The organism is Microbacterium memoriense, assembly GCF_025398275.1.
GTDB lineage: Bacteria > Actinomycetota > Actinomycetes > Actinomycetales > Microbacteriaceae > Microbacterium > Microbacterium memoriense.
Genome location: NZ_JAODOR010000011.1, coordinates 57,672 through 115,190, shown reverse-complemented (window position 1 = coordinate 115,190; position 57,519 = coordinate 57,672). Strand labels below are relative to the sequence as shown.

Annotated in this window: 53 protein-coding genes (2 of these 53 running past the window's edge); 20 read left to right on the top strand and 33 right to left on the bottom strand. The window is 69.0% G+C overall.

Translation table 11 applies throughout. The features are described from left to right. A protein-coding gene (locus N4R40_RS09895; RefSeq protein ID WP_261607209.1) for a glycerophosphodiester phosphodiesterase family protein crosses the window boundary here: on the bottom strand, positions 1–672 show its 5' portion. It extends 348 nt beyond the left edge of the window; the window shows 672 of its 1,020 coding nt (coding positions 1–672); the start codon lies at positions 670–672; the stop codon falls past the left edge of the window. 144 nt (positions 673–816) lie between these two features. Here N4R40_RS09895 and N4R40_RS09890 point away from each other — a divergent pair, with 144 nt between their 5' ends. Continuing rightward, positions 817–1,728: a Bax inhibitor-1/YccA family protein gene (locus tag N4R40_RS09890; protein WP_261607208.1), complete on the top strand. Its 912-nt coding sequence runs from the start codon at positions 817–819 to the stop codon at positions 1,726–1,728. Positions 1,729–1,959: 231 nt separating this feature from the next. Here the strand turns inward: N4R40_RS09890 and guaA are convergent, their stop codons facing one another. Further along, positions 1,960–3,543: a glutamine-hydrolyzing GMP synthase gene (gene guaA / locus N4R40_RS09885; RefSeq protein ID WP_261607207.1), complete on the bottom strand. Its 1,584-nt coding sequence runs from the start codon at positions 3,541–3,543 to the stop codon at positions 1,960–1,962. Further along, positions 3,540–4,046: a DUF3817 domain-containing protein gene (locus N4R40_RS09880; RefSeq protein ID WP_261607206.1), complete on the bottom strand. Its 507-nt coding sequence runs from the start codon at positions 4,044–4,046 to the stop codon at positions 3,540–3,542. Before N4R40_RS09880 ends, guaA begins: the two co-directional genes overlap by 4 nt. A gap of 136 nt (positions 4,047–4,182) precedes the next feature. On the opposite strand from N4R40_RS09880, the gene N4R40_RS09875 reads away from it, so the two are divergent. Both N4R40_RS09875 and N4R40_RS09870 read left to right on the top strand, forming a co-directional pair. Then, positions 4,183–4,701: an RNA polymerase sigma factor gene (locus N4R40_RS09875; RefSeq protein ID WP_261607205.1), complete on the top strand. Its 519-nt coding sequence runs from the start codon at positions 4,183–4,185 to the stop codon at positions 4,699–4,701. 38 nt (positions 4,702–4,739) lie between these two features. After that, complete coding sequence (locus tag N4R40_RS09870; protein ID WP_261607204.1) at positions 4,740–6,149, top strand: hypothetical protein; 1,410 nt, start codon at positions 4,740–4,742, stop codon at positions 6,147–6,149. Between the two features lie 14 nt (positions 6,150–6,163). On the opposite strand, the gene N4R40_RS09865 is transcribed toward N4R40_RS09870, so the two are convergent. After that, positions 6,164–7,012, bottom strand: a complete 849-nt coding sequence (locus N4R40_RS09865; protein ID WP_261607203.1) for an SURF1 family cytochrome oxidase biogenesis protein — start codon at positions 7,010–7,012, stop codon at positions 6,164–6,166. Continuing rightward, positions 7,012–8,130, bottom strand: a complete 1,119-nt coding sequence (locus tag N4R40_RS09860) for a GuaB3 family IMP dehydrogenase-related protein (protein WP_261607433.1) — start codon at positions 8,128–8,130, stop codon at positions 7,012–7,014. The genes N4R40_RS09865 and N4R40_RS09860 overlap by 1 nt, the downstream gene beginning before the upstream one ends. A gap of 60 nt (positions 8,131–8,190) precedes the next feature. On the opposite strand from N4R40_RS09860, the gene N4R40_RS09855 reads away from it, so the two are divergent. From N4R40_RS09855 to N4R40_RS09845, 3 genes are all read left to right on the top strand, one after another. Beyond that, positions 8,191–9,291 carry an FAD-dependent oxidoreductase gene (locus tag N4R40_RS09855; RefSeq protein ID WP_261607202.1) on the top strand — a complete coding sequence of 367 codons (1,101 nt, stop codon included), beginning with the start codon at positions 8,191–8,193 and terminating at the stop codon, positions 9,289–9,291. A gap of 220 nt (positions 9,292–9,511) precedes the next feature. After that, on the top strand, positions 9,512–9,742 hold the full coding sequence (locus N4R40_RS09850) for a hypothetical protein (RefSeq protein WP_261607201.1): 231 nt from the start codon (positions 9,512–9,514) through the stop codon (positions 9,740–9,742). After that, entirely contained in the window at positions 9,739–10,434 is a 696-nt protein-coding gene (locus N4R40_RS09845) for a sirohydrochlorin chelatase (protein ID WP_261607200.1), read from the top strand. The genes N4R40_RS09850 and N4R40_RS09845 overlap by 4 nt, the downstream gene beginning before the upstream one ends. A 117-nt stretch (positions 10,435–10,551) precedes the next feature. Here N4R40_RS09845 and N4R40_RS09840 read toward each other — a convergent pair whose 3' ends face one another. From N4R40_RS09840 to guaB, 4 genes are all read right to left on the bottom strand, one after another. Beyond that, on the bottom strand, positions 10,552–11,385 hold the full coding sequence (locus tag N4R40_RS09840) for a carbohydrate kinase family protein (RefSeq protein WP_261607199.1): 834 nt from the start codon (positions 11,383–11,385) through the stop codon (positions 10,552–10,554). Between the two features lie 20 nt (positions 11,386–11,405). Continuing rightward, positions 11,406–12,281 (bottom strand): EamA family transporter, encoded by an 876-nt coding sequence (locus N4R40_RS09835; RefSeq protein ID WP_261607198.1) that lies wholly within the window; start codon positions 12,279–12,281, stop codon positions 11,406–11,408. Then, positions 12,278–13,288, bottom strand: a complete 1,011-nt coding sequence (locus N4R40_RS09830) for a serine hydrolase domain-containing protein (RefSeq protein ID WP_261607197.1) — start codon at positions 13,286–13,288, stop codon at positions 12,278–12,280. The genes N4R40_RS09835 and N4R40_RS09830 overlap by 4 nt, the downstream gene beginning before the upstream one ends. Positions 13,289–13,627: 339 nt before the next feature. Further along, on the bottom strand, positions 13,628–15,130 hold the full coding sequence (gene guaB / locus N4R40_RS09825; protein ID WP_261607196.1) for an IMP dehydrogenase: 1,503 nt from the start codon (positions 15,128–15,130) through the stop codon (positions 13,628–13,630). Between the two features lie 245 nt (positions 15,131–15,375). On the opposite strand from guaB, the gene N4R40_RS09820 reads away from it, so the two are divergent. From N4R40_RS09820 to N4R40_RS09805, 4 genes are all read left to right on the top strand, one after another. After that, a complete protein-coding gene (locus N4R40_RS09820; RefSeq protein WP_407665882.1) occupies positions 15,376–16,701 on the top strand; it encodes a branched-chain amino acid ABC transporter permease in 1,326 nt (441 codons plus the stop codon). A 5-nt stretch (positions 16,702–16,706) separates the two neighbouring features. Continuing rightward, entirely contained in the window at positions 16,707–17,696 is a 990-nt protein-coding gene (locus N4R40_RS09815) for a branched-chain amino acid ABC transporter permease (RefSeq protein WP_261607195.1), read from the top strand. 112 nt (positions 17,697–17,808) lie between these two features. Next, entirely contained in the window at positions 17,809–18,684 is an 876-nt protein-coding gene (locus tag N4R40_RS09810) for an ABC transporter ATP-binding protein (protein ID WP_261607431.1), read from the top strand. Next, entirely contained in the window at positions 18,681–19,463 is a 783-nt protein-coding gene (locus N4R40_RS09805; RefSeq protein WP_261607194.1) for an ABC transporter ATP-binding protein, read from the top strand. Before N4R40_RS09810 ends, N4R40_RS09805 begins: the two co-directional genes overlap by 4 nt. 167 nt (positions 19,464–19,630) lie before the next feature. Here N4R40_RS09805 and N4R40_RS09800 read toward each other — a convergent pair whose 3' ends face one another. The 3 genes from N4R40_RS09800 to groES form a co-directional block, all read right to left on the bottom strand. Next, on the bottom strand, positions 19,631–20,896 hold the full coding sequence (locus N4R40_RS09800; RefSeq protein ID WP_261607193.1) for an ABC transporter substrate-binding protein: 1,266 nt from the start codon (positions 20,894–20,896) through the stop codon (positions 19,631–19,633). A 158-nt stretch (positions 20,897–21,054) separates the two neighbouring features. Beyond that, positions 21,055–21,984 (bottom strand): EamA family transporter RarD, encoded by a 930-nt coding sequence (gene rarD, locus N4R40_RS09795; RefSeq protein ID WP_261607192.1) that lies wholly within the window; start codon positions 21,982–21,984, stop codon positions 21,055–21,057. A gap of 213 nt (positions 21,985–22,197) precedes the next feature. Further along, positions 22,198–22,494, bottom strand: a complete 297-nt coding sequence (groES, locus tag N4R40_RS09790; RefSeq protein WP_261607191.1) for a co-chaperone GroES — start codon at positions 22,492–22,494, stop codon at positions 22,198–22,200. A 150-nt stretch (positions 22,495–22,644) separates the two neighbouring features. On the opposite strand from groES, the gene N4R40_RS09785 reads away from it, so the two are divergent. Next, entirely contained in the window at positions 22,645–23,832 is a 1,188-nt protein-coding gene (locus tag N4R40_RS09785; RefSeq protein WP_261607190.1) for a class I SAM-dependent methyltransferase, read from the top strand. Positions 23,833–23,847: 15 nt separating this feature from the next. Here the strand turns inward: N4R40_RS09785 and N4R40_RS09780 are convergent, their stop codons facing one another. From N4R40_RS09780 to glmS, 8 genes are all read right to left on the bottom strand, one after another. Next, a complete protein-coding gene (locus tag N4R40_RS09780) occupies positions 23,848–24,270 on the bottom strand; it encodes a hypothetical protein (RefSeq protein ID WP_261607189.1) in 423 nt (140 codons plus the stop codon). Then, positions 24,267–25,322 carry a tRNA (adenosine(37)-N6)-threonylcarbamoyltransferase complex transferase subunit TsaD gene (gene tsaD / locus N4R40_RS09775; RefSeq protein ID WP_261607188.1) on the bottom strand — a complete coding sequence of 352 codons (1,056 nt, stop codon included), beginning with the start codon at positions 25,320–25,322 and terminating at the stop codon, positions 24,267–24,269. The genes N4R40_RS09780 and tsaD overlap by 4 nt, the downstream gene beginning before the upstream one ends. 94 nt (positions 25,323–25,416) lie before the next feature. Next, positions 25,417–25,905, bottom strand: a complete 489-nt coding sequence (rimI, locus tag N4R40_RS09770; protein WP_261607187.1) for a ribosomal protein S18-alanine N-acetyltransferase — start codon at positions 25,903–25,905, stop codon at positions 25,417–25,419. Next, a complete protein-coding gene (gene tsaB / locus N4R40_RS09765; RefSeq protein WP_261607186.1) occupies positions 25,902–26,570 on the bottom strand; it encodes a tRNA (adenosine(37)-N6)-threonylcarbamoyltransferase complex dimerization subunit type 1 TsaB in 669 nt (222 codons plus the stop codon). The genes rimI and tsaB overlap by 4 nt, the downstream gene beginning before the upstream one ends. Positions 26,571–26,595: 25 nt before the next feature. After that, positions 26,596–27,099 carry a tRNA (adenosine(37)-N6)-threonylcarbamoyltransferase complex ATPase subunit type 1 TsaE gene (tsaE, locus tag N4R40_RS09760; protein ID WP_261607185.1) on the bottom strand — a complete coding sequence of 168 codons (504 nt, stop codon included), beginning with the start codon at positions 27,097–27,099 and terminating at the stop codon, positions 26,596–26,598. Between the two features lie 115 nt (positions 27,100–27,214). After that, positions 27,215–28,339 (bottom strand): alanine racemase, encoded by a 1,125-nt coding sequence (alr, locus tag N4R40_RS09755; protein ID WP_261607184.1) that lies wholly within the window; start codon positions 28,337–28,339, stop codon positions 27,215–27,217. Next, entirely contained in the window at positions 28,336–28,692 is a 357-nt protein-coding gene (locus N4R40_RS09750; protein WP_261607183.1) for a holo-ACP synthase, read from the bottom strand. Before N4R40_RS09750 ends, alr begins: the two co-directional genes overlap by 4 nt. Positions 28,693–29,027: 335 nt before the next feature. Beyond that, a complete protein-coding gene (glmS, locus tag N4R40_RS09745) occupies positions 29,028–30,878 on the bottom strand; it encodes a glutamine--fructose-6-phosphate transaminase (isomerizing) (RefSeq protein WP_261607182.1) in 1,851 nt (616 codons plus the stop codon). 531 nt (positions 30,879–31,409) lie between these two features. Between glmS and N4R40_RS09740 the strand changes: the two genes are divergently transcribed. The 5 genes from N4R40_RS09740 (at position 31,410) to N4R40_RS09720 (ending at position 36,928) form a co-directional block, all read left to right on the top strand. After that, complete coding sequence (locus N4R40_RS09740) at positions 31,410–32,891, top strand: sugar transferase (protein ID WP_261607181.1); 1,482 nt, start codon at positions 31,410–31,412, stop codon at positions 32,889–32,891. After that, positions 32,891–33,775, top strand: coding sequence for a WecB/TagA/CpsF family glycosyltransferase (locus N4R40_RS09735; RefSeq protein ID WP_261607180.1), 885 nt, complete (start codon positions 32,891–32,893; stop codon positions 33,773–33,775). Before N4R40_RS09740 ends, N4R40_RS09735 begins: the two co-directional genes overlap by 1 nt. Before the next feature lie 271 nt (positions 33,776–34,046). Further along, complete coding sequence (locus N4R40_RS09730) at positions 34,047–34,637, top strand: hypothetical protein (RefSeq protein ID WP_261607179.1); 591 nt, start codon at positions 34,047–34,049, stop codon at positions 34,635–34,637. 3 nt (positions 34,638–34,640) lie between these two features. After that, positions 34,641–35,903 (top strand): MFS transporter, encoded by a 1,263-nt coding sequence (locus N4R40_RS09725; RefSeq protein ID WP_407665861.1) that lies wholly within the window; start codon positions 34,641–34,643, stop codon positions 35,901–35,903. Then, positions 35,900–36,928: a TolB-like translocation protein gene (locus N4R40_RS09720; RefSeq protein WP_261607178.1), complete on the top strand. Its 1,029-nt coding sequence runs from the start codon at positions 35,900–35,902 to the stop codon at positions 36,926–36,928. The genes N4R40_RS09725 and N4R40_RS09720 overlap by 4 nt, the downstream gene beginning before the upstream one ends. Here the strand turns inward: N4R40_RS09720 and N4R40_RS09715 are convergent. Then, positions 36,876–37,298: a VanZ family protein gene (locus N4R40_RS09715; RefSeq protein WP_261607177.1), complete on the bottom strand. Its 423-nt coding sequence runs from the start codon at positions 37,296–37,298 to the stop codon at positions 36,876–36,878. The two genes, N4R40_RS09720 and N4R40_RS09715, sit on opposite strands and share 53 nt — an antisense overlap. Positions 37,299–37,342: 44 nt before the next feature. Here N4R40_RS09715 and N4R40_RS09710 point away from each other — a divergent pair, with 44 nt between their 5' ends. The 4 genes from N4R40_RS09710 to N4R40_RS09695 are packed head-to-tail and all read left to right on the top strand — an operon-like array spanning position 37,343 to position 42,431. Further along, positions 37,343–38,278, top strand: coding sequence for a glycosyltransferase family 2 protein (locus N4R40_RS09710; RefSeq protein WP_261607176.1), 936 nt, complete (start codon positions 37,343–37,345; stop codon positions 38,276–38,278). Beyond that, complete coding sequence (locus N4R40_RS09705) at positions 38,275–39,177, top strand: DUF6492 family protein (RefSeq protein ID WP_261607175.1); 903 nt, start codon at positions 38,275–38,277, stop codon at positions 39,175–39,177. Before N4R40_RS09710 ends, N4R40_RS09705 begins: the two co-directional genes overlap by 4 nt. Next, the gene (locus tag N4R40_RS09700; protein WP_261607174.1) at positions 39,177–40,502 is read left to right on the top strand and encodes an acyltransferase family protein; all 1,326 of its coding nucleotides are present in this window, start codon (positions 39,177–39,179) and stop codon (positions 40,500–40,502) included. Before N4R40_RS09705 ends, N4R40_RS09700 begins: the two co-directional genes overlap by 1 nt. A gap of 18 nt (positions 40,503–40,520) precedes the next feature. After that, positions 40,521–42,431, top strand: a complete 1,911-nt coding sequence (locus N4R40_RS09695) for a DUF4082 domain-containing protein (protein WP_261607173.1) — start codon at positions 40,521–40,523, stop codon at positions 42,429–42,431. Here N4R40_RS09695 and N4R40_RS09690 read toward each other — a convergent pair. The 12 genes from N4R40_RS09690 to N4R40_RS09635 form a co-directional block, all read right to left on the bottom strand. Continuing rightward, positions 42,410–43,765 (bottom strand): O-antigen ligase family protein, encoded by a 1,356-nt coding sequence (locus N4R40_RS09690; RefSeq protein ID WP_261607172.1) that lies wholly within the window; start codon positions 43,763–43,765, stop codon positions 42,410–42,412. The genes N4R40_RS09695 and N4R40_RS09690 overlap by 22 nt on opposite strands. 68 nt (positions 43,766–43,833) lie before the next feature. Continuing rightward, positions 43,834–44,661, bottom strand: a complete 828-nt coding sequence (locus N4R40_RS09685; RefSeq protein WP_261607171.1) for a YveK family protein — start codon at positions 44,659–44,661, stop codon at positions 43,834–43,836. After that, positions 44,658–45,362, bottom strand: a complete 705-nt coding sequence (locus N4R40_RS09680; RefSeq protein WP_261607170.1) for a hypothetical protein — start codon at positions 45,360–45,362, stop codon at positions 44,658–44,660. The genes N4R40_RS09685 and N4R40_RS09680 overlap by 4 nt, the downstream gene beginning before the upstream one ends. After that, the gene (locus tag N4R40_RS09675) at positions 45,359–46,486 is read right to left on the bottom strand and encodes a glycosyltransferase (RefSeq protein WP_261607169.1); all 1,128 of its coding nucleotides are present in this window, start codon (positions 46,484–46,486) and stop codon (positions 45,359–45,361) included. Before N4R40_RS09675 ends, N4R40_RS09680 begins: the two co-directional genes overlap by 4 nt. After that, entirely contained in the window at positions 46,483–47,733 is a 1,251-nt protein-coding gene (locus tag N4R40_RS09670) for a glycosyltransferase family 4 protein (RefSeq protein WP_261607168.1), read from the bottom strand. The genes N4R40_RS09675 and N4R40_RS09670 overlap by 4 nt, the downstream gene beginning before the upstream one ends. Beyond that, positions 47,730–49,172, bottom strand: coding sequence for an oligosaccharide flippase family protein (locus N4R40_RS09665; protein WP_261607167.1), 1,443 nt, complete (start codon positions 49,170–49,172; stop codon positions 47,730–47,732). The genes N4R40_RS09670 and N4R40_RS09665 overlap by 4 nt, the downstream gene beginning before the upstream one ends. 1 nt (position 49,173) lies before the next feature. Then, positions 49,174–50,295 (bottom strand): DegT/DnrJ/EryC1/StrS family aminotransferase, encoded by a 1,122-nt coding sequence (locus N4R40_RS09660; RefSeq protein ID WP_261607166.1) that lies wholly within the window; start codon positions 50,293–50,295, stop codon positions 49,174–49,176. Next, entirely contained in the window at positions 50,292–50,954 is a 663-nt protein-coding gene (locus N4R40_RS09655) for an LbetaH domain-containing protein (protein WP_261607165.1), read from the bottom strand. The genes N4R40_RS09660 and N4R40_RS09655 overlap by 4 nt, the downstream gene beginning before the upstream one ends. Continuing rightward, positions 50,951–52,111, bottom strand: a complete 1,161-nt coding sequence (locus N4R40_RS09650; protein ID WP_261607164.1) for a DegT/DnrJ/EryC1/StrS family aminotransferase — start codon at positions 52,109–52,111, stop codon at positions 50,951–50,953. The genes N4R40_RS09655 and N4R40_RS09650 overlap by 4 nt, the downstream gene beginning before the upstream one ends. Beyond that, entirely contained in the window at positions 52,108–53,106 is a 999-nt protein-coding gene (locus N4R40_RS09645) for an NAD-dependent epimerase/dehydratase family protein (protein ID WP_261607163.1), read from the bottom strand. Before N4R40_RS09645 ends, N4R40_RS09650 begins: the two co-directional genes overlap by 4 nt. Next, a complete protein-coding gene (locus N4R40_RS09640; protein ID WP_261607162.1) occupies positions 53,103–54,170 on the bottom strand; it encodes a Gfo/Idh/MocA family protein in 1,068 nt (355 codons plus the stop codon). The genes N4R40_RS09645 and N4R40_RS09640 overlap by 4 nt, the downstream gene beginning before the upstream one ends. A 39-nt stretch (positions 54,171–54,209) precedes the next feature. Next, positions 54,210–57,519, bottom strand: partial view of a DUF4082 domain-containing protein gene (locus N4R40_RS09635; RefSeq protein WP_261607161.1) — the 3' portion only. Its footprint extends 2,168 nt past the window's final position; 3,310 of the gene's 5,478 nt are visible here — the last part of the coding sequence; the start codon falls outside the window, past its right edge — the gene reads right to left on this strand; the stop codon is at positions 54,210–54,212.

Sequence of the window (57,519 nt, the reverse complement as noted above, 5' to 3'; positions counted from 1 at the left end):
CGCCGACGCACCGTGAACTGCGACAAGGTCGGCGGGCTGCCCGGCGGCCTCGAGCAGGTAGATGTAGGTCGCACGCACGCCGAAATCGCGGAGCTGCCTCAGAATGCCCGACTCGAACGACTCGATCGTCAGCGGCCAGCGGCCGCCATCCCATCCGGCGGCGCGCAGCTCGGCGGCGATCAGAGCTGCGTAGTCGAAGCCGAGGCCCGTGAGGAACGTGGCGTGCTTGATCTCCAGGACCACGCCGATCTCGCGACCCTGCTCGAGCCCCGCCTGGGCGACGAGGTCGAGCACATCACGCAGGCGCAGGATCTGCTGCTCTCCGTCGAAACTCGCGCTGCCGGGCCGCAACCGCGGCAGGCGCTCGCGGCAACGGAGCGTGGCGAGCTCGTCCCACGTGAAGTCCTCGACGAACCAGCCGCTGAGCTCCGCGCCGTCGACGGTCTTGGTCGTCCGGCGATCGGCGAACTCCGGATGATCGGCGACATCCGTGGTCGACCCGATCTCGGTGTCGTGCCGGACCACGAGCACTCCGTCGCGGGAGACGACGATGTCGGGTTCGACGGCATCCACGCCCAGGGCGAGGGCGAGGTCGTACGAGGACCGCGAATGCTCTGGCCGATACCCCGGTGCACCCCGGTGCCCGATCACGAGAGGACGACGACGCGGCATGACTCCAGGGTAGTCAGCGGCGAGGACCGCCTGACGTTCATAGCGCCCTCACAGGGCGAGATCTGCTCCACCGAACGGGGTTCGGATACGCTGGGAGTCCGCAGGATTTCACTACGGCACCCTTCGCATTGGAGAGAGACCACCATGGCCTCGAGCAGCAACCCCGCATTCAGCAACCCCGCGTTCCAGGAACAGCGGCCCGGGCTGACCCCGCCGGCTGCCCAGACCCAGTTCGGCACCGCGTCCGGACAAGCCGTCGACATCGCCGCGCAGGCCCAGATGGAGGGCGCGTACGCGTCTCCCGCCGCCGGCTCCGTGCAGACCGGTCGCATGACGGTCGAGGACACCGTCATCAAGACGCTCGCCCTGTTCGCCATTCTTCTCGTCACCGCCGTCGTCGGCTGGATCTGGACGATGGCCGGCGTCACGCCCGAAACCCCGGGGGCCGTCTCGATCGCGCCGTGGATCATCGGCATGCTCGGTGGCTTCGTGCTGTCGATGGTCGTGATCTTCACGTCACGCAAGAAGATCCGCCCGGCGCTGATCTTCGGCTACGCCGCGTTCGAGGGTCTCTTCATCGGTGGCATCTCGGCCTACTTCGAGTACATCTGGCCCGGCATCGTGCTGCAGGCGACGATCGCGACCCTCTCGGTCGTCGGCGTCACGCTCGCCCTCTTCGCCAGCGGAAAGGTGCGCGCGTCGAAGAAGGCCACCAAGGTCTTCATGATCGCGATGGTCGGATACCTGGTGTTCTCGCTCGTCAACGTCGTCATGATGATGTTCGGCGCGTTCGGTCCGGACAGCGCCGGCCCGTTCGGCATCTCCAGCCAGCCCAGCTTCATCCTCGGCATCCCGTGGGGCGTCATCATCGGCGTGTTCGTCGTCATCATGGCCGCCTACTCGCTCGTGCTCGACTTCGACTCGATCCAGCAGGGTGTGCGCAACGCCGCCCCCCGCCAGTACGGCTGGCTCGGCGCCTTCGGCATCATGGTCACGGTCGTCTGGCTCTACATCGAGCTCCTGCGCATGATCGCGATCATCCGCGGCAACAACTAAGCGTTCTCCGCTTCGAAGGCCCGTCCGGCCCCGCCGGGCGGGCCTTCGCGTTGCCCCCGGCATCCATCTGCCGTCTCCATCTCCGCAGAATGTCGACATCTCCGCACCCAACCGCCCCTCCACCTGCGGAGAAGGCGACATTCGGCGGCGATCGTGCGAAGCACCCAGCAAAGCCGGAAACGACGGATGCCGGGGCCCGATCCTCAGATCAGGCCCCGGCATCCGGTCACATCACTCCCACTCGATGGTCCCCGGGGGCTTGCTCGTCACGTCGAGGACGACCCGGTTGACGTCGCGCACCTCGTTCGTGATGCGGTTCGAGATGCGCGCCAGCACGTCGTAGGGCAGGCGCGTCCAGTCGGCCGTCATGGCGTCTTCCGACGACACCGGGCGCAGCACGATCGGGTGGCCGTACGTGCGGCCGTCGCCCTGAACGCCGACCGAGCGGACTTCGGCGAGCAGCACGACCGGGCACTGCCAGATCTCGCTGTCCAGGCCGGCAGCCGTCAGCTCGGCGCGGGCGATGGCGTCGGCATCACGCAGAATCTCGAGACGGTCAGCGGTAACCTCACCGACGATGCGGATGCCGAGACCGGGCCCCGGAAACGGCTGCCGGCCGACGATCACCTCGGGCAGTCCGAGTTCGCGACCGATTGCGCGCACCTCGTCCTTGAAGAGCGTCCGCAGCGGCTCGACGAGCTCGAACTGCAGGTCTTCGGGCAGGCCGCCCACGTTGTGGTGGCTCTTGATGTTCGCGGTGCCGGTCCCCCCACCAGACTCGACGACGTCGGGGTAGAGGGTCCCCTGCACGAGGAAGCGGATCGGCTCACCGTCGGCCGCGGCCTCCGCCACGAGCGCTTTCTCGGCCGCCTCGAAGGAACGGATGAACTCCCGCCCGATGATCTTGCGCTTCTGCTCGGGATCGCTGACACCGGCGAGCGCACTGAGGAACTGCTCACGCGCGTCGACGGTGACCAGGCGCACGCCGGTCGAGGCCACGTAGTCCTGCTCGACCTGCTCGCGCTCGTCCTTCCGGAGCAGCCCGTGGTCGACGAAGATGCAGACCAGCTGGTCGCCGACGGCCTTGTGCACGAGCGCCGCGGCGACCGCGGAGTCGACGCCGCCGGAGAGGCCGCAGATGACGCGTCCGGTTCCGATCTGCTCCTGGATGCGGGCGACCTGCTCGGCGATGACGTTGCCGCTGTTCCAGTCGGCGGCGAGGCCGGCCGCCTTGTGCAGGAAGTTGACGATGACGTCCTGGCCGTAGTCGGAGTGCTTCACCTCGGGGTGCCACTGCACGCCGTAGAAGCACTTCTCGGCGTTGCCGAAGGCCGCGACCGGGGTCGCCGCCGTCGAAGCCAGCACGTCGAAGCCGGCGGGCGCCTCAGACACCTGGTCACCGTGACTCATCCACACGTTCTGGGTTTCGGGCTGGCCGCCGAGCAGCACACCGCCGTCGCCTTCGAGCACGGCATCCGTCGCTCCGTACTCGCGGAGTCCCGTGTTGGCCACGACGCCGCCGAGCTGACGGGCCATCACCTGGAAGCCGTAGCAGATGCCGAGAGTCGGGATGCCGAGCTCCAGCACGCCGGCATCCAACGTGGGCGCTTCCGGCTCGTACACCGAGGAGGGGCCGCCGGAGAGGACAAGCGCGAGCGGGTTGCGCGCGGCGACCTCGTCGGCCGTGACGGTGTGGGGCACGATCTCGCTGTAGACGCCGGCTTCGCGCACGCGTCGCGCGATGAGCTGCGCGTATTGTGCGCCGAAGTCGACGACCAGGACAGGTCGCTGGTCGGTCTGAGTCTCGGTGGTCACCGGGTGCCTTCCGTGATGAGAGCGGATGCCGCCTCGCGCTCGGCGAGGTAGGTCTTGACCTCGCGGGCGACGCGGGCCTCCATGAAGAACGACAGGAGCGGGACGATGCCGCCGAGGGCGAGCATGATGAAGCGCGGGAAGCGCCAGCGCATCAGGCTCCAGATCCGGAAGCAGGCGAACAGGTACACCACGTAGAACCAGCCGTGCGCGACGAGGATGCCGAGCGACAGGTTGAACCCGTCGCCGGCCGACGTCAGTTCACATCCGCTTCCACCGGGGAGGAAGAGCGAGAACCATTGGCAATCGGCGCCGACGATGACCGGCGCCAGCCACAGCAACCCGCCCGAGCCGCCGGTGAACACCTCGACGTGCAGAGGCGTGTACTTCAGGATCATCTCGGCGAGCAGAAGCAAGAGCCCGACACCGGTGATGACCGAGGCGATCTGGTAGAACTTCAGCGCCCCGCGGATCGCCGGAAAGGTGGCGAGTTTGGGCTGAGGCATGAGGTCCAGTCTACTCGGCGGACACCGGCGCCCCGGCCTCGACCAGACGTCGTCGACCGCGAAGATCAGACACCTGCAAGAATCACGACCACACCGACATAAACACCGTGAGGAACGGTTATGCGGACGGAGATCCATGAGCGACGATCACGCGTGGTACATCGCGGAGGTCGCCTGCCACGCCGACGCGATCTACCGGTATTTCGTGCGCCGCACGTCTCGACAGGACGCTGAGGACCTGGCATCGGACGTGTTCACCACCGCTTGGCGGCGCCGCGTGGACGTCCCACGCGGCGCAGAGTTGCCGTGGCTCTACAAGACCGCGGGGTTCGTCCTTTCCAACCACCGCCGCCGCGCAATCGTCGCGCCTGTCCACGCGTTGCCTCCGCTGTCGAGCCCCGATCACGCCGAACAGACGGCACGTAGCGACGAACTCTCCCGCGCGCTCGCCCTCCTGAAAAGTCGGGACCGGGAGATTCTGATGCTCCACGCCTGGGAGGGCTTGGACGGCAACGAACTCGCTGAGGCTCTGGGTGTGTCTCGATCGGGCGCCCAGGCCGCCCTCTCCCGTGCTCGCGCGCGACTGCGGAGCGTCTGGAGGAGCCAGGACGAAGACCGCACCGGGGTGGTCGTGCAAGATGCTCGGCTCCTCTGACACATACCCAGAAGACCCCCTTCCGGACGGAGCGACTGATGGACCCGCACGACGAGGACACTTCTCTATCCGCGATGCGCTCGCTCGACCCGGCGGCGGGAACCGAGGCACCCGCGCATCTGCGTAGCCACGTGACCGGCATCCCCGATAATGCGGCGCGTTCTTCGGTGCATGCCGGTCGCTCACGGTGGCTTGCCCCCGCCGCAGCTGCAGCCGCTCTCGTCGTCGGTCTCGGCGGCGGATACCTTGCCGGATCGCGCGGTGACGCCGCGCCGTCCGCTGCGGCGACGGCAACGCCCTCCGGCACGCCGATCACCGTTGCCGTGGGCAGCGCAGAGGAACCCGCGCCGCCAGTCAGCCTCGGCGGAGCCGGCCGGAGTGGTGCGGGTGACGCCGGTTTGCTAGGTGGGCAGGAAGCCACGGCAAACTCAGCGACGGCCGACGCGGCCGTCTCTCCATGGCACTACTCCAACGGTCGACGCTTTATCGTGCCCCCGTTCGATCAGACGCCGTCCATGTCCGCCGTCTACGCGCTCGACGGACGAGCGCAATACTCTGCGCCCGATGCAGAACGGATAGCGGCTGCGCTCGGCCTCGACGGAACCGCCCATCAGGACCAGCCCGAACAAGGCTGGATCGTCGGGGATCGACAGGGCAACGGCCCAAGACTGTGGCTCTCACCGACGGGAGCCGGGGATGTGAACTTCTCCGGCGGCATCGCCGACCCGCACTCCGAATGCTGGGCAGCGATCGGGCCCAAATACGGCGTCGACACCGGCACCGACATGACGGAAGATGACTGGAAGGCGTTCGACGCAGAAACGAAGCAGTGCCTTGCGGACACGCCGATGCCGACGGAGCAGCAAGCCCGTGATGCCCTCAGCCTGTTCTTGTCGGCAACCGGTGTCGACGAGTTGCAGACTCAGGTCACGGTTACGCCGGAGGAGCAGGGGCGCACGATCTCCGCTTCTGCGGCTCGCGTCGTTGCCGAAAACGCCACGGTCGTCACCTCCACGATCACCGTGTCGGCCAAGGGGTTCTTGTACGGCTATGGGCCGACCGCGACGATTGTCTCGTTGGGAAACTACGACATCGTCAGCCCTGCCGAGGCGGCAGCGCGCCTCAACGACCCCGTCTTCGCGCCCGCCTACGCCTCGACGATGGCGTCAGAGGTCGACTACGAACAGTTCGACGATCCAGCGACCGAGCCACCGGCTGTCCCCGCTGCGGGCGCGCTCGTCCCCTGGGGCATCACGGAGTTCGAGATCGTCTCGGCTCGTCTGGGACTTGCGCAGATGACGAGCATCGACGATGAGCGGTTCCTCGCGCCCGCGTACGAGTTCACCGATACCGAAGGCAACGTCTGGAGCGTACTGGCACTGGCCGAGCGTGAGATTGATCCCGTCGGCGGCGGTGCAAGCTACGGCTGGGGAGGTTTTGTCTACTAGGCCCACGCTCGTCGTCAGACGCCCAGCTCGGCGGCCTCTTCCAGCTCCTCGACTTCTTTCTCCCAAGCATCCTTGGCCAGGCGGTACCACATGTAGAAGGCGAAGCCGGCGAAGATCGCCCATTCCACGGCGTAGAAGATGTTGAGCCAGTTGACGTTCGACCCTTCGACGGGTGCGGGCGAGTCGATCGCGACGAGGTCGTCGGGCAGAGCGAGGCCCGTCGTATCGATGTCGGCAACGAGGTACGGGCGGTACACGTCGAGGCCCTCGATGTCGCTCCACTGTCCGAGGAGCGCCGCCGGCGACATCCGGGTCATCTCGGTCGCTGCCGCACCGTCGGGCGGGAGCGCGGGGCCCTCGTCCGAGATGATGCGTCCGGTCAGCGTGGCCGTCGCTGCGTCGCCATCGGCGGCGAGAGCGGATGCCGCGGCATCGGCCGCATCCCGCGTCGGCGCCCAGGCGATCGCGACCGCCAGGAGGGCCGGGCCATCGCCTGTGCGGAACTGTCCGGTGACCCAATACCCCTCGACGCCGTCATTGAAGCGTGAGGAGACGACCAGGAAGTCGGTCGGATGCCAGGTCCCGCTCACCTCGACGCGCTGTCCGACGAGCGGCTCGGGGAGGTACTCCCCCGGCGTCGTGACGTCGGCGAGAGGCTGGACGATTTCGGTGGCGCCGGGGGGCGCCGGGTCGGTATCGATCGCGTTCCCCAGTTGCCACTGACCGAGCCACGCGAAGACGGCGGCGACGGCCAGGGCGAACACCAGCATCCCGATCCACCAGGGACGCAGCAGGACTTCGCGGAGCGTCGGCGGGAAGACCTCGACGGCCTCCGGCGATGCCTCGCTCACGCTCGATGCCATCACTGGGCGGTATACGGCGCGACGACGACCTCGACGCGCTGGAACTCCTTGAGGTCGGAATACCCGGTCGTGGCCATCGACTTGCGAAGCGCGCCGATGAGGTTCGCCGTGCCGTCCGCGACGGGCGCGGGGCCGTAGAGAATCTGCTCGAGCGGGCCGACCTGGCCGACCTCGACGCGTCTGCCGCGGGGAAGCTTGGCGTGGTGGGCTTCGGGACCCCAGTGGAATCCCTGCCCGGGTGCATCCGTCGCGCGGGCGAGGGCGACGCCCAGCATGACGGCATCCGCCCCCATCGCGAGCGCCTTGACGATGTCGCCGGACGTGCCCACGCCGCCGTCGGCGATCACGTGCACGTAGCGTCCGCCGGATTCGTCGAGGTAGTCGCGGCGCGCGCCGGCGACGTCCGCCACGGCGGTCGCCATCGGCGCGTGGATGCCGAGGGTGGCGCGCGTCGTCGATGCCGCTCCCCCGCCGAACCCGACGAGGACGCCCGCGGCGCCCGTGCGCATGAGATGGAGCGCCGCCGTGTAGGTCGAGGCGCCGCCGACGATGACGGGGACGTCGAGGTCGTAGATGAACTTCTTGAGGTTGAGGGGTTCGAGCTCGCTCGAGACGTGCTCCGCCGACACGGTCGTTCCGCGGATCACGAACAGGTCGACGCCCGCGGCGACGACCGTCTCGTACAGGTCCTGCGTGCGCTGAGGCGTGAGCGCGCCGGCCACGGTGACCCCTGCTTCGCGGATCTCGGCAAGGCGATCGCGTACCAGTTCGGGCTTGATCGGCTCGCTGTAGAGCTCCTGCATACGACGGGTGGCGTCGATGTCCGAGAGCCCTGCGATTTCGGCGAGCAACGGTTCGGGGTCGTCGTAGCGGGTCCAGACGCCCTCGAGATCGAGGACGCCGAGTCCGCCGAGCTGTCCGAGCATGATCGCCGTGCGCGGGCTCATCACCGAGTCCATGGGCGCGCCGAGCACCGGAATGCCGAATCCGAACGCGTCGATCGTCCAGGACGTCGAAACATCCTCGGGGTTGCGCGTGCGCCGCGAAGGCACAACGGCGATGTCGTCGAATGCGTAGGCGCGGCGGGCGCGCTTGGCGCGGCCGAGCTCGATCTCCATGCTCACCCTCTCAGCCTACCCGGGTGCCCACGTGCGCCAGGATGGATGCCGGAGGTCACGATGCGAATCATCATCATCGGCGGCGGCGTGATGGGGTTGTCCACCGCGTGGCAGCTCGTTCGCCGCGGCGAACGCCCGCTCGTGCTCGAGCGCTTCGCGCGGGGGCACCACGAGGGCGCGTCGCACGGCGAGACGCGCAACTTCAACAACGCGTACGGCGAGGCGCACTACCTCGATCTGCTGGCGCGTGCCCGCGAGGGATGGGATGCGCTCGGCATCGTCGACGGTGAGCCGCTTCTGCGGCTGCACGGACTGGTGTCTCACGGGTCCGGCGCGGCGCTCGGGGCGGGCAGCGGGGCTGGGCTCACGGACATTGCGGCGGGGCTGACCGCGCGCGGAATCCCGGCCGAGCTTCTGGACGGCGCCGAGGCGGCCGGGCGGTGGCCGGGCATGCGCTTCGAGGACACCGTCTTGTTCTCGTCGGATGCCGGCGTCGCCCGGGCCGCGGCCTCGCTCCGCGAACTCGAGCGGCGCACGGTCGAGGCCGGCGGCGAGGTGCGCTGGGACACCCGGGTGCGCGCGGTCTCGCCGGACGCCGACGGTGTCGATGTCGTGACGGATGCCGGTGTCTTCCGGGCGGACATCGCGATCGTGACGGCCGGTGCGTGGACCGAGGGTCTGCTGAGTGGCAGCATCCACCTGCCCCGCCTGCGGGTGACGGAAGAAACACCCGCGCATTTCACTGCGCGAATCTCGGGACCCTGGCCGTCGTTCAATCACTTCGTCGCGCCGGGCGCGCAACCGGCGAACGTGTACGGCATGCCGACACCCGGCGAGGGGATCAAAGTCGGGTTCCACGGCGTCGGCGACGAGATCGATCCGGATGCGCGACCCCATCGACCCGGGTGGCAGCGCGAACTCGCGGCGTACGTGCGCGAATGGTTCCCCGGTCTCGATGCGGATTCGGCGGTACCCGTCTCGTGCACCTACACGACGACGCCGACCGAGGCCTTCGTGCTCGATCGCGTCGGCCCCCTTGTGGTCGGCGCCGGATTCTCTGGCCAAGGCTTCAAGTTCGCCCCCGGCGTGGGGGCGACGCTCGCCGACCTCGCCCTGGATCCCGCCGCGCGCGCCGCCGCGCCCTTTCGCCTCCCGACATAGGGCGGCTTCCGCCTCGACGGCTCTCCGGGTGCACCGCTCTCCCGGCTGCACGATCTCCGCAGATTGTCGCGATCTCCGCACCGGATGCCGGCATCCCCTGTGGGAATGGTGACATTCTGCGGCGTTCGTTGCTTCCTCCCCAGGGCGGGGCGCGGTCGAGTTGTCCCCCAACGCGAGGTGTCACGGTCACAGGAAGTGATACCAGCGACAGGATGCCGGTATGTCTGCACCACGGAAGTCGCTCGAGGACCTGTTCGCCCAGGTGAGCGCGGTTGGGATCGCGCACCGCGCCGCACTCCTGCAGCAGGGTTTCACGGCGCGGCAATTGCGGGAACTGGTGCGCGCGGGCGGTGTGGACGTGCTTCGGCGTCACTGGTTCGCGGCTGAGACGGCGGCGCCCCACAAGCGCGGGTACCGGCTCGACGTCGCCTCCCCGGAGGGCCCCGCATGACTCCCGTCCTCATCGCTTGCTCGCACGGGACCAGCTCGCCCGACGGCCGCGCCGCCATCTCCGCAACCGTCGAGAAGGTGCGCCTGCTGCTGCCGCACATCTCGGTCGAAGAGGCCTTCGTCGACGTGCAGCAGCCCGAGATCGACGACGTCGTCCGCGCCGTCTCGCCTCGACCCGCCGTCGTCGTGCCCCTGCTCCTGTCGACCGGGTTCCACACGAAGGTCGACATCGCCCGCGCGGTGACGGATGCCGGGGGCCGCGCGACGGCGACCGCGGCGCTTGGACCGCACCCCCTGCTGGCCGAGCTGCTCGCGACCCGCCTGCACGAGGCGGGGCTGTCGGAGGGCGACGCCGTCGTGCTCGCGGCCGCGGGATCGAGCGACCCCGCGGCATCCGTCGACGTCGCCGGCATGGCCGACCTGCTGCGGGCCCACCTCGACCCGCCCGTCTCGGTCGCCTTCGCGGCGGGAGCCGGCATCCGCATCGGCGACGCCGTCGCGCAGGCGCGCGCGACCGGCGCCCGTCGCGTCGTCGCGGCCAGTTACGTCCTCGCACCGGGCCACTTCGCCGACGTCATCGCTCGCGGCGGCGCGGACGTCGTCACCGCGCCACTGGCTCCCGACGACGCGGTCGCCCGCATCGTCGCCGAGCGCTACCTCGCCGCCGCCGGCGCCGTCGCTCACGCCGCCTGAGCCGGCGTCGCCCACCCCGCGAAAGCGCTCCTTCGTGCCGAGCGCGCTGTTCGCTGCGCGGCATCTAATGGCGCGCTCGGCACGAAGCGGCGCGCTCGGCCACGGACGCTGCGCGGCTCAGGCGAGCGCGGGGTGCAGGTGGGCGGACTCCAGCGCGACGACAGCCTGCTGCGCGCCCGCCGCGAGGCATCCGTCCACGTCGGCGCCCGCCAGATGCGCGGCGAGGAACCCGGCGAAGAAGGCGTCGCCCGCGCCGTTGGTGTCGACGAGGTCGACGGATGCCGCGGCCACGGCGTATCGCGTGCCGTCCGCGCCCAGCGCGATCGCGCCTTCGGCGCCGCGCGTACAGACCGCCATGCGTGGGCCGCGGTCGACGCACGATCGCAGCAGCGCCCACGGGTCGTCGACCGCGTCATCGTTCATGAAGACGACCTCGGCGGCACGCAGGAACGGCTCGTGGAATGCCGAGGACCCGTCGTAGTCGTGGAGGTCGGTCCAGACCGGGGCGCCGACGCCACGCCGGATCAGTTCGGCCCCGAAGGCGCCCAGATCGACGACGGCGACCTCGGCGGTCGCCAGATCGGCGAGCGACGTTTCCACAGCCGACTCGTCGGCGGGCGACGGGGTGGCGACGTACAGCGACACCCGTCCGCCCTCAGCGGTCATCAGGTTCACGTGCTGCTCGGTGACCGCGCTCACGTGCCGCACCACTTCGACTTCGGCGCGCCGCAGCGCCTCGGCGACCGCCACGCCCTCGGCATCCTCACCGAGCAGGGCGTGCAGTCGGACGGCGACACCCGCATCCGCCAGGTGCACCGCCTTTCCGGCCGACGTGCCCCCCACGGTGTGCACCGAGGCAGAGGCGAACTGCATGTGCGGAACGGGCTCGGGGAGGCGATCGAGCAGGATGAGGTGATTCCACGCGGCGGGCCCGCAAACGACGACGGTCATGCGCCCAGTCAAGCGCAGCGTCAGCCGATCGGCTCGGCGATGTCGTCGGCGCGGCGGCCCCCAGCACGGACGGCGCCCACCGACGCGGCGATCACGAGGACGATGCCCGCCATCTCCCAGACGGTGAGGTGCTGCCCCAGCAGGAGGAATCCGGCCAGCGCCGCCGTCGCGGGGGCGAGGGCCATGAGGATCGAGAACGCCGCCGCGGGGAGCCGACGGAGCGCAATGAGCTCGAGGGCGTACGGGATCGTCGACGAGAGCAGAGCGACCGCCGCGCCCAGCGCGACCAGGTCCAGCCGCAAGAGGTCCGCGCCCGCGTTCGCGATACCGAACGGGAGCGACAGCACGGCTGCGAAGGTCATCGCCAGCGCGAGCCCGTCCAGCCGAGGGAAGGCAGCGCCGACTCGCGCCGACGCGAGGATGTAGAACGCCCAGCTCACCGCGGCGCCCAGCGCGAAGAGCACGCCGAGGAGGTCGAGGCGGTCCCACCCGCCGCCGCCGAGCGCGACGACGCCGCAGAGAGCCAGCCCCGCCCAGAGCCACGACGAACGACGCCGCCCCGCGATGATCGACAGCGCCAGCGGACCGAGCACCTCGATCGTCACGGTGATGCCCAGGGGCAGCCGCGCCAACGCCAGGTAGAAGAAGCCGTTCATGACGGCGAGGGCGGTGCCGAGCTGCACGACGGCGATCCAGCCCGCTCGCCCGTGGCCGCGCAGCGAGGGGCGGGCGATGAGCCAGAGGATGACGGCGGAGAAGACGAGCCGAAGCATCACCATGCCCAGGGGACCCGCCTCGGGGAACAGCAGCACGGCGAGGGAGGCTCCCACCTCCTGGCAGACGAGACCCGTGACGACGAGTCCGACGGCGGTGGCGGGTGGACCGCCGCGGGTCACGAGCAGACGGCCGTCTCGGAGATCGTGCCGGCGAGGCTCTCCGCCGTCCACGGCAGGCCCGACTCGGGGGCCGTGCGACCCTCCGCGGCGGGCGCCTTCGAGGCGACGGCGGCGAGCTGCCACGCCAGCGTGCGCACGAGCGCGGCGGAGGCGCGAGAGTTGTTGAGGACGACGACGACCGCGAGGCCGGTCTCGCGGTCGCCGAACGCCGCCGTGAGGTAGCCCGGGATCGAGCCGTACTGGCCGACGAGCGAGCCGGCCTGGAACGCGCCACCGTCGGCTGTGAACCACGACGGCTGCGAGCGGAGGGTCCGGGCATCCGCGAAGCGGCCCTCCGTGTCGTACGAACGCGCGCCGGCCGCCAGTGCGCGAGCGTAGGTCGCGAGGTCATCGACATCGGAGACGACGCCTGCCGCGGCGCCGCCGGCGGTGGGCGAGAGAGCGGTGACGTCGAGAGGTTCGGCGCAGCTCGTCTTGCCGTCCTCCGTCGTGCCGGATCGGAACCCGTTCAACACGTCGCCGCCGGTTGGCATCGACAGGGGCGCCGAGCTCGCCGACATGCCGAGCGGCTCGAACACGAACTCCTGGTACAACGCGTTGAGCGACGATCCGGTCACCCGCTCGAGGACGACGCCGAGGAGGAGGTAGCCCGTGTCGGACTCGCCGTACCGCGTGCCGGGGTCGAAGGCGCGATCCTTCGCGAGGCCGTACGCGGCGAGTTCGCGCGCGTTCCATACGCGTTCAGGATTCTTCAGCAGCCGCGGGAGGAGCACGTCGAGATAGGTGTCTAGGGGGAGATCAAGGTCGTTTTCTGCGGCGTAGATATAGATCTGGTTGCGGGCGATGTGGCGCTGCAGCGACACCATGAACGAGTACCCGCAACTGGACAGGCGAAGCGCCCCAGGTTTGATGCCGCATCCTTTTTGGCGATCGTGCGCATCAGCACCAGCGCCGAGGTCGGCACCGGCGGACCTCAGCACCAACACCGGCGGAGGATCGGTGAGCATCGAGCCGAGCAAGGACCGGCGGAGACGGCACCGGCATCCACACCGGCACGGCATCTCCCACGGCGCACGATCGCCGCAGAATGTCGACATTCCCGCACCGGATGCCGCATCCACCTGCGGAGATCGCGACATTCTGCGGCGATCGTGCACCAGCCGACGGGCTGTCGGCATTCAGCCGATGCTGCCCCCGCGGGCTCCTGCACCCCACTGGGGCAACGAAGTCCGCAGAATGCAGAGAACTCCGCACCCGATCGACAAAAAGGATGCGGAGTTCGCGACATTCTGCGGCGATCGTCAGCCAGCCGACGGGACGCCGACATAGAGCCAGCCCGCCGGCGCTCAGCGCTTGTAGTTCGGCGCCTCCACCACGATCTGCACGTCGTGGGGGTGGCTCTCCTTGAGGCCTGCCGGAGTGATCCGCACGAACTTGCCTTTGGCCTTGAGCTCTTCGATCGTGCGGGCGCCGACGTAGAACATCGACTGCCGCAGGCCTCCGATGAGCTGATGGGCGACCGCCGAGACCGGGCCGCGGTAGGCGACCTGACCTTCGATGCCCTCGGGGATGAGCTTGTCGTCGGAGGGCACATCGGCCTGGAAATAGCGGTCCTTCGAGTACGACGTGTTCTTGCCACGCGTCTGCATCGCGCCGAGCGAGCCCATGCCGCGATACAGCTTGAACTGCTTGCCGCCCTGAAAGACGACTTCTCCGGGGGACTCATCGGTGCCGGCGAGTAGCGAGCCCAGCATGACGGTGTCGGCGCCGGCGACGAGGGCCTTGGCGATGTCGCCGGAGTACTGCAGCCCTCCATCGGCGATGATCGGGATGCCGGCTTCGCGCGCGGCCTTGTACGCCTCCCAGATCGCGGTGACCTGCGGCACGCCGACGCCGGCGATGATGCGGGTCGTGCAGATCGATCCCGGGCCGACGCCGACCTTGACCGCGTCGACACCCGCGTCGATCAGTGCCTGTGCACCCTCGCGGGTCGCGGCCTGGCCACCGATGACGTCGATGTGGGCGAACGTGGGGTCGGACTTGATGCGCGTGACCATGTCGATGACGCCGGCGGAGTGTCCGTTCGCGGTGTCGACGACGATCACATCGACACCCGCGTCGCGCAGCGCCTCGGCGCGCTCCCACGCGTCGCCAAAGAAGCCGATCGCGGCGCCGACCCGCAGCCGACCCTGCTCATCCTTCGTGGAGAGCGGATACTTCTCGCTTTTGTCGAAGTCCTTGATCGTGATGAGGCCCGCGAGCTTTCCGTCCTCGTCCAGCAGCGGCAGCTTCTCGACGCGGTGGTGCGCGAAGAGTGCGATGACCTCGTTCGCAGCGATGCCGACGCGGCCGGTGACGAGCCCCTCGGTGGTCATGACGTCGCGAACCTTCGTGGTCTGACGCTCAAAACCCGAGACGAACCGCATGTCGCGGTTCGTGATGATTCCGACCAGCCGCCCGTCGTCGTCGACGACCGGAAGCCCCGAGATCCGGTATTGCGCGCAGAGGTTGTCGACCTCTTCGATCGTGGCGTCGGGAGTCGTCGTGATCGGGTCGGTGATCATGCCCGATTCGCTGCGCTTGACGCGGTCGACCATCGCGGCCTGGTCGGCGATGGACAGATTGCGGTGGATGATGCCGAGTCCGCCTTCCCGCGCGATCGCGATCGCGAGGCGGGCCTCGGTCACGGTGTCCATCGCGGCAGACAGCAACGGCGTCGCGACAGTGATGCGGCGGGTGACGCGGGAGGACGTGTCGGCCTCGGAGGGGATGACGTCGGTGTGTCCCGGGAGGAGCAGCACGTCGTCGTAAGTCAATCCGACGAAACCGAAGGGGTCGTTGTAGTCCATGCGCTCTCCTGCGTGTTCTCGGGCTGTACCGATTCTAAGTCGCGCGGGAGCCGAATAATTCCGGTCTTCGCCAGGCGAACAGGGCGATTCCGCCGCGACAGACCGGGGAGACCAATAGGCGAAACAAAGCCGACACATTACGCTCGTACCGTCGTGGTCACTGCCGACTGCGACCGCATCACCCGATACAGGTGCGCCGGACTGGAGGATTCGTGAGTCCCACGACCGTCACTGCACGCCATCCGATGAGATGGATCGTGCTTTTCCTGGGCGCCATGCTGGCCGCCGGGTTGCTGTTGCTCAGCAGCCCGATCGCCGCGCATGCCGCCTCCCCCGACACCCCGGGAGCCGACCAGGAACAGACCGACTTCTACTTCGGCGGTGTGATCACTTTCGACGAGAAGCCCGTTCCCGACGTGACGATGTCGATTTCCGGCGGCGGATTCGAAGCCGAGACGATCACCGACGCCGAGGGCAAATGGCGGCTGTACGTCCCCGAGAAGGACACGTACACGCTCACGATCGATGAGAACTCGCTGCCGGAAGGCGTCATCGTCGACGCAACACAGCTGACCGAGGGCCTCCAGCCGATCCAGGGCACCACAGGATCGTTCGAAGTCGAGTTCGGCCTCACCAAGACGAAGATCGTGAACCTCTTCCTCGGTCAAGGTGAGCGCATCACGCAGTCGTTCGTCGATCAGCTCGCCGTGCGCTTGGTCAACGGTCTGAACTTCGGTCTTCTCCTCGCTCTCGCCGCGATGGGCGCGGCCCTCATCTACGGCACAACCGGCCTGTCGAACTTCGCTCACGGCGAGATGGTGACGTGGGGCGCGCTCGTGGCGATGGTCTTGTCCACCACGTGGCAGTTGCCGATCTGGCTCGGGATCACCGCCGCGGTGATCGGCGGTGCGGCCCTGGGCCTGGCGACGGATGCCGGGCTTTGGCGCCCGTTGCGGCGGCGCGGGCTGGGCGTCGTCCAACTGATGATCGTCTCGATCGGTCTGTCGCTCGCGCTGCGCTACGTCTACCAGTTCTTCATCGGCGGCAAGACCTATCAGCTGCCGGGAGCGAGCCCTGCCCCGATCCAGTTCGGTCCGATCTCGCTCTCCTACATCGACCTGATCAGCATGGGCGTGAGCATCGTGGTCATCTGCGGTGTCGCGTACTTCCTTCTGCGCACCCGCATCGGCAAGGCGACGCGCGCGATCTCGGACAACCCGCAGCTGGCTGCGGCATCCGGAATCGACGTCGACAAAGTGGTGCGGATCGTCTGGGTGATGGCGGGCATGCTCGCCGCGATCTCGGGTGTCCTGTGGGCGTACTTCCGGCCGGGTGTGCAGTGGAACATGGGCACGCAGATGCTGCTGCTCATCTTCGCCGCCATGACCCTCGGCGGGCTCGGCACGGCGTTCGGCGCTCTGCTCGGCTCGCTCATCGTCGGTCTCGTGGTCGAGACGTCCACCCTGTGGATTCCGTCGGACCTCAAGTACGCCGGCGCACTGGTCGTCCTGATCCTGATCCTGCTGGTGCGACCACAGGGTCTGCTCGGTCGTAAAGAAAGGCTCGGGTAACAGCCATGGATTGGGCTTCCATCCTCTCCAACACGCTCAGCTACCTGCTGAGCCCGGTCACGATCGCCTATGCCCTTGCGGCGACGGGCCTGGCCGTGCACTTCGGCTACGCGGGCCTGCTGAACTTCGGTATGGCCGGCTTCATGGCGCTCGGCGCCTACGGCTACGCGATCGGCATCCTGACCTTCGGCCTGCCCTGGTACCTGGCCATGCTCCTCGGGCTCGTGCTGGCGGCGATCTTCGCCGTGATCCTGGGTGTGCCGACGCTGCGACTACGCGCCGACTACCTCGCGATCGTCACGATCGCGGCGGCCGAGATCGTGCGACTTCTGTTCACGACGCAGGTTTTCGACGAGTGGACCAACTCGGCCGACGGCCTCGGCAACTACAACGGCAGCTTCCAGTCATCCAATCCCTTCCCCGTGCTTCCCACGGGCGAGCGGTACGGCTGGGGACCCTGGCAGTACACGGCACAGCAACTCTGGGTGATCGTGTTCGGCCTGCTCGTGTTGGCGCTGTCCCTCTTCGTCGTCTGGTCGCTCATGAAGAGCCCTTGGGGCCGCGTCCTCAAGGGAATCCGTGAGGACGAGGATGCCGTGCGCTCGCTCGGCAAGAACGTCTTCGCCTACAAGATGCAGGCTCTCGTGGTCGGTGGTGTGATCGGCGCCCTCGGTGGCATCGTCTACGTCCTGCCGTCCGCGGTCATCCCGTCCAGCTACACGACGGCGTTGACCTTCTTCCTCTGGACGATCCTGCTGCTCGGCGGCGCATCGACGATCTTCGGACCGTCGGTCGGCGCCGTCATCTTCTGGATGGTCATGGCGCTCCTCGGCAACCTGCTTCCCGAGATGGCGAAGGCCGGATGGCTGCCGATGACCGATATCCAGGCCGGAACCCTCCGGTACATCCTCGTGGGCGTCGCGCTCATGCTCCTCGTGATCTTCAGGCCGCAGGGACTCCTCGGCGACAAGAGGGAGATGACCTTTGTCAAGTGATCAGAATCCGGATGCCGTGACGGCACCCGCGACGGGCAGTATCGCCCGGCCCAAGGCGACCGGCCTTGCAAAGGGCGAACCGGTCCCCGGTGTCGCCAAAGTCGACCCGATCATGGTGATCGACGGTGTCACGCGCCGCTTCGGGGGCCTCACCGCCGTCGACGTCGAGCACCTCGAGATCCCCCGCAACGCCATCACGGCTCTCATCGGCCCGAACGGCGCCGGCAAGACCACCCTGTTCAACCTGCTGTGCGGGTTCGACAATCCGAACACGGGCGAATGGTCGTACGACGGCAAGAATCTGGCCGGCATCCCCGCCTTCAAGGTGGCGCGGATGGGTCAGGTGCGCACCTTCCAGCTCACCAAGGCGCTCTCGCTGCTCACGGTGCTCGAGAACATGAAGCTCGGTGCACCGAACCAGAAGGGTGAGCGCTTCTGGCAGTCGTTCCTGCCGGCCACGTGGCGCGGCCAGGAGACGGCGAACGAGGAGAAGGCGCGCGGTCTGCTCGCGCGCTTCAAGCTCGACGCCAAGGAGAAGGACTTCGCCGCGTCGCTCTCGGGCGGCCAGCGGAAGCTCCTCGAGATGGCCCGCGCCCTCATGAGCGATCCCAACCTGGTCATGCTCGACGAACCGATGGCCGGGGTCAACCCCGCCCTCACGCAGTCGCTGCTGGACCACATCCTCGATCTCAAGGATCTGGGTGTGACCGTGCTCTTCGTCGAGCACGACATGCACATGGTGCGCCACATCGCCGACTGGGTCGTCGTGATGGCCGAAGGAAAGGTCGTCGCCGAGGGCCCGCCGGACACCGTGATGGAAGACCAGGCCGTCATCGACGCGTACCTGGGCAGCCATCAGGACGTCGACCTCGGTGTCGTCACCGGGCGCGTATCGGGCGAGCTCGACACGTCCGCGATCGCTCTCCTGGAAGAGATCAAAGAGGACGAGGCCGCGGCGATCGCCGAAGCCGAGGAGGAGAACAAGTGACCGGCGAGACCGCTCCTGTGCTGACACCCACCGAGGGCCCGTCGACGGCCGAGATCGTCGTCGACGTCAAGGACCTCACGGCCGGTTACCTGCCCGGCATCAACATCATCAACGGCGCCAATCTTGTCGCCCGCAAGGGCGAACTGATCGGGATCATCGGGCCCAACGGTGCCGGGAAGTCGACGCTGTTGAAGTCGATCTTCGGCATGGTGAAGGTGCGCGGCGGCGACATCACACTGAACGGTGAGTCGATCGTCGGGCTCAAGGCCGACAAGCTCGTGCACCGCGGGGTGGCCTTCGTGCCGCAGAACAACAACGTCTTCCCGTCGCTGTCGATCGAAGAGAACCTGCAGATGGGGCTCTTCCAGAATCCGAAGATCTACGCGGAGCGTCTCGAGTTCGTCACCGGAATCTTCGCCGAACTCGGCAAACGTCTGAAGCAGCGTGCCGGTTCGCTCTCCGGTGGTGAACGCCAGATGGTCGCGATGAGCCGTGCGCTCATGATGGACCCGTCCGTGCTGCTGCTCGATGAGCCGAGCGCGGGCCTGTCCCCCGTCCGCCAGGACGACGCGTTCATCCGCGTCTCCGACATCAACAAGGCCGGCGTGACGACGATCATGGTCGAGCAGAACGCCCGCCGCTGCCTGCAGATCTGCGACCGCGGTTACGTGCTCGACCAGGGCCGCGATGCGCACCACGGCACCGGTCGCGACCTGCTGAACGACCCGCAGGTCATCGGCCTGTACCTGGGAACTCTGGGCGAGGACGAGTCCCACTGACGCACCCACAGCGCCTGTGAAGGGGGGTGGATGCCGGTTCCCGGCATCCACCCCCCTTCTTTGCGCCCCGCTCCCCGCGAGAAGGGAGGGAGCGCCGCGGGATGCCGGCCGCACACGCGGGAAGGGCCCCGGATTGCTCCGGGGCCCTTCCGTGGTGCGTGAGAAACTCAGCGAGTTTCGACGCGCTCGTGCATGTTGTCGGCACCGAACTGGAAGATACCGATGGATGCTTCGGTCGGGTCGCCGGCGTCGTCGAACGTGACGGGTCCGGAGTATCCGTCGTAGTCGGCCACGCCACCCTCGAGGATGATGTCGGCGCACTCTGCGAACGAGGTGCACGTCGTGCCCTCACCGCTGCCGCCAGAGACTTCCTGGAGCTTGGTCGCGATGTCGGGGCCCGTTGCCGAGCCGGCCGCGAGCGACGCGAGTGCCAGCAGGATGACGGCGTCGTAGGACTCAGCCGCGTACGAGAAGTCCTCGAGGTCGGTGCTGCCACCGTCGACCCACGCAGCGTTCAGGCGCTCCTTGAAGTCGTCCTCGAGCACCGGTCCGGGCGTCGTGCCCTTCGCGCCCTCGAGCGAGACCGACACGTCGGCACCCCACTGCTTGAGGTTTCCGTCGACGAGGTAGAAGTTCTCCGCGCTCTGGCCGGCGTTGACCAGGAGCGGCGCGATCGTCGCGAACTGGTCGAACGTGATCAGCACGATCGCGTCGGGGTTGGAGGCCGCAACCGTCGCCACCTGAGCGTCGAACGAGCTGTCGCCGTCGTTGTAGGACGCCTCGGCCACGACGGTACCGCCGGTGGACTCGAAGACCTCCTTCACGACGCCGAAGAGGCCGGTGCCGTACGCGTCGTTCTGGTAGATGATGCCGATGTTCTTGTGGCCGTCTTCGGCGACAAGGTTTCCGAGCACCTCACCCTGCAGCAGGTCGCTGGGGGCGGTACGCCAGTAGAGGTTGTCGTCCTCCCACGTGGTGAAGTCCGGCGAGGTGTTCGCCGGCGAGAAGGTGATGATGCCGGCCGCGACGTTGGAGTCGAGGAAGAGCTTGGTCACACCCGAGGCGGCGGCGCCGATCATGGCCGACACTCCCGCGTTCTGGAGCTTGGGAACCGTGGTCTCGAACGCCTTGTTGTCCGCGTCACCCGAGTCACCCGGGGTGAAGTCGACCGTAATGCCCTTGGCTGCTTCGTTGACCTCGTTGACGGCCAGCAGGACGCCGGCTTCCTCGGGCGGGCCGAGGAAGGCGAGGCTACCGGTCTGGGGCAGCACGCTTCCGATCTTGAGGGTCAGGTCCTCGGCGGGAGCGCTGCTCTCGGACGGGGTGGTGGTGGTTCCTCCGCCGGCACAGCCGGCGAGAAGGACCGCGCTGACAGCGACAACGGCGATGCCGCCGAGTGCCTTGCCGGCGCGTGAACGTGTGAAGACGCTCATTTTGCTCCTTGGTGTAGGTGAACACGGGACAGCTCAGGAACGGCCCCAGTGGGATAAACCTAACCTCAGGGTGGTCTCGCGAGTGTTGCAATGTGTTAACGACATGTAACACGACTCAATCGTTACTTTTCCGTGCGATCACGCGCGAGGGAGCGTTCTCACACCACGGGCCCGATGACGGCGGTGCGCGACTTGCGTGCCGCGCGCAGGGAGTCGACCGTGAGGACGATCAGCGCGACCCACACCAGGGCGAAGCCGATCCACCGCTCGAGCGGCATCGGCTCCTGCAGCAGCCACGCTCCGGTGATGAACTGCAGGATCGGCGCGACGAACTGGAGCAGGCCGATCACGCTCAGCGGCGCGCGGCGCGCGCCCGCGGCGAACAGGAGCAACGGGATCGCCGTGATGACACCGGCGAGCAGGAGCAGCGTCGTGTGCCCGAGTCCGAGCGTCCCGATCGTGAGGCCGGTCGTCGCGCCGACGACGACGAGTTGGATGCCGGCGATCGGCGCCAGCCAGAGGGATTCGAGCGTGAGGCCGCTGACAGCATCCACCTGCGGACCGATCTGCTTCTTCACGAGCCCGTACGTGCCGAACGACGCGGCGAGCGTGAGGGCGATCCACGGGAAGGCGCCGTATCCCACGACGATGACCACGACGGCGAGCGCGGCGATGCCGATCGCGACCCACTGCGCGACGCGCAGGCGCTCCTTCAGCACGAGGACGCCGAGCAGCACCGTGACGATCGGGTTGATGAAGTAGCCGAGGCTTCCCTCGATCACGTGACCGGTCAGGGTCGAGATGAGGAACACCTGCCAGTTCACATAGATCAGCAGGCCCGCGATGATCGTCCAGAACACGAGGCGGCGATCGCGGAGGATCGCGATGAGCTTCCGCCAGGTCCGCGTGATGGTCAGCAGGACCGCACAGAACGCGAGCGAGAACAGGATGCGCCAGCTGACGACCTCCCACGGTCCCGTGGGCGCCAACGTGAGGAAGTAGAGGGGCATGAAGCCCCAGAGGAAGTAGGCGACGAACGCGTAGATTCCGCCGAGTCGCTCTTCGCGGGCGTGCTCGTCGGGTGTCATGGGTCCAAGCCTAGAACGGTCGTGACACTTCGCGGGCCACGCGGCATCCGACCCGCCCCTCGTCGCCGAGCCGACAAACTCCGCGCGAGCCGACAAGATCATCCCGCAAAGAAGCTGTCGGATCGCGCGCAAGGTGTCGGGTCGGGCGAAAGCGCCGGGAGGAAACGACGAAGGCCCCCGGAAGAATCCGGGGGCCTTCGTCGAAAAGCGGTGTCAGCGAACGACGACCGCGAGCACGTCGCGAGCCGACAGGACGAGGAACTCCTCGCCGCCGAACTTCACCTCGGTGCCGCCGTACTTGCTGTAGATGACACGGTCGCCGACGGCGACGTCGAGCGGCACGCGGTTGCCGTTGTCGTCGATGCGGCCGGGGCCGACCGCGTGGACTTCACCCTCCTGGGGCTTCTCCTTCGCGGTGTCGGGGATGACGAGGCCACTGGACGTGACCTGCTCAGCCTCGACCTGCTTGATGACGATGCGGTCTTCGAGCGGCTTGATGGAAACCGACACGGTCTACCTCTTTCTTGCTGGGCGTAGAACTTCAAGACTGATTGGCACCCACACCGGTGGAGTGCTAACTCAAGTCTAGGGCGCTGTTGGCACTCGTGCAACGCGAGTGCCAACTCTCGGTCGTTCCAGCGAGCCGTTTAGGCTGGCCGAGTGGACCACGCCGAGCTGACTGCCTTGCTGACACCCGAAGGGCTACGTCTGGTCGATGAGCTCGGAGTGATCGTCTCGCCCGCCGATGTGACCGGCGCGGTGTCGCGCCTGCGCGCATCCGGTCTCTCCCCCGACCTCGTCTCCGCTGCCGTCGGGCAGGCGCGGCTCCGCGGCCGCGCACGCGCCAAGTTCGGCCCCTTCGCCGAGCGGATGCTGTTCACCCGCGCCGGACTCGAGCAGGCCACCCGGCTTTCGGTCGCAGCCCGTCACGCCGGGCGCTTCCGCGACACCGGCGTGACCCGGGTCGCCGACCTCGGCTGCGGGATCGGGGGCGATGCGCTCGGCTTCGCCGGCATCGGCCTGGACGTGCTGGCCGTGGATGCGGATGAGATCACCGCCGCCATTGCGGCATACAACCTGGCGCCGTTCGGCGACGCGGCGACGGTGACGTGCGCGCGCGCCGAGGATGTCGACCTCTCCGGCGTGGACGCCGTCTGGCTCGACCCGGCGCGCCGCACTGCGGGGCACACCGAGACGACTCGCGTGGGCGCCGCCGACTGGTCCCCCTCGCTCGACTGGGTGTTCGACCTGGCGGGCCGGGTCCCGGCGGGGGTGAAGCTCGGCCCCGCGTTCGACCGCACGCTGATCCCCGACGACGTCGAGGCGCAGTGGATCAGTGTCGACGGGTCGACGATCGAACTCGTGCTGTGGTCGGGGACGCTGGCGCGCGACGGCATCCGACGCGCGGCGCTCGTGATCCGTGGGGACGCCGCGCATGAGCTGACAGCAGGCGACGACACCGACGACGCTGCGGTGCGCGAGCTCGGTGAGTACGTGCATGAGCCCGACGGGGCGGTCATCCGTGCGCGGCTGATCGGCGAGGTCGCACGGTCGCTCGAGGCCGGCATGCTCGATCCGAAGATCGCCTATCTGACCTCGGATGCCGCTGTCACCAGTCCGTTCGTGCAGAGCTTCCGCGTACGCGAGAGGCTGCCCTCGGATGTGAAGGCGCTCGCGCGGGCGTTGAAGGACCGTGGCATCGGGACGCTGGAGATCAAGAAGCGCGGCGTCGACGTCGACCCCGCTGCGCTCCGGACGAAGCTGAAGCTGCGGGGTCCGGAGTCGGCGACCCTCATCCTCACCCGCGTCGGATCGACGAGACTCACTCTCCTCGCCGACCGCATCTGACGGCGCCCGCCTGGCTCAGCCGAAGAGCGGGCCCTGGGTTGAGGCCCACCAGAGCCAGCCGGCGCTGTAGAGGACCGACAGCAGGCTGAGGCACAGGGCCCAGATCGCGGCGCCCCGCGACTCCCACGGGCGGCGAAGTGCGACGATCGCGAGGCCCGCGCCGACGAGCCCGATGAGGAATCCCCAGCCGACCAGGAACGACACGATCAGACCGAGGATCGCGAACGTGAGCGCCCATGCGGCGCTGCGCGGCAGGGGTGCCGCCACCGGCGCCCATTGCACGTCGACGACGTGCGTCGACTCGGTGATGGGCACCGGCTCGGTCATGGGCCGGTGGAATCCGCCGCGGTGCTCCCCGGGCAGCGCCGAGTCGGCCGACACGGGTGCGACGTCCTCGGACGGCGCCTCGACGCGCGGGCTCTCCTGCTCATCGCTCACGCGGACACCGCCACCTGGATCTCGGTGACCGGGAGGGTCGAATCGGCGCCGAAATCGAGCGTCGAGGCGGGACGCCCCCCGCGGATGAGCTCGGACGCGAGGGCGGCGATCATCGCGCCGTTGTCGGTGCATAGGCTGAGCGGCGGGATGCGGACGGCAACCCCGGCGGCCGCGGCGCGTTCGAGCGCCACGTCGCGAAGGCGTCGATTGGCGATCACGCCCCCGCCGAGCAGCAGACGCGGCACGTCGTGGCGGGCACAGGCATCCAGCGCTTTCGTCACGAGCACGTCGACGACCGCTTCGCGGAACGACGCCGCGACGTCGGCGATGTCGACCCCGTCTGCTTCGTGCTGCTCGACCCAGCGGGCGACCGCGGTCTTCAGCCCCGAGAACGAGAAGTCGTACCGGCGAGTGGCCATGTCGGATGCGCGGGAGAGACCACGCGGGAACCGGATGGCCTCCGGGTTGCCGGTCGCGGCGACCCGGTCGATTTCTGGACCTCCCGGGTAGGGCAGCCCAAGGATTCGCGCGATCTTGTCGAACGCTTCGCCGGCGGCATCGTCCATCGTCTCGCCGAGCATCTCGACGTCGCTGACGAGATCGCGGACGAGGAGGAGCGACGTGTGACCGCCGCTGACGAGCAGCGCGACCGTCGGATACTCGACCTCCTCGCCGGTGAGGAGGTCGGCGGCGATGTGGCCGACGAGGTGATTCACGGCGTACAGCGGCTTGTCGAGGCTCACGGCCAATGCCTTAGCGGCACCGACACCGACCATCAGGGCGCCTGCGAGGCCGGGGCCGCTCGTGACGGCGACGGCGTCCAGGTCTTCGAGCCGGATCCCCGCGTCGGCCACGGCCGCCTCGATCGCCGGCTGCAGCGCCTCGAGGTGCGCGCGCGCTGCGACTTCGGGCACGACGCCGCCGTAGCGGGCGTGCTCGTCCATCGAGCTGGCGATCGTGTTGCTGAGCAGGGTCCGGCCGCGGACGATTCCGATGCCGGTCTCGTCGCAACTGGTCTCAATCCCCAGAACCAGGGGTTCGTCGCGGCTCATTGCACCTCCTCCGCGTGCGAGTTGCAGGCTGAAAGCGACTCCGAGCCCCGCGCAACAGTCGAAATAGCCGATTCAGCCTGCTTTTGCCACGCTCTCACGAGCACACCCCTGCATCCGCGGCCGCGCGGGCTACCCATCCGACCAAGTCGAGCTTCATGACGACGGCATCCACATCGTCCGGCTGGTAGTAGCGCGGGCGGCGGGCGATCTCGAGGAACCCCTCCGAGGCGTAGAGAGACGTCGCGACCGGATTGTCGGCGCGTACCTCAAGGAAAACCTCGCGCGCGCCGCGCGCGCGGGCAGCCCGCAGCAGCGCGGTGAGCAGCTCCCGACCTCGGCCGCGCCCGCGCGCCGCAGCGGCGATCGCGATCGTCTGAATGTCGGCATCGCCCGCCCGCTCTACCGCGCGCACCCCGCCGTACCCGAGCAAGATACCGGCGTCTTCGAGCACCACGTAATGACTGTGGCGTGATGCGAGTTCTTCGCGCATCATGGCTTCGCTCCACGCATCCGTCGGAAACGAGGTGCGCTCGAGGTCCATGATGGCGGCGAGGTCTTCCGCCGTCGCGTCTCGCAGACTCATGTCCCCACCCGCTTGGGCGCCGACGGCAAGGTGACATCCGGCGCACGAAGGTACAGCGGCTCGGCGCCCGCGAGGTCACGGCCGGCGGCGAGCGCGCGGGCGGCGACCAGACCGATCATCGTCGCCGGGATCGCCGTCACATCGCGGCGCGCAGCACCGTGCTCGGCGAGCACCGCATCGATCTGATCGCGCGGAATCAAGGCGGGACCAGCGACCCGGATCGGGAGCCCGTCGTCGTCGAGCCCCTCGTAGATCGAGTAGGCGAACTCGCGCCGTCGAGCATCTGTCACGACCCCGAATCGCGGCATCTCGGCGAACGGGTCGGCCAGCAGAATCGCGAGGGCGGCAGCGTCGTGGCTGGGGACCGGGATCACGGGGAGCGCTCGCCCGAGCGCGAACGCCCGCCCGGCGGCGATTCCGACGCGCAGTCCGGTGAAGGGGCCGGGCCCCATGCCGGTGGCGACATGTGTCACATCGACCGGCGAAGCGGCCGCCGTCGCGCCGATGGCGCCGTGTGCGGCCTCGGCGAGCGCCGTCTGCACGAGCGTGCCGATGACCTCGGCGTGCCCCAGGGGGTTGTCGCTGGAGACCTCGGCGCGAACGACGCCGTCCGCCTCGACCACGGCGACGGCCGTGCCGAGGGAGGTGTCGATGCTGAGGATCACCCCTCCAGGGTATCCGGGCGGTGGCTCACGGCCGGCGGGAGATGCGGACGAGCCGCGGCGCGGCATCCTCCATATCGGCGATGTGCGAGCCACCGGTGCCGCACGCGGTGTCGAGGCCCGTGCCGCTCCAGCCGCGATCGATCTCGATCTCCCACCAGACGTCGGCGACCGCGGCCGCGTAGGGCGCCGCCCACTCGGCGATCACGACGGAGCGCGCGAAGTCGATGTCGAGGTCGTCGAGCTCACCATCCGTCCCGAGCCGGTAGGCATCGACGTGGACGAGCGATGGCCCGCTGCCGAGCGACGGATGCGTGCGCGCGATCACGAAGGTCGGACTCTGGATCGGGCCTCGGACGCCCAGGCCCTCGCCGATCCCGCGCGTGAGTGTTGTCTTTCCCGCGCCGAGCGGGCCGGTGAGCACGACGAGGTCCCCCGCCGCGAGGGCGGCGCCGATCTCACGGCCGAGCATCTCCATGCCGTCGGCCGAGGCGATCTCGCGCTCCCCGAGGAACGCATCGAGCCCGGTCATCGCGCCTCGCCGTTCGCTGTACAGGAGTTTTGGTCAGCGAGCGCGGCGCGACTCCCGCAATCACGCGACTGGTCGGTCCGGCGCTCACCGATTGTCCTGTCAACGGAACGCCCGGTCACTGCGCCACCTGCCGACGCGGGACGCGCGGACCGATCCGGGTGACGATCTCGTAGTTGATCGTGTCCGCCGCATCGGCCCAGGCTTCGACCGGCGGCATGCCGAGAGTGGGATCGCCGAATAGGACCGCCTCATCCCCCACCGCGACCGAGGTGTCGCCCACGTCGACGACGAACTGATCCATCGCGATCCGGCCTGCGACCGGAAACGTCGACCCGCCGATCCGCACTGCCGCGCCGCCCGAGGCATTGCGCGGAACGCCGTCGGCGTATCCCAGTGGGATCAGCGCAAGCGTCGTGTCGCGCTCTGTGCGGTGCAGGTAGCCGTACGAAACGCCCTGCCCCGCGGGCACGCGGCGCACAGCCGCGACGGGTGCGCGCAGGGTCATCGCGGGGCGAAGCCCGAGATCGGCCGAGGTCCGGTCGGCGAAGGGCGAGAGCCCATAGATCGAGATGCCGAGGCGGACGCAGCCGAAGCGGGCCTCGGTCAGGGCGATCGCGGCATGCGACGCCGCGATGTGCCGGAGCTGTGGCGCGAGGCCGTGCGCAGCGGCGAGCGCGAGCGCCTCGCGGAAGCGTCCGAGCGCCGCACGGTCATCATCGGGCGTCGTGTTGGAGAGATGACTGAAGATGCCGATGACGCGGATCTTGCCGATCCGCTCGAGCCGTGCCGCTTCGGCGAACACCACGGCGTAGTCCGCGGGCGCGATCCCGTTGCGCCCGAGACCGGTCTCGATCTTGAGATGCACGCCGGCGGCGCGCACGGCGGATGCCGCCGCTGCTGCCGCGAGGAGCTGATCGAAGCTCGAGATCCCGAGTTCGATCCCCTGCGCGGCCGCGTCGGCGAACGATGCCCCTGGGGCGTGCAACCAGGCCAACACCGGTGCGTCGATCCCGGCGCGCCGGAGCGCGAGCCCCTCGCCGATGTCGGCGACACCGATACGCGAGGCGCCGCCGTCGAGGGCCGCGGCGGCCGAGCGGACGGCGCCGTGCCCATAGCCGTCGGCTTTGACGACGGCGATGACCTCGGCATCCGTGAGACGCCGCAGATGCCGCACGTTCGCGGCGATTGCGCCGGTGTCGATCACGGCTTCGCGGAGAACTCCCGCCGGCATCGGGCTCATGTGGTCGACTCCGCGATCACATACGCGGTCGCCAGGCCCGCATCGTGCGAGAGCGACAGGTGCACGGCGCTGATTCCGCGCGCGGCGACGACGGCAGCCGTCGATCCGGACAGGGCGAACACGGGCTTGCCGCTGGGCTCTGACGCCACTTCGATATCGGTCCAATGCACGCCGTCCGAACCGCCGAGGGCCTTGATCAAGGCCTCCTTGGCCGCGTAGCGCGCGGCGAGCGAATGGGGCCGGAGGCCACGCTCCGCAGGCGAGAAGAGTCGCTCGAGCAACCGCGGCGTGCGCTCGAGCGAGCGCTCGAACCGCGGGATGTCGACGAGGTCCACGCCGATGCCCACGATCATCCCGCCAGCCTATCGCCGCTGGGTCTTCGGCCGGCGACCTGAATAACTCCTGCACCCTGCCGCGCGCTCCGACTCGCTCCCGCGGGATTCCGCGGGCTCCGATCAGTGTCGCCGCCTCACCCCTCATCTGCTGCAGGAGTCGTTCAGGTGCGCTGGAGGCGGGCCACGCGCCGCCCCTGGAGGCGGGCCGACATGCCCACCTGAACAACTCCTGCAACGCGCGGCGCCGGGGAGCCACCGCCCCCGGAATCCCGCGGGCGGTGGCCGGTGAGCCGGCCTGCACCCCACCGGGTGCAGGAGTTATTCAGGTGCGCGCATCACTCCACCGGCGAGTGCTACTCGACGGTGACGGACTTCGCGAGGTTGCGGGGCTGGTCGACGTCCAGGCCCTTTGCCGTCGCGAGGCCCATCGCGAAGATGTGCAACGGAACGACGGCCAGCAGCGGCTCGAAGAACGGACCGGCGAGCGGGATGCGCAGCACCTCATCGGCGAACGGGAGGACGGCGGCATCACCCTCTTCGGCGACCACGATGACGCGGGCGCCGCGGGCGCGGATCTCCTGGATGTTGGAGACGACCTTCTTATGCAGCTCCGCCGATTCGCGCGGCGACGGCACGATCACGAAGACCGGCTGACCGGGCTCGATCAGCGCGATCGGGCCGTGCTTGAGCTCACCGGCGGCGAACCCCTCGGCGTGGATGTAGCTGATCTCCTTGAGCTTGAGCGCGCCCTCGAGAGCGATGGGATACCCCACGTGCCGCCCCAGGAACAACACCGACTGCGTGTCGGCCATCCAGCGCGAGAACTGCTCGATGTGAGCCTGCTCCTCCGCGAGAACACGCGAGATCTTCGGCGGAACCGCCTCGAGTTCGCGGACGTGATCCGCCGACTCGGCACCGGACAGCACGCCGCGGACGCGGCCGATGTGCAGCGCCAGCAGGTACAGCGCGGTGATCTGAGCGACGAAGGCCTTCGTCGACGCGACGGCGACCTCGGGTCCGGCGTGCGTGTAGACGACGGCATCCGACTCGCGCGGGATCGTCGCCCCCTGAGTGTTGCAGATCGAGAGCGTCTTCGCACCGCGCTCGCGCGCGTACTTGACGGCCATGAGCGTGTCCATCGTCTCGCCGGACTGGCTGATCGAGACGACGAGCGTGTCCTCGCCGATCACCGGGTCGCGATAGCGGAACTCGTGCGCGAGCTCGACGTCGACGGGCACGCGCGTCCACTGCTCGAGCGCGTACTTGCCGGTCTGCCCCGCGTAGGCGGCGGTGCCGCATGCGATGATGATGACGCGACGGATGCCGGCGAACAAGTCATCCATGCCGGCGAGCTCGGGAATGACCACGGCGCCGTCGTGGATACGACCGCGGATGGTGTTCGCGACAGCTTCCGGCTCCTCGGAGACTTCCTTCGCCATGAACGAGGGCCACCCACCCTTTTCGGCGGCGGAGGCATCCCACACGACCTCGAAGGGTTCCGCTTCGACGGGGGTCCCGTCGAAGCTCGAGACCTCGACGCTGTCCGGCGTGATCACGACGATCTGATCCTGGCCGATCGCCAGGGCGTTGCGCGTATGTTCGACGAAGGCGGCGACGTCGGAGCCGAGGAAGTTCTCGCCCTCGCCGAGACCGATCACAAGCGGCGAATTGCGGCGTGCGCCGACGACGACGCCCGGCTGGTCTTGGTGGACGGCGAGCAGGGTGAATGCTCCCTCGAGGCGGGAAGCGACCGCGCGGAAGGCCGCGACGAGATCGCCGGATGCCTGGAACTCGCGCCCGAGCAGGACGGCAGCGACCTCGGTGTCGGTCTCGGAGACGAACGTGTAGCCGCCGCTCAGGAGCTCGTCCTTCAGCTCGGCGAAGTTCTCGATGATGCCGTTGTGGATGACGGCGAGCTTGCCGTCATCGGCGAGATGCGGGTGCGCGTTGGCGTCGGTCGGGCCGCCGTGCGTGGCCCACCGGGTGTGACCGATGCCGGTGGTGCCGGCCGGCAGCGGATGCGCGGCGAGATCGTCCCGCAGCACCTGGAGCTTGCCGGCACGCTTGCGCATGCCGAGCCCCCCGTCGGCGTCGATCACGGCGATGCCGGCGGAGTCGTATCCCCGATATTCCAGGCGGGCCAGGCCCGAGATCAAGATGTCCTGGCTCGGCCGCGGGCCGACGTATCCGACGATTCCACACATAGGCACCATGGTAAGCGGCATCCACCCGCCGATTTGCGCGCCACAGATCGGACAAAAGAAGGGACCCCTGGAATTGTCATCCTGGGGAAGGGTGACTCACAGGGGTCCCACGCCACGTGCCCGCGGCGGAGTCATCGGGGGATGACCGTCGCCGTAGCGTTGCGGGGGAGCAACTCGGGGGAATTACGCGGACGTATCGATTCTATCGTTCACATGGCGCCCGTTCCACCGAAGGACTCGCGCCGATTCATGAAAAACGCGCGGTCACTCTTCCCCCCGCGCGGACGCCGTGCAATACTCAACCCGTCAGCCTTCGGGGTGGCGGGTACCGAGGGGTCGGAATCCGCACACACGCCGGCGTGGGAGCCGGATCGGCTGACGACATGCGGACGGGGGTCCGCACGGGGGAACTGCAAGCGCGAGCTTGCAACTGGGGACACGGGGAACAGCAATGGGGAAGCTTTGCCGCACGCGTTTGCGCGCACACACCGCACCATCGACACGACGCGGGCCTGATCGCGGGCCGCGGACATGACCGCCCCGGCGCTTCCCCTCAGCGGGATCAGCGCCGTCGGTGCCCCTCGGGCGATGCCGTTGCTGGAGCAACGGATCATCAACCGTCGGCGGCACCACGCGCGCTCGGGTGCGATGGATGCGGCGATCATCATCGCCGCGACGGGAGCGACCGTCACGCTCCAACTGACGGCCGGGGCCGCCACGGCCGCCGGGCCCGTTCTCTTCAGCGCCATCGTTCTGGCTTTCGTCTGGACGATCGCGCTCTATGTCCTGCGCCGGGAGGCGCACCGCCGCGGCGCAGGTGAGCGGCTGGAGCTCTGGCCGATCCTGCACTCCGCGGCGATCGGGACAGCGGCCTTGGCTGTGGTTGCAGGCGTGACCGGATGGCCGGTCCTCGCCCCGCACGTCGCCCTCACACTCCCGGCGGGTGTGGCCATCCTCGTGACGTCGCGCCTCGCCCAGCACGCCTGGTCCTCACGGCCGGCCTCGCACGCGACGCTCGCCTCGCGCACGCTCATCGTGGGCAGTCGCGCCGGCATCGCCCACACCATTCAGTCGCTCCGCGGCGGCCGCTCCGGCCACGACATCGTCGGCGTGGTCGTCGTCGATGACGGCGGACTCGAACCCCTGACCGTCGACGGGACGCCGTTCACCGTCATGGGCGGAAGCGTGGACGTCGCCCAGGTCGCCCGCGATCAGTGCATCGAGACGGTCGTCGTCGCCGGCGGCGCGACGGACGATCCCGACTACGTCCGTCGGCTGAGCTGGAGTCTCGAGGGAGCCGCCACCGACCTGGTGCTCGCGACGCGGCTGGCCGATGTGGCGCAGTCGCGCATCACCTTCGACCGCGCGCAGAGCCTCGCCCTCGTGCGGGTCAGCCTGCCGAGATTCGACCGCTCCACGATGCGCGCCAAGCGGCTCCTCGACGTCCTCGTCGCTGCGGTCGCGCTCATCCCCATCGGGCTCATCACTCCGCTCATCGCACTTGCGATCATGCTCGATTCGCCGGGGGGTGTGTTCTTCCGGCAGCGCAGGATCGGCCGCGACGGGCGCGAGTTCGACATCCTCAAGTTCCGCACGATGGGGGTGGATGCCGAGGCTCGCCGCGCGGAGCTCGCCGCTCAGAACGAGGGATCCGGTCCGCTGTTCAAGCTGAGGAACGACCCGCGGGTCACGCGCGTCGGCGCGATCCTCCGGAAGTTCTCCCTCGATGAGCTTCCGCAGTTCTGGAACGTCCTGATGGGCGAGATGAGCGTCGTCGGGCCCCGGCCGCCGCTCCCCGACGAGGTGCGCGACTACGACCGCGACATGATCCGTCGGCTCTATGTGCAGCCCGGGATCACGGGGCTCTGGCAGATCAGCGGACGTAGCGATCTCACCTGGGAGCAGAGCGTCCGCCTCGACCTCCACTACGTCGAGAACTGGTCGGTCGCTGCCGATCTGAAGATCATGCTGCGGACCGCTGCGGTCATGGTGCGGCCCAAGGGAGCGTACTGATGAGTCGTCCAGCGATCGTCCTGAATCCGTCGCTGCCGACGCGTCGCCGGCAAACCAGCGCACTCGCGACTGGCGCGCCGCTTTCCGTCGGAGACGACTACGCGCAGCTCGAGGCCATCAGCATCGGCAGATCACCCGTTCACCTCGTGGATGAGCGCGCGACCCGGCTGGTGATCGCTCGTGCATTGCACGAGCGAGATGCCCCGCCGCTTGCGGTGTGTTCCATCAATCTCGATCACGTGCACCATTTCGCGCACGCCCACGACGATTTCGGCGGAACGGGAAGCGTGAGGTGGCTGAATCTGATCGACGGAGCGCCGATCGCCACGCAAGCGCGGCGAATGACGGGGGTCTCCTACCCACGCCTCGCGGGTAGCGACATCATCGGCGGCATCCTGACCGATCTCTCGACGGCCGGGCTTGCCGTGGCAGTGGTCGGCGGCTCAGCCGAAGTCACCGCATCGTTGCGCCAACGGCTAGCGAGTGACTACCCCGGAGTCCGGTTCGCCGGGCACTGGACCCCCGAGCGCTCAACACTTTCGTCGCAAGCGGAATGCGTCGCCTTGTGCGACGAGCTGCGCGCGACGCAGGCCGACGTCATTCTCGTCTGCCTGGGCAAACCTCGTCAGGAACGTTGGATCGCCGAGTACGGACCTCAGACGGGCGCCGCTGCGCTGCTCGCCTTCGGCGCTGTGGTCGACTTTCTCGCCGGACGGGTCTCCCGCGCTCCCCGCTGGGTCAGCAGGGTGGGCGTGGAATGGATGTGGCGGCTCATGCTTGAGCCCCGACGATTGGCGAAGAGGTATCTGGTGGACGGGCCGCCCGCTTATCTCGCAGTGCGCCGGTCGCGGCTCTCCCCTGACAGCAGAAGTCGGGCCACATGAACGACGCGCCCGCCCGGTTCCCCACACTTAGGGCGGGCGCGTCGGACACCTTGCGACCAATACTCGGGGAGCTGTTCCCCTCGAGCGATTGTCGCGGTAATCTCGGCCTTGCAGGAACTGCACGTGGGGGCTTCCGTCGGGGGACTGGAGCTGTGCAGAGTCGGCTGGGGATAGGTCGGGCTTCAGCCTGATCGTCATTGGGGGACGTGTAATGGGGACACGATCACGCGAAGAAGCGCGCGTTGAGGACAAACGCAGGCTTTCATCGGCCATGCGCTGGACGCTCGCTGCCGTGGGGGCAGTGGTGGCCGTCGGCCTGGTGGCGGCCGCGATCTTGTTCTTCACGCCGCCCACACCGCCGTCTGGGGCGGCAGCAACTACGGCGACGGCATCCGCGGCGCCGACCGCGGCCGGCCCGCGGCCGGATGCGACGCCCGTCGACGGAAGCGAGGTGCAGCCACCGGCAGACCAGTCGGCGCCGTCGGACCGGCTCCCGCCGCTGCCGATGCCGACACCACTGATCACAGCTCCGCTGCCGGAGACGTCATCCGCCAGAGGTTCACTCGTCGACGGATTCCCGTCCACGGTCGCTGGGCCAGCGCCTGGCGCAGACATCCTCGAGAGCTCCATCGCATCGGCCGACACGGTGATGCAAGTTACCCTCACCGCCCGCACCGACGCGACCCAGGACGAGGTCATCGCGCACTATCGGTCCACGTGGTCGGCTCTGGGTCTTTCGGATGCCGGCGGCGAGGCGCCACTCGCCTACACCGATCAGTTCTCCTCAGCGACCCTGTCTTTCACACCAGGATCCGGGACGGGCACTGTCTACGTCGTGTTCGCGACACTGCGGACGGAGTGACGGGTGTACATCTCGCTCGACAACTCCCCCGTAAAAGCTGCCGGTGAGACACCCCGCGGCGTACGCACGGTTTCATCCACCGTCATCACTCTCGGTATCGTCTCGATGCTCACGGATATTTCATCCGAGTCGGTCGCTGCGATCCTGCCCCTCTATATAACGGGCTTCCTCGGACTGTCGACGATCGCGTTCGGTGTGCTCGACGGCATGTATCAGGGGGTCAGCGCCATCACGCGCATCGGCGCAGGCTACGCCTCCGACCGGCTCGATCAGCCGAAGTGGGTCGCGTTCGTGGGATATGGGCTGGCGGCCGTCGCGCGCGCGGGGCTGCTGTTCTGGTCGGGCTTCGCGGCCCTCTCCACGGTGATCACTGCCGACCGGATCGGAAAGGGAATCCGCACGGCGCCCCGCGACGCACTCATCACCGTCACCTCCGACCCCGCGCATCTCGGTCACTCGTTCGGGGTGCACCGGATGCTCGACAACATCGGCGCGGCGCTCGGCCCCCTCATCGCGTTCGTGATCTTGCTGGTCGTCCCCGATGGCTTTCACGTGGTGTTCGTCGCGTCGCTCGCATTCGCGGTGATCGGCGTCGCCGTCCTCGGACTGCTGGTCCCCAACGTGCGGCGTCGCCGACAGGATGCCGCGGCGCGCCCGGGGAAGGTGCCGTGGCGCAGCGTCGCCCGCGGGCCGATGCGTCGCGTGCTAGCGGCAGCCGGCATCCTGGGGCTCGTCACCATCGGCGACGGCTTCATTTATCTGGTGTTGCAGTCCCGCAGCGACTTCGCCGCCCTGTGGTTTCCGTTGCTCTACGTCGGGACAAACGTGGCCTTCCTCGCATTCGCGATCCCCCTCGGTCGCCTCGCCGACCGCGTCGGGCGAGGGCGCGTGTTCGTGTGGGGACACATCGGGCTGCTGGCGGCGTACGTCGTCGCAGTGCTCCCGTTGGCGGACATCGCATCCACGATCATGTGCCTCGTGTTCCTCGGAGTGTTCTATGCCGCGACCGACGGCGTGCTCTCCGCTCTCGTCTCGCAGTTGAGTGGCCCGGACTCTCGCGCGACGGCTATCGGGACCGCGCAGACCGTGGTCGCCGTCGCCCGCTTTGCATCGGCCGCGGGGTTCGGCATCCTCTGGTTCGCGGTCGGGCGCGAACCGGCGATGCTAGCGGTGGCGATCGTGTTGGCCATCGCTATCCCGCTCGTCGCGGTGTTGCTCCGCCCGATCCTGGCCGCATCGCACCCTGAAGAGGCGGTGGCCCCGTGAGCGGGCGCCTGAGATGGATGCTGGTCGCCGTGATCTCCGTCGTTGCCCTCGGTAGCACGGCGGCCGTCGGCGCCGCGGCGTTCGCACAGTTCCAATCGCGCCACGCAGCACCCAGCAGCGCCGAAACGACGACCGACGTGCTCGCGGCGGACCGCGTGGTGTTCCGCAATACGGCGTCGGGGGCGGGATATGGCCATGTCGCGTCGGTTCCGCTCGATGAGCCGACCGGTGCGCGAGCGATCAGCGATCTGGCGTGCGACCGGGTGGATGCAACCTCGACGCTGATGTCGTGCCTGCGCATCGTGCGGGGAATCGCGCCGACATATACCGCGACCGTCGTCGACAGCACGGGCGCGGAGGTTTCCGGATGGCCGCTCTCCGGCATCCCGAGTCGCACACGGATCTCTCCCGCGGGAGATCTCATCGCGAGCACGGCCTTCGTCACCGGGCATTCCTACGCGACGATCGGCTTCTCAACCGAGACCACGATCCACACAGCGGCAGGCGAGAATCTCGGCAATCTCGAGGACTGGACATTGATCATCGATGGGGCGCCGAGCGCACCGGTGGATCGCAATTACTGGGGAATCACGTTCATCGACGACTCCTCCTTCTACGCGACTGCCGGGATGACCACGTCCGGCTCGACCTATCTCGTGCACGGAGACATCGCATCCCGGACCCTCACCGCGGTGGCGGAGAACGTCGAATGCCCCTCACTTTCCCCCGACGGAACACGAATCGCGTTCAAACGGGTCACCGCGGGGTCCGGTCCGACGGTGCACTGGACGCCCGCGATCTACGACATCGCCTCGGGCGCGGTTGAAGTGCTGCCAGAGGTGCGATCGATCGACGACCAGATCGAGTGGCTCGACGACGGAACGATCCTGTACGGGATGCCGCGAACGGATGTCGCGGGCGACAGCGACGTGTGGTCCCTCGCGGCCGACGGCTCAGGTGAGCCGGATGTCTTCATCGAGCACGCGTGGTCGCCGTCGGTCGTGCGGGGCGGCGGCGCCGGATGATCAGCCACGCGATGAGGGCTCCGATGACCGCACCGAGGGCGTTGGCGAGGATGTCGCGCAGGCTCGCGTATCGGCCCGGGATGAGGATCTGGGCGGCTTCGACCCCGACGGACAGACCTACGGCCAGACACGCACCCCACCAGGGGTGGTCGAGCAACACGGTGAGCAGAAAACCGAGCGGAAGGAAGAGGATGACGTTCGACGCGAACTCGATCCAGCCGGCGCCGAACCCCTCAAGGCCCAGGCCGTCACGGAGCCAGGACCAGAGGGCGATCACGATGTCGGAGTACGAGACCGGCGCCACCAGAAGGGCGATTGCGGCCAGCAGGTACACCGCGAGCACCGCCCACACCCACGGACGTCGCGTCATGCTCACACTTTCGCACAGCGCGGCGCCGATCACCGGGAGCGCACATGTCTGAGTTCACCGGTCCCCTCGGCCCCGCCGACGTCGCAGTGATCATCGTGACCTACAACAACGCGAACGACATCGAGACGCTGCTGACGAGCCTTCGGCCGGAGACGCGAGATCAGAGTATCCGCGTCGTGGTTGCCGACAATGCGTCATCCGATGGAACTCTCGATATCGTGCGGATGCACGATGACGTGATCGCCGTGGCCACCGGCGGGAACCTCGGATATGCCGGCGGCATCAACGTCGCGATGCGGCACGTCGGGGTCGCCTCCGCCTACCTGGTGCTCAATCCCGATCTCGTGGTTCTGCCCGGCTGCGTCGCGGCACTGCGTGAGCGGCTGCGTGTCGCGGATGCCGGGATCGTGGTCCCCGCGATCGTTGATCGACACGGCACTCCGAGCACCTCGCTACGCAACGAGCCGTCCGTCACCCGCGCCCTGGGCGACGCCGCATTCGGTGGCCGCCCCCGTCCGGCGTTCGTCCCGAGCGAAACCGTCTTCGCCCCCGCCGCCTACTCGTCGCCGCGGGAGGTGCAGTGGGCCACGGGTGCGGCGCTCTTGATCGCCGCACCCGCCGCCGCCGCGGCCGGGCCGTGGGACGACCGCTTCTTCCTGTATTCCGAGGAGACCGACTTCTTCCGACGCGTGCGTGATGCCGGTCGCAGCGTCTGGTACGAACCCGCCGCCGTCGTGCGCCACGCTGCCGGCGGCTCGGGCTCCTCCGTGGATCTGGAGCGGTTGATGGCCGTCAACCGGATCCGGTATGCACGAAAGCACATGGGAGCAGCGCGCGCCGCGGCCTTCCGCGGCGCGGTCATCATCCACGAGCTCGTGCGGGCCTACGACAGATCCCATCGCCTGGTCCTGCGGACGGTCGTCACCGAGCGCCGGTGGAAGACCTTGCCTCAGGCCGGACGGACGGCGGTCGCCCGATGACGATGACGGTGGTCACGCCGAGCCACGCGCCGGACTTCCCGAGTTTCGCACGGTTGCACGCATCGGTGGTTCGGTTCACCGATCCCGGCGTCCGCCACGTCGTCGCGGTGCCCGACGCCGACATCGAACTCTTCCGGTCGCTGAAATCGGCGCGGTTGGACGTCCGCGGGTACAGCGCGGTGCTCCCCCGACGCTTCGTGTCCACGACTGCCCTCGCGCGCATCCCGCGTCTGCCCCGAGGCTTCCGCATCGCGGCCGTCAACCTCAGGCGCCCCTGGCCGCCGATCCGCGGATGGATGCTGCAGCAGGTCGTGAAGCTCGCCGTCGTCTCTGAGCTCGACACCGATGTCGCAGTCCTCATCGACTCCGATGTGATCGTCGTGCGGCCTCTCGCGGAGCGGGCCTTCCGCAACGACGACGGCGTCGTGCGCCTGTACCGACAACCCCACGGCATCGATGAGGCTCGCGAGCGGCCGCTGCGGTGGCTCCGCACGGCGCGCGCACTCGTCGGTGCCCCGCAGCCCGAGGCGGACGGGCCCGACTACATCTCCGCATTCGCGAGCTGGGACCCGGCTCTCGTGCGCGCGTGCGTCGAGCGCGTCGCCGCACAGACCCGCAGCGACTGGCGCGACGTCATCGGCTCGCGCTTGGACTTCTCGGAGTTCCTCCTCTACGGCACATACGTGATGACCCTCGCCGACCCTTCACGGCGGCAGAATGTGAGCGCCGACAGCCTCTGCCACAGCCATTGGGATCCGGTGCCGCTCGATCGCGCCGCCGCCACGCGCTTCGCGGATGAGATCGGCCCGCGAGACCTCGCCGTCCACGTGCAGTCCAACTCGGGCACCGGCGAGACCATCCGGGACTACATCTCGGACCGCGTGAGCCAGGTGACCTGATGAGCACCGATGACGGCACGCCGGGGTCCGATCGGGCGAGCCGCTCCGCGCGGCTGACGTCCCTGGACGGTGTCCGCGGCCTCGCGGCCTTCGTCGTCGTCCTCTGGCACGCGTTCCTTCTGGCCGAGCCCCACCTCATCGAGCGCTGGGGTCCGCAGACGCGGGCGCCCGGAGGTCTGCACTGGTGGCTGTTCGCCTCACCGCTCTCGCTCCTGATCAGTGGCGAGCAGGCCGTGGTGGTGTTCTTCCTGCTCAGTGGGATTGTTCTCACGCTCCCGGTCCTGCGCGCAGATCGCTTCGACTGGTGGGCCTACTATCCCCGGCGCATCGTGCGGCTCTGGCTTCCCGTCGTCGTCTCCGTGGTGCTGGCCATCGCCCTTCTGCTGCTCGTGCCGCGCGCGTCGGTACCGGTCGACAGCTGGCAGTGGCGGGGAAATGCGCACGCTGTGGATGTCGCACAGGCGGCGCGCGAAGCCGGACTGGTCAGCTTCGCCCCGACGATCAACGGGCCCCTATGGTCGCTGTCCTGGGAGATGGCCTTCTCCATCGCACTGCCCCTCTTCGTCGTGACCGCACTGGTTGTGCGCCGGTGGTGGGTGGTCGCGATCGTGGCCGCCGTCGTCGTGGTGGACCTCGGTGTGGCGTGGGATCTGTCGCCGCTGAAGTACCTGCCCGTCTTCCTCATCGGCGCCATCGCTGCCACGAACCTCGATGCGATCATGGCCGCCGGCGATCGCATCGGGTCCCGGCGGCTGCACCGGCTCCTCTGGTGGTCGCTGTTCGCGGTGAGCGGCCTGGTGGTGACGGCATCGCGGATCTCGGACTCCGTCGCCGGTCCGGCTGCCGCGCTCACACACGTCATGTCGGCCCTGGGGATCGTCGGCTGCATGGGACTGGTGTTCCTCGCCGTCGGTTCCGTGGGTGCGCGCAAGGTCCTCGACGCGAAGCCCGCCCAATGGCTCGGACGCATCTCGTTCAGCCTCTACCTCGTGCATGTCCCGTTGATGGTGACGCTGGCGTATCTCTTCGGCTGGGATCGCTGGGGGATGGCATCCTCATCGGGGTTCCGGCGTCGCTCGCGTTGGCGGCGCTCTTCACGCGTGTCGTCGAAACACCCGCGCACGGTCTTTCTCGTCGCGCGGGCCGATCGGCCGCCGTTCTCCATCACGGGTGGTCGAGAGCCGGGCGAGGGTCAGATGAGAACGCTCTCATCTGACCCTCATCAAGTTGTAATGCGCCGCCCGTGTTCTCCGACGAGCAGCGTTGCTAACGTGTCGAGCACATCTGTGCCACCGACCCGAGGTTCGGCACGCCCCCCGATGTGAACTCCCAGGAGAATCTCCGTGCCTCTCGCGCCCTCCCACCCGTCCCTCCGACGGATCGCCGTGGGCGCCATCGCCGCCGCCGCCATCGCGGGACTGCTGACGACCACACCGTTCCTGGCGCAGCCGTCGGCCTCCGCTGCCAGCGGCTTCAGTCAGACCACCAAGCCCCGGGTCGCCGTCGACCCCGACCGCGAGTCCGTCGAACTCGGAGTGCGGTTCTCGGTGAAGCGTTCGGGCACGATCGTCGGGATCGAGTACTACGACACCAGAGCGAACCGAGGACCACACATCGGCTCGTTGTGGGGTCCGAACGGGAGCAAGCTCGCCACGGTGCGCCTGCCGGAGGCGAAGAAGTCCGGCTGGGTCACCGCCACCTTCTCGTCGCCGGTGCGGGTCACCGCGGGCGCGACGTACGTCGCGTCGTACACGGCACCCCACGGCGGATACGCGGCCGATGAACGGTACTTCGACAAGACCGTCACCCGCGGCGACATCGTCTTCCCCCGCGGTGCGGGTGTCTACGCGTACGCCACGGGAGGCTTCCCGACCTCGAACTACCGGAACTCGAACTACTACGTGGACGTGCGGTTCCGCGCCGACGCAGTCGCCTCGCCGTCGCCCACGGCCACCGCCACGCCGCGGCCGACCGCGACGCCGACGCGCACCGCCACCCCCACTCCGAGCGCGATCCCGTCGCCGCCCCCGAGTGCGACGCCGACGCCGACGCCGACGACCACGCCGCAACCGACCACCCCGCCCGCACCGCCGTCCACCGGCGCCGGTGCCCTCGGGCTCCCCCAGGAAGCGTGGTACGGCGGGTCTCGCTATTACGCGAAGTTCCCGAAGGCTGCCGCATCCGGCTGGACGAGCGATTCCTTCTTCCCGATCTCGGTGTTCCTCGGCAAGCCCGAGCATGCTGCCGCGTTGCGCGCCGCCGGCGTGAACACCTATATGGGTGCCGAACACGACGGGTCGAAGATCTCGACGGTGACCGCTCAAGGGATCTCGGTTCTGGCTCAGCAGGACGAGTGGACGGCAGCCGAGGTCGGGACCGACCCCCGAGTCGTGGGTTGGCTCGTCAGCGACGAGTGCGAGATGGGTCTCGGCGGATGCACGGCGGACTCCGAGGCAGGACGGCTCGCGCAGCAGAAGGCGTGGGTCGACGAGCTTCGGGGACGCCGTGACGGACGTTTCCTGCACGCGAACTTCGGAAACGGTGTTCTCGGGACCTACTGGAGTCCGAACACGATGGACGATCACCTGACGTTGCTCGATGTGTCGAGCGTCGACAAGTATGCCTACACGAGTCCTCATGTCCAGGGGCTGTTCGGGGCGAACCCGAATTGGCCGAGTGGCAAGAATCCCGCCACCGCCTCGGCGTACGGGTGGCTGCAGGACCGGATGGAGACCTACTCGACGACGACCCCCAACTGGGTCTTCGTCGAGACCGGAATGCCGTATCTCACCGAGTCCGGTGCAACCACGATCACCGGCGACCAGATCGAGGGCGCGGTCTGGAACGCACTCATCCACGGGGCGGGCGGCATCGCCTACTTCCAGCACAACAACAACGGGACCTGTGGCAACTACTCGATTCTCGAGTGCGGCGCGGCGCGGCGCGAGAAGATCACCGCCGTGAACGCTCAGGTCACCGCGCTCGCGCCGGCACTGAACTCACCCAGCTACGTGTGGACGTTCGGCGTGGGGCTCGACACGGCGCTGAAGCTGACGGGCACACAGGCCTACATCATCGCGATGACCGACGGCGGCACCGGAACGCGCACCTTCACGTTGCCGCCTGCCCTCGCGTCCGCATCCTCCGTGGAGGTCCTCGACGAGGCACGGAAGCTGGCTGTCTCAGGCGGTGCCTTCACCGACTCGTTCACGACCGAGCACACGCACCATATCTATCGCGTCACGCTGCCGTGATCGTCCGCCGGCGTCACGACCTCGTCGATCGGGAAGTCGTCCAGGCGAGCAGCGGCCGCACCGTGCTCCTCGTCTGACAGCCCGACCACGCGCAAAGCCGCGCACAGCCCGACCACCAGGAAGAGTGTGCCGGCGGCGATGACGAAGCTGAGACCGTCGAAGAAGAGGAACAGGATCGCGATCGTGAGGGTGGATGCGGCGAGCGCCCGACCCATGGTCCTCGTCTCCTGGTAGGGCGAGCGCCGACCGCCGTCGATGGCGTTCCAGATCGAGATGGCCACCACCGCCACGAGTGCGAGCAGCCCCAGCGCACCGACGTCGATGAGCGACTGAACCCACTGGTTGTCGAAGATCCAGTACCTCGAGGTGAACGTTCCGAAGCCTGCGCCCACCCACGGGGAGGCGGCGAAGAACTCGGGAACGCGGGCGAGGGCATCGGTGCGCGACGTGGTGCTCGCGTCGTTGCCGGCACCGGCGAACAGCGCCACCACCGTGCCGAACAGGCCCGGCACGACGACGATGACCGCCGCGATCGCCGCGACGCCGGCAACCGTCACCAGCCAGCGGTACGCACGCGGAAGACCCGGGATCGAAACGATCGCCGACACGATCAAACCGATGGTCGCCGACCGCGAGACGGCGAGCACGAGCACGACGACGAACAGTGCCGGCGGCACCCACCAGGCCAGTCGCCACCGAGACGATGCTCGGTAACCGCCGGCGACCGCCGTCGCGACGGCGATCGGCAGGCAGGCGGCGATCGTCGCCGTGAACTCGAGCGGGTGGGTCGCCGTCGACGCGGCACGAGTGAATGCCCCCCGGCTGTCGATACCGCCGAGCTCCACGGAGACGCCGGGCAGCGCCGCCACCCAGTCGAGCATCGTCGCACCGGCGAACACCTGCAGGAGCCCGAAGGCCGCGAAACAACTCGCGGTGATGATCAGCCGGCGGATCACTGTCGACAGCGCCCGATGGGTACGCAGACCGTCGGCCGCGATGAGGATGACTCCCGTCCACGACATCAGGCGCGCGAGCGCGGCGACGCCGAGGCTGACCTGGTCGTACGGCTGGCCACGGAGCATCGCAGCGGCGAAGCTCACGAGAGCCACCGCGATGAGCGCGCCGAGCGCCACCTTCACCGGTTGCGCCACGGGCAGCACCTCCAGCGAGCGTCGTTGCAGCCTGCTCAGCAGCCAGATCAACAGTAGGCAGAGACCCCACAACAGCGAGGGCCTCCCCAGGGAGCCCAATGCGCTGACCGTGAGGTTCGACGGGACCGCGAACAGCACGACGATGTACACCGTCAACAGCGTGACGGCGTTGCCCGTGCTCACCTCTCGCGCGCCGCGATGATGGCGCGCTTCGACCGGCGGGGACGCGACAACGCGCGATGACACCTCCTCTACGCCATTCCGCTAGCTGCTGCTGCCGCGGGGCGAGCGGCGTAGACGGCATCGAGGTCCGCCCGGCGCGGGCGAGGTGCGCCCTCCGGCTCCTCCCCTGTTCCTCGGTCACCCTCGGGGCCGCTCTCCGGGTCGTCTTCGGGAGCGTCGCCCTCGCGCGCCGTTCGGCTCCGGGTCGTGTCCGATCCGTCGCCGCTCGCGCCATCCCCCATCGGCCTGCGGGTACGCCCGCGGCGTGTCACGAGTCCATCCACGAGACTCGCGATCACCAGTGACAGGACGAGCAGGATGATGCCGGCGCCGGCGCTCGCGACGACGCGGTCGCGTTGCTGAACCTTCCCTTCGGCATCCACCGAGACCGTCGTGATCGTGATGCGGTCCCGAACGGGGATCCCTTCCTCTGCCTGCAGATCATCCAGAGCGGCGGTCGTCGACGCCATCAAGCCCTCGAGCACCGCACCGGCCACCTCATCGTCGGCAGCGGTCACCTTCGTCTGGATCACGGGCCCGGATGCCGTGGGGTCCCGTGCGATCTCGATCTTTATGCCGGGGTTCTGTTCGAGCACCGGGCGCAGCACGTCCTCGGACGAGACCGCGCGCACGAGGACGTCCGCGGGCGGGGTGAGTCCCCCGAGGTAGAGGTAGGGGTTCGTCGCCCCTTCGGGGAGGGTGCCCAACCCGGGCAGCAAGAGCTGCGAGGCGGCGCGCTCGTACGTCGGAGCGACGACGGTCCACGCGCCGAATGCCGCGACGAACGCGAGCACCATTCCGGGGATGACGATGTACCACCGGCGGGTGAATGCACGCATCAGATCCAGAAGCGTCATGCTGTCGTTCCTCTCGGTTCCCGAAGCGCCGCGCCGGCGTGGCGTGTACGGGCGCGGCGGGCGCGGCGGCGCTGTGCCCGCCGATCGATGGACACCGCCAACCACGACCCGACCAGCCCCGCCGCCACCAGCATGGCGGCTGCGGCCATGACCTGCGCGCTTCGCGACGCGCTGATGTACTCGATGCGCAGCGTCAGCGGGCCGGTATGTGCCACGATGCGCTCGCCGTCGGCGACACCGCCGCTCTGTTCGCTCGCGACGATCTGCTCGATCTCAGCCAGGATCGACCGCTGCTTGATCGCGACCCACTCGTAGGTGCGGCCGACGATCTGGACGTCGAGGATGGCTTCGCTGTAGCGCGTGGCCCACTGATTTCCCTCGTCTCGGAGCCCGACGAGCACACCTTCCCGGACTCCAGCGCCATAGAACGGCGCGTCGCTCTTGGAGTATCTCGATGCCTCGAGTCCCTCGTTGATCTGGGCAGCGACGACGCCGGCGAAGGTGATCACGCTCTCGCTGTCGGCGCCGCTCTCGGGGGTGAGCACGTTCGCGGCGGGCAGAGTGAAGATCACCGTGGTGCGGGTCGTGTAGGAGCCGCCGTCACGCGCCATCAGCACGGTGGCCACGATGATGAGCGCCAAAACGCCGGCGAAGACATACCACCGTCGGCGGAGGAGTTGGAAGAAGTCGCGCAGTGTCATCGTGGGGCACCTCCGGCCCGATCGAGCACCGCAAGCAGTTCGGCGGCACGCATGTCCCATCCGTGACGACGGGCGAAATCGCGGCGGCGCCGTTCTGCGACGTCGTCGGCGCGCTCCTCGATGAATCTCTGCGCCGCGCGCACGAATGCGGCCGCGTCCGCGGCGATGGCGACGTCCGCACTGCCGAGCCACGTGGCCGCAGGCAGATCGCTGCTGACGACCGGCACACCGGACGCAAGATATTCGAGCGTCTTCAGCGGCGAACTTGCGCGGTTGAACGACGAGAGTGCATACGGGGTCAGCCCCACGGCGATCTCCCGGAGGTGCGACGGCACCTCTCCCACGGGAACCGGACCACGCCACTCGACGAGAGGGTGAGCGCGCAGGGCCGCCAGCCGCTCCCGTTGGGAGGGGTCCCGCATCGTTTCGGGCCCGACGATTCGCAGCGGGATGCCCGCCGCGACGATCGCTTCGAGGATGCCGAGATCGATGCGTTCGTTGATCTGCCCGACGAGCCCGGCGATCGGCTGCCGCGCGGCGAGGGGACCTTCGGTGACCGGCGGAGCTCCGTTGGGCAGTATGAGTTCGATGCGAGGCCTGGAGCCGATGCGTGCCGGAACGAGATCCAGAAGCGCCGGGGAGACGACCACGACGACGTCCGCGCGCTGCGCGTTGCGGCGGAGCGTACGTTCCACCAGACGCGTGGAGACGCCCATCAGGGGCGCTCCCGCGACCCAGTCATCGGTGACGTAGAGCACCCGCGCCTGGCGCGCGTTCCGAGGAAGGGATGCCAGTGGGTTTGCCATGACGATCACCGCCTGCGGCACGCGCGACATGGCGCGACGAGTCGCGGCCGTGCGAAGCCAGGCCGACACCAGGCGGAACGGCCACCGGGTCACGCCGATCGTGGCCGGCACGGCGATGCGATCGACGCCCTCGTGCGGCTCCGGCGCTCGCTGGGTGAGCCATCGGCGCCAGCTGGTGCGCCGGTTCGGCGGGTCGACCCAGACGACATCCCTCGAGCGGCCGAGCGCGGTGACGATGCGGCGGTCGGTGCCGGCCGTCTCATCCCATCCCACACCCGCCAGCCAGATCAGCGGCGTCGCCACGCTTCGCCGGCTCATCCGGCGCTCCGAACCCGCGCGGCGCCGGCGACCGGGCGCGCATTGAAATCGTCTGCCGACTCGGTCCCCAATGCCCGGCGGACACGCTTGCTGAGGTAGTACCGGCTGTACCGGACGAGCGCTGCCGTTTCGGACGCCACCGCACTGCGCGACGGATGAGCGATCGCGTCCGCATACAGGTGCGTCTGCACGTCGGCCGCACGCGTGAGGGCGAATCGCTGCCGCACCAGTTCGAGCCCGAAAGCGCCGAGGCGCGTGCGCTGGCGAGGACTGCGCAGCAACGGTCGCAGCTCGCGTTCGAGATTCTCCACGCCGTGCTCGCCCCCGCCGTCCACGCCGTACCAACCCTGCCACAGGAAGCCGTCGACCGTCTCGGGTGTCAGCGCGCGCCAGAAGCCGCGCTCGCCCTGGACGACCAGCGGCGCTCCGTAGGCCAGGGCGCGCAGAGCCGACCCGCCCATCCCGAATGCGATGTCGGCCACCGCATACGCGGGCCGGGGGTCGGCGAGCTGGCCGGTGAGGACGATGGTGCCGGCTCCGCATCGCGCGTTCACCGCGTCGGCGCGAGCGCGCACCACCTCGCGCGCCGGCCCGTCGCCGACGACGATCAACTGCAGTCCCGTCTCTTCCGCGAGCCGACCGACGACCTCGATGGCGGTGAGGATCCCCTCGAGCTTCAGCTCGTGCGCGAGTCGCGTGACCATCACGAGAGTGAGACGGCGGTCGTCGACGCCGAACCGTGACCGGAATTCGGCGACGCCGTGCACATCTCGGATGTCGTTGTAGGCGAGGTCGACGGGAGGCTCGATCACGGAGACGCGAACGCGTCCTCGGTGCTTCTCCGTGTCGGCGATCTGCTCGGTCCCCACGATCAGGGGAACCGAGTGCGGGATGAACGGCGCGACGGCCATCGACATCACGGTCGACACGACCGCCGTACGGGCGCCGCGGCGCGCCGCGAGGACGGCGTCGAGAGTCGGCGGCCATTCGTATCCGTGCAGGACATCGATCCGCCGGGTGCGGACGAGTTCGGTGAGCGCCGCGGCGGTTGCGGGAGAGGGACGTTTTCCGGGCGGCGGCGCGGCCACGAATTCCAGCCCGAGTTCGTCGATGCGGCCGTTGAGTTCGCCGCGGCGGCCGAAGACCACGACCTCGTGCCCGAGATCCCGCACGGCGGCGGCAAGCTCGATCGCGTTGAGCTGACTCCCCCCGACCCCGAGGTCGTGCGGGTACACGAGGATCCTCATGACGTCCCCTGCCGGGCCGAGCCGAGAGCGGCGATGTCGCGCCGCGAGAGGGCCAGCACCCCCGCCGCGACGACGACCGCCAGCACCCCGGCTGCCACCGCGGCCCACAGGTCCACGGCGATCCTGGCGGCGAGCACCGCGCTGCCGACACCGACGACCGCGCCGCCGAGAAGGGGCACCAGGAGCGCCCGCGCGAGCGTGCCGACGCGCACCGACGCGGCACGCAGCGCCCAGCCATACCCGGCGATCAACACGATCGCGGCGGTGAGGGCCTGCGCTGCCGCGACGCCGGCGATCCCGTCCAGCTGTGCCCCGAAGAGGACGGCGGGGACCAACAACACGAGCCAGGCGACTTGGATCCCCAAGAGCGTGGCCGACTTGCGCTTGACGGCGAGGAAGTCGTAGGCCAGCTCGAACGCGATCCGAACGGCGCCCTGCAGGGCGAGCCACTGCAGGGCGAGCGCAGCGGGAGCCCAGGGGGCACCGTAGACGAAGGTGACGACCGGCAGCGCCGCGCCGGCGAGGAACGCACACATCGGCAACGCGATCGCCATCAGGACGCGCGCCGCGGAGCGGAACCCGCTGTCCATGCGGTCAGGCGCGGTCTGAACGCGTGCGAATGCCGCCGGCGCGACAGCGCGCACAGGCTGCGACAGCATGGCCACGGGCCAGCTCGCGAGATTGAACGCGAGCAGGTAGAAGCCGAGGGCTTGCGCGCCCAGCACGGCACCGACGACGAACTGGTCGGCATATCCGACCGCGAAGACGATGATGCTCGCGCCGGCCAGGGGAAGACCGAATCGCAGGAGCGGCCGAATGTACTCGCGGTCCCAGCCGAAGCGCAGCGGCAAGGGGCTGAATGCGAGCAGCATGCCGCTGAAGACGACGGCGGCCACGATGCGCCCGATCGCGAGACTCATCGCGCCGAGCCCGGCGAGCGCGAGGAGCACCGACAGCCCCGCACCGAGCCAGGTGTTCACCTGGTCGGCGATCGTGCGCCGACCCTGCTGATACTCCCGCTGCATGCCGGCGGCCGCTGTGGCGACCAGGCCGTTCAGCGGCACACAGAGAAGCATCACCTGGACGACCGGTGCGGCCGATGCGTCGCCCATCGCGCTCGCGAAGCCCGGCGCGAGTATCCATCCGACGGCGAAGACCAGCACACTGGCGCCGACCGAGATCGTCGTGACGGTGGGCGCGATCAGACGAGGATCCTCCTGCCACCGCACGATCGCGAGGCTCACACCGAGTTCATTGAAACTGAGCACCGCGGCGAGAGCGACCATCGCGATGGCGTAGGTGCCGAACTCGTCCGGTCCGAGCACCCGGGCGATGACGATCCCGATGAGGAGCGTCCCGAACTTGCCGATCGCCGTGTTCGCGAAGCTCCAGCCGAGGGCGCGGCGCGCGCTGGGCTGTCTCGTCGCGGCGCCCGTCACGTCACGCCACCCGCCGCGTGGTGCCGACCGCCACGTCCAGCGCCGTCGCGACCTCGGCTTGCTGCGCCGCGGTCAGGTGGGGGAACATCGGCAGCGACAGGATCTGCGCGGCCGCCGCCTCGGCGACCGGGAACTCCCCCGCGCGGTGCCCGAGCGCGGCGTAGGCCTCGGTCAGCGGGACGACCATCGGGTAGTGGATGCCGACGCCGATGCCGGCCGCCGAAAGGTCGGTGAGCACGCGGTCTCGGTCATCAACCCGCACGACATAGAGGTGCCAGACATCTTCGTTGCCGCCACGCACGCTCGGGAGCCGCACACCGTCCCGTCCCCCGAGCAGCTCTGCGTACCGATCCGCGGCATCCCGGCGCGCAGCGTTCCAGCGATCGAGTCGGCGCAGCTTCGCGCGCAGGACGCTCGCCTGCACGGCATCCAATCGCGCGTTCATGCCGATGCGGTCGTGCACGTACTTGACCGAGCTGCCGTGGGCGGCGAGATTCCGGGCGGTCGCCGCGATCTCCGCGTCGTTCGTCATCAGCGCGCCGGCATCGCCGGCGGCGCCGAGGTTCTTCCCGGGGTAGAAGCTCGTGGCCGACACCCGCCCCAGAGCCCCCGCGCGCCCGGTGGAGCACACTGCGCCCTGCGACTGGGCCGCGTCTTCGACGACCGCGAGGTCGTGCCGCGCCGCCACCGCGAGCACGTCGACCATCGGCGCGCTCTGCCCGAACAGATGCACGGGAACGATCGCCCGCGTGCGCGGTGTCACGGCGGCCTCGATCGCGTCGGGATCGATGAGCAGGTACTCGTCGTCGACGTCGACGAACACCGGAACCGCGCCGATGCGCGAGGCCGCCTCGGCGGTCGCGATGAACGTGTTGGCCGGCATGATCACCTCGTCACCGGGGCCGATGCCGAGGCCGCGGTAGGCGAGTTCGAGCGCGTCGGTGCCGTTGGAGACACCGACGACGTGCTCGACGCCGATGTAGTCGGCGTACTCGCGCTCGAAGGCCTCGACCTCGGGACCGCCGATGAAGGCGGCCGAGGCCAACTGGCGTCGCCAGACGGGAAGCACCTCCTCGACGATTTCGGCCTGCTGGGCGGCCAGGTCGATGAACGGAACGGTCATGCGTGCTCTCCCCGTACTCCGACGGGCTCGGACGCCCGCGCTGTATCCAACTGCCGGGCCGGAACTCCGGCCCACGTCTGGCCGACCGGCACGTCGCGCAGGACGGCGGCGCCCATCCCGACGGTCGAATCGGCCCCGATGGTGACCTCCGGCCGGACACAGGCGTTCATCCCGAGGTAGGCCGCGGCACCCACCCGCACACCACCGCCCAGCGAGACACCGGCGGCCAGCGTCGCGAAGTCCTCCAGCACGCCGTCGTGCGTGATCGTGCAGTTGGGCATGATCACCACGTGGCTGCCGACGTCCGTCGCGGCGGTCACGACCACTCCGTCGAGCAGGATGGATCCGGCGCCCACGGTGACGCCCTGGCCGATACGCACTGAGCCGGCGACGAATGTCGCGTATCGTTCGGCCTCCACGCCCGCGGCACGCAAGCGGTCGACCACCGCACGTCGCCCACCGCTCGGCCCCACGCAGACGAGCAGCCGTGCGTCGTGGGCGACCGCGTCGGAGATGCTTCCGACGACGGGCACACCGCCCACCTCGGTGCCGTGCAAGGCCGCGTTGTCGTCGAGGATGCCGGCGACGCCGGCGATCCCCGCTGCGATGACCTCTCGGGCCAGGCCACTCGCCCCCACAAGGAGCAGCCCGGCGGTCATGCGACCGCCTCGCCTATCGGATGGTGCAGGACCTCGAGCACCCGGTCCTGGTCCCCCTCGGACAGGGAATGGTAGACGGGCAGGATGAGAGTCCGATCGGTGAGCCGCTCGGTCACCCGGAGTGATCCCTCCGGAGCCAGATCGCGATAGGGTGCCTGGCGGTGCGTGGCCATGATGCCGCGCCGGGCGGAGATCCCCGCTACCGAGAGCGCCTCCAACAACCCCTCACGATCGACCGGGTAGTTCTCGAGGACCTCCACCCAGAACGACTGGAAGTTGGAGGTCCCCCACTCCGGGTCGGCGACGGACCGCAGGCCGGGGATCTCCGCGAGCGCGGCCTGGTAGCGCGCAGCGATCTGGCGGCGCCGGGCGACGATCGCCGGCAGCTTGCCCAGCTGCACGAGTCCCACTGCGGCCTGCAGATCCGTCAGGCGGAAGTTGAAGCCGACCTCGGTGTACTCCTCCGCCGGCGGCAGCACCGAGCGGTGCCGGTCGGTGGCCGAGACGCTCATCGCGTGCTCGCGCAATCGTCGCGCGCGCGCAGCCCAATCGGCGCGCTGCGTCGTGATCATCCCGCCCTCGCCGGTCGTCAGCAGCTTGCGGGGGTGGAAGGACCACGCCGCGATGTCGGCGGTGGCGCCCACGGGGCGTCCCCGGTAGGTCGAACCCGCGCCGCACGCGGCATCCTCGATGACGACGATGCCCAGCGGATCGGCGACGGCGCGGATCGACGCCAGGTCGACGGGAACGCCGCCCTGGTCCACCGCGATCACGGCGCGCGTCGACGAGGTGAGCGCCAGATCGACGGCCGACGCCGTGAGGTTCCCGGTGATTTCGTCGACGTCCGCGAACACCGGGGTGGCCCCGACATAGCGCACCGCGTTGGTCGTCGCCACGAACGAGAACGACGGGACGATCACTTCGTCACCCGGGCCGATGCCCGCGACGACGAGGGCGAGGTGCAGCGCGGTCGTGCAGCTCGTGGTTGCGACCGCGTACGGGGCCTGCATGGCCTCGGCGAACTCCGTCTCGAACTGCGCCACCCGCGGCCCCTGGGCGACCCACCCGGAGGCGATCGCCTCGGCGACGGCATCCGCTTCCTCCTGGCCGAGCCAGGGGACCATCACGTTGATGCGTTCGCCCAGACGCACGTTCATGCGGTCACCACCTGGCGGCCGGTCGAGATCTCTTCGCGCAGCGGCCGCCACCAATCGACCAGCTGCCGCAGTCCCTCTTCCAGGTCGATGCGCGCCCGGAAGCCGAGATCGCGCGATGCCGCCTGGATGTCGGCGAGCCGGCGGACGACGCCGTTGACGGCTCGCTCGGGGCCGTGCTCGACGCCGAGGTGTTCGGCATCCATCACCCGCAGGAGCGTCTGCGCGAGCTCGAGCAGACTGGTTTCGGTGCCACTGGCGATGTTGTACGTCCCTCCGACGATGTCGCTGCGCGCCGCCAACACATTGGCGTGCGCGATGTCGGGCACGCAGACGAAGTCCATCGTCTGCTGCCCGTCACCGAAGATGAGGGGCGGGACGCCGTCGGCGATCCGTTCCATCCAACGCACGAGGACTTCGGTGTAGAGGCCGTGCACATCCATGCGCGGCCCGTACACGTTGAAATAGCGGAGCAGAACGTAGTCGAGGCCCTGCATCGCACGGAAGCTGCGGACGAGTCCCTCGTTGAAGGTCTTCGCGGCGCCGTAGATGGTGTCGTTGTTCTCGTGGTGGTGGCGTTCGTCGGTCGGGAAGGCTTCCGCCATGCCGTAGACGGAGGCGCTGGATGCCGCGATGAGCTTGCCGACCCGGTGCTGCGCGGCGGCCTCGACGACGTTGAATGTGCCGTCGACGAGCACCTCGAGGGCGAGCCGCGGCTCCTCGGCGCACTGCGTGATGCGGATCGCGGCCTGGTGGTAGACGACATCCTTGCCCGCGACGAGGTCGTCCACGAGCGCGCGATCGCGGATGTCGCCGTCGATGAGAGTCACGCGTCCGGTGGCGAGCGCTTCGTCGAGGTTCGCGCGCCGCCCGCGGACGAGGTTGTCGAGGACGTCGATGTGCGCAGCGCCGGCGACGAGGAGTTGGTCCACGAGCGTGGAACCGATCGTCCCTGCGCCACCGGTGACGAGAATGCGGGCGTCTTCGAGCTGGGTCATGCGGCTGCCCTCCGGGGCTGGATGTCGAGCTTCATGGGTGCCGGGGCGCCTCCCGCGGCGAGACTGCGCTGGGCGGCGTCGAGCACCGACAGCACGCGGAGCCCGGCTTCCCCGCTGGTGCGCGCGGGGCGGCCTTCGCGGATCGCCGCGGCGAATTCGGCGACGACTCCGGCGAGCGCCTCGCGTTCGGGGAGCGCCGGCGACCACGTGTCGCCCAGACGGTACGAGATGTTCGCATCGCGGCGGTCGGGGGTGGTCTCCTTCGAGACGGCGGCGATGTCGACACCGCGGTCGTAGACGCTGATCCGCTGCTGCGGGTTGAGATCGTCCCAGACGAGGGTGCGCTTCGTGCCGCCGATCACCATCTGGCGGATCTTCGTCGGGCTGAGCCAGTTGACGGTGACGTGGGCCATCGCGCCGCACTCGAGCGGCATCGCGAGGTACCCGACGCAGGCCTTCCCGGTGCCGAGCGGGTCGGATCCGTGGGCCGACACCGATCCTGTGGCAAGTCCGCCCGGCAGCACGAAGTCCATGATCGACAGGTCGTGGGGCGCGAGATCCCAGAACACGTCCACGTCGGGCTGGATGAGCCCGAGGTTGATGCGTGTGCTGTCGACGAAGAGGATGTCGCCGAGCGCGCCCTCCGCGATGAGATCACGGATCTTGAGCACCGCGGGCGTGTAGCAATAGGTGTGGTCGGCCATGAGGATGCGGCCGCTCCGCGCAGCGCGCGCGACCATCTCCTCGCCCCGTACCCGGTCGTCCGCGAGCGGCTTCTCGACCATCACATGCTTGCCGGCATCCAGTGCCTGCAGAACGATCGGGTGGTGCGTGCGTGCCGGCGTGGCGATGGCGATCGCATCGACGGTCGGGTCGGCGAGGACCTCGTCGAGGCTCGCCGTGACCGGCACTCCGCCGATGCTGTCGGCGACCCGCTGGGCACGCCCGATGTCGAGGTCGCAGATGCCCGCGAGCTCCCAGTCCGGGCTCGCGCGGAAGTTCCTCGCGAGGTTCGGCCCCCAATAGCCGGCCCCCACGACCACCGCATTCAATTTCTCTGTCACGCTGCTTCTCCCCACGAGGCTGGCGATTGTCTTATCGGTCTATTCGGTTGGCAGGAATGTCACGTCGACCCAGTAGTTGTGGTTCGACAGATTCGACGGATACGCCGTCGAATACGTGTAGGCGGCGCCCTGTTGCGGCGTCGTGAAGACGCCGGACGTGGTCGGGTTGGCGAGTCCGTTCAGATCGACGGCATAGCGTCCGGTCGTGCTGTGCAGCCCCACCCGATACTCCTGGCCGGGCTGCAGGGTGACCGGCGACGCGAAGGCGACTTCTTGCCAGCCGTCGGCCGTCTCCGCCGTGAAAGCGACCTGCGCGAGCGCCTGGCCCGCACTGTTCCACAGGTAGCCCGTATGTGCGCCGGTGTTGGTCGCGCCCTTGTAGAACCGCACGCCGGTCGCGGTCCCGGCCACGGTGACACTGAACCGCGTGGCCACTTGGACGCTGTCCGGGTCGTCCCAGGCGGAGTTCTGCGGCGTCAGGGTCCCGAAGATGGATGCCGCGGTGAGCACCGGTGGCTCGTCGGCGGTCGTGAAGGCCCAGGAACCGCCCGTCACCGCGGACACGGAGACCGTGTAGGTCGTGCGCCACGCGAGCGGGTCGGTCGGCGTGAAGATCGCAGTCTGTGTCACGTCGTCGTAGGTGGTGACCCCGGCGACGGCCGTCCCGTTCACCGCGAGCCCGACCTGGGCCGACGGCGCGGGCCGATCCAGGACGACCGAGACGGTCGTCGTGGGGGCCACATCCACGGCATCGGCTGCCGGCGTCCGCGTCGTCACCGCGGGCGTCGGCGTCGCGGTCGGCGTGGGCGTCGGCGTGGGCGTCGGCGTCGCGGTCGGCGTGGGCGTCGCGGTCGGCGTCGGCGTGGGCGTCGCGGTGGCTCCCCCGCCGAACGCGATCTCGGCGTCGACGAAGTACGACGACGAGTTCCAGGAGCCGGTCGGGAACACTCCCCCGGCACCGTAGAAGAACCGCCCGTTGGCGCCCGCGGGCGCCACGATCGACCCGCTCGTGCGCTGCACCGAGAAGTAGGCCGACTCGATCGCATAGCGTCCGTTGGGCGCGAAGTACGACGCGACGTAGGTCGTGCCCGGCGCGACGACGACGGGTGTCGACAGCGCGGCACGCTGCCACCCGGAGGCGGTCTCGTTCGAGAACGTGACGGTGGCGAGGCGGTTGCCCTCGGAGTCCCACAGGCTGCCGACATGCGTGCCGGTGTTGCCCACGCCCTTGTAGAACCGGAGCGCGGTCACACTGCCGCTGCGGGTCACCGTGAAGGCGGTCCCGAGTTCGACGGCGCCGGTATCGGAGGCGGCCGCCGTCGCGGGCGTCGCCTCCCCGAACAGCGTGTCGGTGCTCCCCGGCACGACGGGCTCCACCGTGGTGAAGGTCCACTGATCGAGCACTTGGCCGCCGATGCGCACCGTCGCGGTATAGGTCGTGGCCGGGAGGAGGTCCGCCGACGGATCGAAGGTGAGCGTGCGGATTCCGGCGGCGTAGGACGACGTCCCCGCCACGCTCGCACCCGACGCCGCCGCGAGAGCGATCGTGGGCGAGTCGACGGCCAGCGACAGCACGGCCGACACGGTCGCGGCCAGGTCGACCCTGGCCCCCGTCGGCGTCTTCTCCGTCACCTGCGGCGCCGGAGCGCTACTCGTGCCGGCCGTGAACAGGACGTCCGCGAAGTAGCTCGACTGCTGCCACGACTCGGTCGGGCGCACGCCGCCGTTGCCGTATCGGAAGGTGCCGCCGGTGGCCGTCAGAGAGCCACTCGTCTTCGGCGAGGCGAAATACCCGGCGGTGAAGGGGTACCGGCCCTGCGGAGAGAAGAACGACACCGTATAGGTCTGTCCGGCAGCCAGCGTCACGGGCACGGCGAGGACGGCCGTCTGCCATCCCGACGCGCTCTCACCGGTGAACACGACGGACGCCAGCGCCTGGCCGCTCGACGACCAGAGCGTTCCGGTGTGGGCACCCGTGTCACCCGCCATCTTGTAGAACCGCAGCGCCGTGACCTCGCCGGCGACGGAGGATCGGAACTCGGTACCGAGCTCGAGCGGTGTGCCGTCGTTTCCCAACGCGGGCGACAGCACCTCGGTGCCGAAGATCGACGTCGGTGTGGGCGAGGACGGGTCCGGCTCGACAGTGAACGACCACGTGCGCGGCGCCCCCGCTCCCCCCGCGCTGGCGACGCCGTCGACGGCGACGGCCACACTCGCCCCATACGGCAGCGGGCCGGTGGGGGTGAATGTCATGACGGAACCGCTGACGGCGGTCGTCCCGGCCACCGGCGCGCCATCGGCTGTCACCGTCACGACGGGAGTGCCGACAAGGGCAGCGGTGAAGGTCGCGGTGATCGTCGAACTCCGCGGGACGGCGCTCGCTCCCGACGCGGGAGAGGTGGAGACCCACGTCGGGCCGGACGCCGAACCTCGTTCGAAGACGACGTCGACGAGGTAGCTCGACGTCGACCGCTGCGCCGGGAATCCGCCGGAGTACGAGTAGGACCCGCCCTGCGCCGACGTGACCAGCGGCCCCCGTTCGACGGGGGTGGTCAGCGCGCTCGGGCTCGCCGAGTACCTCCCCGCCGGCGCCACGTAGGAGACGACGTACTCCGTTCCGGGCGCGACGGCAACGGGCGACGTGAGCACGGCGGTCTGCCAGCCGGAGGCGCCTTCGGAGGCGAAGTCGGCGTCGGCGAGCTTGGTCCCGTCCGCGGTCCACAGGGCGCCGGTGTGCGGCCCCACGTTCGATGTGCTCTTGTAGTAGCGGATGGCGGTGATCAGACCCGGCTCCTTGACCGAGAACCTCGTGCCGAGCGTGACGGGGGCCGCGTCGGGGTCGGAGGCGATCAGCGGGCGCTCGCTCTCGGGGAAGATCGTGCACGGGCACTCCCCCGCAGGGACGTCTGCAGCAGCCGTGGTGAAGGTCCACTCCGGACCCGCGTCGAACGCCGACCCGTCGGTGGGCACCGCCGTCACGGCCACCGAATACGTGGTCGCGTTCGTGAACGGCTCGGCCGGCGCAAACCGGATGGTGCGAGTGGCGGCGGTGTACGACACGGTGCCGGCGACCGCGCCTTCGGGCCCGGTGACGACGATCGACGCCGCCCCAACGTCACGGGTCGTGACGGCCTCGACGGCCGAACCGACGGGCACCGACGTGGCTCCCCGCTCCGGGGTGACGGCCGCGATGCGTGTCGATGACGCCGCGGCTGTCTCGAACATGCCGTCTACGTAGTAGCTCGAGTTACCCCAGGTGAGTGCGGGAAACTTGCCCGGTGACGCGTAGACTCCCGGACTCGCGGCGCCCACGCCGGAGACCACGGTGAGCGGCGTGGACGCCGTGTTC

Coding starts and splice junctions, on each gene's coding strand:
- N4R40_RS09890 (WP_261607208.1), top strand. CDS start 817: ATGGCCTCGAGCAGCAACCCCGCATTCAGCAACCCCGCGTTCCAGGAA.
- N4R40_RS09880 (WP_261607206.1), bottom strand. CDS start 4,046: ATGCCTCAGCCCAAACTCGCCACCTTTCCGGCGATCCGCGGGGCGCTG.
- N4R40_RS09875 (WP_261607205.1), top strand. CDS start 4,183: ATGAGCGACGATCACGCGTGGTACATCGCGGAGGTCGCCTGCCACGCC.
- N4R40_RS09870 (WP_261607204.1), top strand. CDS start 4,740: ATGGACCCGCACGACGAGGACACTTCTCTATCCGCGATGCGCTCGCTC.
- N4R40_RS09865 (WP_261607203.1), bottom strand. CDS start 7,012: ATGGCATCGAGCGTGAGCGAGGCATCGCCGGAGGCCGTCGAGGTCTTC.
- N4R40_RS09860 (WP_261607433.1), bottom strand. CDS start 8,130: ATGGAGATCGAGCTCGGCCGCGCCAAGCGCGCCCGCCGCGCCTACGCA.
- N4R40_RS09855 (WP_261607202.1), top strand. CDS start 8,191: ATGCGAATCATCATCATCGGCGGCGGCGTGATGGGGTTGTCCACCGCG.
- N4R40_RS09850 (WP_261607201.1), top strand. CDS start 9,512: ATGTCTGCACCACGGAAGTCGCTCGAGGACCTGTTCGCCCAGGTGAGC.
- N4R40_RS09845 (WP_261607200.1), top strand. CDS start 9,739: ATGACTCCCGTCCTCATCGCTTGCTCGCACGGGACCAGCTCGCCCGAC.
- N4R40_RS09840 (WP_261607199.1), bottom strand. CDS start 11,385: ATGACCGTCGTCGTTTGCGGGCCCGCCGCGTGGAATCACCTCATCCTG.
- N4R40_RS09830 (WP_261607197.1), bottom strand. CDS start 13,288: ATGCTCACCGATCCTCCGCCGGTGTTGGTGCTGAGGTCCGCCGGTGCC.
- guaB (WP_261607196.1), bottom strand. CDS start 15,130: ATGGACTACAACGACCCCTTCGGTTTCGTCGGATTGACTTACGACGAC.
- N4R40_RS09820 (WP_407665882.1), top strand. CDS start 15,376: ATGAGATGGATCGTGCTTTTCCTGGGCGCCATGCTGGCCGCCGGGTTG.
- N4R40_RS09815 (WP_261607195.1), top strand. CDS start 16,707: ATGGATTGGGCTTCCATCCTCTCCAACACGCTCAGCTACCTGCTGAGC.
- N4R40_RS09810 (WP_261607431.1), top strand. CDS start 17,809: ATGGTGATCGACGGTGTCACGCGCCGCTTCGGGGGCCTCACCGCCGTC.
- N4R40_RS09800 (WP_261607193.1), bottom strand. CDS start 20,896: ATGAGCGTCTTCACACGTTCACGCGCCGGCAAGGCACTCGGCGGCATC.
- rarD (WP_261607192.1), bottom strand. CDS start 21,984: ATGACACCCGACGAGCACGCCCGCGAAGAGCGACTCGGCGGAATCTAC.
- tsaD (WP_261607188.1), bottom strand. CDS start 25,322: ATGAGCCGCGACGAACCCCTGGTTCTGGGGATTGAGACCAGTTGCGAC.
- rimI (WP_261607187.1), bottom strand. CDS start 25,905: ATGAGTCTGCGAGACGCGACGGCGGAAGACCTCGCCGCCATCATGGAC.
- tsaE (WP_261607185.1), bottom strand. CDS start 27,099: ATGACCGGGCTCGATGCGTTCCTCGGGGAGCGCGAGATCGCCTCGGCC.
- alr (WP_261607184.1), bottom strand. CDS start 28,339: ATGAGCCCGATGCCGGCGGGAGTTCTCCGCGAAGCCGTGATCGACACC.
- N4R40_RS09750 (WP_261607183.1), bottom strand. CDS start 28,692: ATGATCGTGGGCATCGGCGTGGACCTCGTCGACATCCCGCGGTTCGAG.
- glmS (WP_261607182.1), bottom strand. CDS start 30,878: ATGTGTGGAATCGTCGGATACGTCGGCCCGCGGCCGAGCCAGGACATC.
- N4R40_RS09740 (WP_261607181.1), top strand. CDS start 31,410: ATGACCGCCCCGGCGCTTCCCCTCAGCGGGATCAGCGCCGTCGGTGCC.
- N4R40_RS09735 (WP_261607180.1), top strand. CDS start 32,891: ATGAGTCGTCCAGCGATCGTCCTGAATCCGTCGCTGCCGACGCGTCGC.
- N4R40_RS09730 (WP_261607179.1), top strand. CDS start 34,047: ATGCGCTGGACGCTCGCTGCCGTGGGGGCAGTGGTGGCCGTCGGCCTG.
- N4R40_RS09715 (WP_261607177.1), bottom strand. CDS start 37,298: ATGACGCGACGTCCGTGGGTGTGGGCGGTGCTCGCGGTGTACCTGCTG.
- N4R40_RS09710 (WP_261607176.1), top strand. CDS start 37,343: ATGTCTGAGTTCACCGGTCCCCTCGGCCCCGCCGACGTCGCAGTGATC.
- N4R40_RS09705 (WP_261607175.1), top strand. CDS start 38,275: ATGACGATGACGGTGGTCACGCCGAGCCACGCGCCGGACTTCCCGAGT.
- N4R40_RS09700 (WP_261607174.1), top strand. CDS start 39,177: ATGAGCACCGATGACGGCACGCCGGGGTCCGATCGGGCGAGCCGCTCC.
- N4R40_RS09685 (WP_261607171.1), bottom strand. CDS start 44,661: ATGACGCTTCTGGATCTGATGCGTGCATTCACCCGCCGGTGGTACATC.
- N4R40_RS09680 (WP_261607170.1), bottom strand. CDS start 45,362: ATGACACTGCGCGACTTCTTCCAACTCCTCCGCCGACGGTGGTATGTC.
- N4R40_RS09675 (WP_261607169.1), bottom strand. CDS start 46,486: ATGAGCCGGCGAAGCGTGGCGACGCCGCTGATCTGGCTGGCGGGTGTG.
- N4R40_RS09670 (WP_261607168.1), bottom strand. CDS start 47,733: ATGAGGATCCTCGTGTACCCGCACGACCTCGGGGTCGGGGGGAGTCAG.
- N4R40_RS09660 (WP_261607166.1), bottom strand. CDS start 50,295: ATGACCGTTCCGTTCATCGACCTGGCCGCCCAGCAGGCCGAAATCGTC.
- N4R40_RS09655 (WP_261607165.1), bottom strand. CDS start 50,954: ATGACCGCCGGGCTGCTCCTTGTGGGGGCGAGTGGCCTGGCCCGAGAG.
- N4R40_RS09650 (WP_261607164.1), bottom strand. CDS start 52,111: ATGAACGTGCGTCTGGGCGAACGCATCAACGTGATGGTCCCCTGGCTC.
- N4R40_RS09645 (WP_261607163.1), bottom strand. CDS start 53,106: ATGACCCAGCTCGAAGACGCCCGCATTCTCGTCACCGGTGGCGCAGGG.